Source organism: Streptomyces albus subsp. chlorinus (genome assembly GCF_013302895.1).
Taxonomy (GTDB): Bacteria; Actinomycetota; Actinomycetes; order Streptomycetales; family Streptomycetaceae; genus Streptomyces; species Streptomyces chlorinus.
The window spans coordinates 2325329-2381532 of record NZ_VJOK01000001.1 but is presented as its reverse complement, the minus strand read 5'-3'; the positions used below and the strand labels follow the sequence as shown (position 1 = coordinate 2381532).

At 72.8% G+C, this 56204-nt stretch carries 52 protein-coding genes and 1 pseudogene; 26 read left to right on the top strand and 27 right to left on the bottom strand.

Annotated features, from left to right (window positions below; all coding sequences use genetic code 11):
* Positions 1-524 precede the first annotated feature (524 nt).
* Positions 525-1304 (top strand): ComEA family DNA-binding protein, encoded by a 780-nt coding sequence (locus tag FM076_RS10770; protein WP_345944943.1) that lies wholly within the window; start codon positions 525-527, stop codon positions 1302-1304.
* Between the two features lie 146 nt (positions 1305-1450).
* Positions 1451-4093 (top strand): annotated as a pseudogene (locus FM076_RS32930) (ComEC/Rec2 family competence protein); the annotation flags it as partial.
* A gap of 445 nt (positions 4094-4538) precedes the next feature.
* On the opposite strand, the gene FM076_RS35275 reads toward FM076_RS32930, so the two are convergent.
* On the bottom strand, positions 4539-4784 hold the full coding sequence (locus tag FM076_RS35275) for a hypothetical protein (protein WP_173869798.1): 246 nt from the start codon (positions 4782-4784) through the stop codon (positions 4539-4541).
* A 94-nt stretch (positions 4785-4878) separates the two neighbouring features.
* Between FM076_RS35275 and holA the strand changes: the two genes are divergently transcribed.
* Positions 4879-5868 (top strand): DNA polymerase III subunit delta, encoded by a 990-nt coding sequence (holA, locus tag FM076_RS10755; protein WP_243274420.1) that lies wholly within the window; start codon positions 4879-4881, stop codon positions 5866-5868.
* 540 nt (positions 5869-6408) lie between these two features.
* Here holA and rpsT read toward each other — a convergent pair.
* Positions 6409-6675, bottom strand: a complete 267-nt coding sequence (gene rpsT / locus FM076_RS10750; protein WP_173869797.1) for a 30S ribosomal protein S20 — start codon at positions 6673-6675, stop codon at positions 6409-6411.
* Between the two features lie 317 nt (positions 6676-6992).
* On the opposite strand from rpsT, the gene lepA reads away from it, so the two are divergent.
* Positions 6993-8864, top strand: a complete 1872-nt coding sequence (gene lepA, locus FM076_RS10745; RefSeq protein WP_173869796.1) for a translation elongation factor 4 — start codon at positions 6993-6995, stop codon at positions 8862-8864.
* A gap of 287 nt (positions 8865-9151) precedes the next feature.
* A complete protein-coding gene (locus FM076_RS10740; protein WP_173869795.1) occupies positions 9152-11053 on the top strand; it encodes an AMP-binding protein in 1902 nt (633 codons plus the stop codon).
* 248 nt (positions 11054-11301) lie between these two features.
* On the opposite strand, the gene FM076_RS10735 is transcribed toward FM076_RS10740, so the two are convergent.
* Positions 11302-11898 (bottom strand): response regulator, encoded by a 597-nt coding sequence (locus FM076_RS10735; RefSeq protein ID WP_173869794.1) that lies wholly within the window; start codon positions 11896-11898, stop codon positions 11302-11304.
* A gap of 390 nt (positions 11899-12288) precedes the next feature.
* Between FM076_RS10735 and FM076_RS10730 the strand changes: the two genes are divergently transcribed.
* Positions 12289-14328: a SpoIIE family protein phosphatase gene (locus FM076_RS10730; RefSeq protein ID WP_173869793.1), complete on the top strand. Its 2040-nt coding sequence runs from the start codon at positions 12289-12291 to the stop codon at positions 14326-14328.
* A 55-nt stretch (positions 14329-14383) separates the two neighbouring features.
* Here FM076_RS10730 and hemW read toward each other — a convergent pair whose 3' ends face one another.
* On the bottom strand, positions 14384-15607 hold the full coding sequence (gene hemW / locus FM076_RS10725; RefSeq protein WP_173869792.1) for a radical SAM family heme chaperone HemW: 1224 nt from the start codon (positions 15605-15607) through the stop codon (positions 14384-14386).
* A 115-nt stretch (positions 15608-15722) separates the two neighbouring features.
* Between hemW and FM076_RS10720 the strand changes: the two genes are divergently transcribed.
* Positions 15723-16319 carry a Uma2 family endonuclease gene (locus FM076_RS10720; protein ID WP_243274418.1) on the top strand — a complete coding sequence of 199 codons (597 nt, stop codon included), beginning with the start codon at positions 15723-15725 and terminating at the stop codon, positions 16317-16319.
* Here FM076_RS10720 and FM076_RS10715 read toward each other — a convergent pair.
* Together FM076_RS10715 and FM076_RS10710 are read right to left on the bottom strand one after the other, a co-directional pair.
* Complete coding sequence (locus FM076_RS10715; protein WP_173869791.1) at positions 16300-17145, bottom strand: DUF3097 domain-containing protein; 846 nt, start codon at positions 17143-17145, stop codon at positions 16300-16302. The two genes, FM076_RS10720 and FM076_RS10715, sit on opposite strands and share 20 nt — an antisense overlap.
* A gap of 5 nt (positions 17146-17150) precedes the next feature.
* Entirely contained in the window at positions 17151-17900 is a 750-nt protein-coding gene (locus FM076_RS10710) for an MBL fold metallo-hydrolase (protein WP_173869789.1), read from the bottom strand.
* A 203-nt stretch (positions 17901-18103) separates the two neighbouring features.
* Here FM076_RS10710 and hrcA point away from each other — a divergent pair, with 203 nt between their 5' ends.
* From hrcA to FM076_RS10680, 6 genes are all read left to right on the top strand, one after another.
* Entirely contained in the window at positions 18104-19120 is a 1017-nt protein-coding gene (gene hrcA, locus FM076_RS10705) for a heat-inducible transcriptional repressor HrcA (RefSeq protein ID WP_173869786.1), read from the top strand.
* The gene (gene dnaJ, locus FM076_RS10700) at positions 19121-20251 is read left to right on the top strand and encodes a molecular chaperone DnaJ (RefSeq protein WP_173869785.1); all 1131 of its coding nucleotides are present in this window, start codon (positions 19121-19123) and stop codon (positions 20249-20251) included.
* 110 nt (positions 20252-20361) lie between these two features.
* On the top strand, positions 20362-21444 hold the full coding sequence (locus tag FM076_RS10695; protein ID WP_173869782.1) for a nitronate monooxygenase: 1083 nt from the start codon (positions 20362-20364) through the stop codon (positions 21442-21444).
* The gene (locus tag FM076_RS10690; protein WP_173869780.1) at positions 21441-22178 is read left to right on the top strand and encodes a 16S rRNA (uracil(1498)-N(3))-methyltransferase; all 738 of its coding nucleotides are present in this window, start codon (positions 21441-21443) and stop codon (positions 22176-22178) included. The genes FM076_RS10695 and FM076_RS10690 overlap by 4 nt, the downstream gene beginning before the upstream one ends.
* Positions 22179-22220: 42 nt before the next feature.
* Positions 22221-22604: a histidine triad nucleotide-binding protein gene (locus FM076_RS10685; RefSeq protein ID WP_173869779.1), complete on the top strand. Its 384-nt coding sequence runs from the start codon at positions 22221-22223 to the stop codon at positions 22602-22604.
* A gap of 6 nt (positions 22605-22610) precedes the next feature.
* A complete protein-coding gene (locus tag FM076_RS10680) occupies positions 22611-23531 on the top strand; it encodes a ribonuclease Z (RefSeq protein ID WP_173869777.1) in 921 nt (306 codons plus the stop codon).
* A gap of 27 nt (positions 23532-23558) precedes the next feature.
* Here FM076_RS10680 and FM076_RS10675 read toward each other — a convergent pair whose 3' ends face one another.
* From FM076_RS10675 to FM076_RS10660, 4 genes are all read right to left on the bottom strand, one after another.
* Positions 23559-24536 (bottom strand): threo-3-hydroxy-L-aspartate ammonia-lyase, encoded by a 978-nt coding sequence (locus tag FM076_RS10675; RefSeq protein WP_173869775.1) that lies wholly within the window; start codon positions 24534-24536, stop codon positions 23559-23561.
* A 72-nt stretch (positions 24537-24608) separates the two neighbouring features.
* Positions 24609-25583, bottom strand: coding sequence for a GTPase Era (gene era / locus FM076_RS10670; protein ID WP_173869773.1), 975 nt, complete (start codon positions 25581-25583; stop codon positions 24609-24611).
* Positions 25584-25751: 168 nt separating this feature from the next.
* On the bottom strand, positions 25752-26111 hold the full coding sequence (locus FM076_RS10665) for a cytidine deaminase (RefSeq protein ID WP_173869771.1): 360 nt from the start codon (positions 26109-26111) through the stop codon (positions 25752-25754).
* 42 nt (positions 26112-26153) lie between these two features.
* Entirely contained in the window at positions 26154-27035 is an 882-nt protein-coding gene (locus FM076_RS10660; protein WP_173869769.1) for a helix-turn-helix domain-containing protein, read from the bottom strand.
* 85 nt (positions 27036-27120) lie between these two features.
* On the opposite strand from FM076_RS10660, the gene FM076_RS10655 reads away from it, so the two are divergent.
* Positions 27121-28629 carry an MFS transporter gene (locus tag FM076_RS10655; protein WP_173869767.1) on the top strand — a complete coding sequence of 503 codons (1509 nt, stop codon included), beginning with the start codon at positions 27121-27123 and terminating at the stop codon, positions 28627-28629.
* A 69-nt stretch (positions 28630-28698) separates the two neighbouring features.
* Here FM076_RS10655 and FM076_RS10650 read toward each other — a convergent pair whose 3' ends face one another.
* From FM076_RS10650 to FM076_RS10630, 5 genes are all read right to left on the bottom strand, one after another.
* Positions 28699-29562 (bottom strand): hypothetical protein, encoded by an 864-nt coding sequence (locus FM076_RS10650; RefSeq protein WP_243274416.1) that lies wholly within the window; start codon positions 29560-29562, stop codon positions 28699-28701.
* Positions 29563-29779: 217 nt separating this feature from the next.
* Positions 29780-30142: an MmcQ/YjbR family DNA-binding protein gene (locus FM076_RS10645; protein ID WP_173869765.1), complete on the bottom strand. Its 363-nt coding sequence runs from the start codon at positions 30140-30142 to the stop codon at positions 29780-29782.
* Positions 30143-30181: 39 nt separating this feature from the next.
* On the bottom strand, positions 30182-31519 hold the full coding sequence (locus FM076_RS10640) for a CNNM domain-containing protein (protein ID WP_173869763.1): 1338 nt from the start codon (positions 31517-31519) through the stop codon (positions 30182-30184).
* Positions 31516-32016 (bottom strand): rRNA maturation RNase YbeY, encoded by a 501-nt coding sequence (gene ybeY / locus FM076_RS10635; RefSeq protein ID WP_173869761.1) that lies wholly within the window; start codon positions 32014-32016, stop codon positions 31516-31518. The genes FM076_RS10640 and ybeY overlap by 4 nt, the downstream gene beginning before the upstream one ends.
* 11 nt (positions 32017-32027) lie before the next feature.
* Positions 32028-33092 carry a PhoH family protein gene (locus tag FM076_RS10630; protein ID WP_173869759.1) on the bottom strand — a complete coding sequence of 355 codons (1065 nt, stop codon included), beginning with the start codon at positions 33090-33092 and terminating at the stop codon, positions 32028-32030.
* A 420-nt stretch (positions 33093-33512) separates the two neighbouring features.
* On the opposite strand from FM076_RS10630, the gene FM076_RS10625 reads away from it, so the two are divergent.
* A complete protein-coding gene (locus FM076_RS10625; RefSeq protein WP_173869757.1) occupies positions 33513-34055 on the top strand; it encodes a CAP domain-containing protein in 543 nt (180 codons plus the stop codon).
* Positions 34056-34073: 18 nt separating this feature from the next.
* Here the strand turns inward: FM076_RS10625 and FM076_RS10620 are convergent, their stop codons facing one another.
* Both FM076_RS10620 and FM076_RS10615 read right to left on the bottom strand, forming a co-directional pair.
* Complete coding sequence (locus FM076_RS10620; protein ID WP_173869755.1) at positions 34074-34940, bottom strand: isocitrate lyase/PEP mutase family protein; 867 nt, start codon at positions 34938-34940, stop codon at positions 34074-34076.
* A gap of 207 nt (positions 34941-35147) precedes the next feature.
* The gene (locus FM076_RS10615) at positions 35148-36407 is read right to left on the bottom strand and encodes a PfkB family carbohydrate kinase (protein WP_173874653.1); all 1260 of its coding nucleotides are present in this window, start codon (positions 36405-36407) and stop codon (positions 35148-35150) included.
* A gap of 437 nt (positions 36408-36844) precedes the next feature.
* Between FM076_RS10615 and FM076_RS10610 the strand changes: the two genes are divergently transcribed.
* Positions 36845-37648 (top strand): HAD family acid phosphatase, encoded by an 804-nt coding sequence (locus FM076_RS10610; RefSeq protein ID WP_173869753.1) that lies wholly within the window; start codon positions 36845-36847, stop codon positions 37646-37648.
* 27 nt (positions 37649-37675) lie between these two features.
* Here FM076_RS10610 and FM076_RS10605 read toward each other — a convergent pair whose 3' ends face one another.
* On the bottom strand, positions 37676-37951 hold the full coding sequence (locus FM076_RS10605; RefSeq protein ID WP_173869751.1) for a protealysin inhibitor emfourin: 276 nt from the start codon (positions 37949-37951) through the stop codon (positions 37676-37678).
* Positions 37952-38028: 77 nt separating this feature from the next.
* Positions 38029-39126 (bottom strand): M4 family metallopeptidase, encoded by a 1098-nt coding sequence (locus FM076_RS10600; RefSeq protein WP_173869749.1) that lies wholly within the window; start codon positions 39124-39126, stop codon positions 38029-38031.
* Positions 39127-39449: 323 nt separating this feature from the next.
* On the opposite strand from FM076_RS10600, the gene leuA reads away from it, so the two are divergent.
* The 7 genes from leuA to FM076_RS10565 all read left to right on the top strand — a co-directional run bounded on the left by leuA (position 39450) and on the right by FM076_RS10565 (position 46960).
* Positions 39450-41222, top strand: a complete 1773-nt coding sequence (leuA, locus tag FM076_RS10595; protein ID WP_173869747.1) for a 2-isopropylmalate synthase — start codon at positions 39450-39452, stop codon at positions 41220-41222.
* Positions 41223-41375: 153 nt separating this feature from the next.
* Complete coding sequence (locus FM076_RS10590; protein ID WP_173869745.1) at positions 41376-42044, top strand: TerB family tellurite resistance protein; 669 nt, start codon at positions 41376-41378, stop codon at positions 42042-42044.
* A 133-nt stretch (positions 42045-42177) separates the two neighbouring features.
* Positions 42178-43551, top strand: a complete 1374-nt coding sequence (locus FM076_RS10585) for a GH1 family beta-glucosidase (RefSeq protein WP_173869743.1) — start codon at positions 42178-42180, stop codon at positions 43549-43551.
* 80 nt (positions 43552-43631) lie between these two features.
* On the top strand, positions 43632-44852 hold the full coding sequence (locus tag FM076_RS10580) for an MFS transporter (protein WP_173874652.1): 1221 nt from the start codon (positions 43632-43634) through the stop codon (positions 44850-44852).
* A 292-nt stretch (positions 44853-45144) separates the two neighbouring features.
* Positions 45145-45276, top strand: coding sequence for a recombination protein O N-terminal domain-containing protein (locus tag FM076_RS33620; RefSeq protein WP_243274414.1), 132 nt, complete (start codon positions 45145-45147; stop codon positions 45274-45276).
* On the top strand, positions 45273-46031 hold the full coding sequence (gene recO, locus FM076_RS10570) for a DNA repair protein RecO (protein ID WP_173869741.1): 759 nt from the start codon (positions 45273-45275) through the stop codon (positions 46029-46031). Before FM076_RS33620 ends, recO begins: the two co-directional genes overlap by 4 nt.
* A gap of 62 nt (positions 46032-46093) precedes the next feature.
* A complete protein-coding gene (locus FM076_RS10565) occupies positions 46094-46960 on the top strand; it encodes an isoprenyl transferase (protein ID WP_173869739.1) in 867 nt (288 codons plus the stop codon).
* Positions 46961-47004: 44 nt separating this feature from the next.
* Here the strand turns inward: FM076_RS10565 and FM076_RS10560 are convergent, their stop codons facing one another.
* Together FM076_RS10560 and FM076_RS10555 are read right to left on the bottom strand one after the other, a co-directional pair.
* Complete coding sequence (locus tag FM076_RS10560; RefSeq protein WP_173869737.1) at positions 47005-47286, bottom strand: DUF4190 domain-containing protein; 282 nt, start codon at positions 47284-47286, stop codon at positions 47005-47007.
* A 1-nt stretch (position 47287) separates the two neighbouring features.
* Positions 47288-47449 carry a hypothetical protein gene (locus tag FM076_RS10555; protein ID WP_173869736.1) on the bottom strand — a complete coding sequence of 54 codons (162 nt, stop codon included), beginning with the start codon at positions 47447-47449 and terminating at the stop codon, positions 47288-47290.
* Positions 47450-47585: 136 nt separating this feature from the next.
* On the opposite strand from FM076_RS10555, the gene FM076_RS10550 reads away from it, so the two are divergent.
* Complete coding sequence (locus FM076_RS10550) at positions 47586-48233, top strand: TetR family transcriptional regulator (protein WP_173869734.1); 648 nt, start codon at positions 47586-47588, stop codon at positions 48231-48233.
* 33 nt (positions 48234-48266) lie between these two features.
* Here the strand turns inward: FM076_RS10550 and FM076_RS10545 are convergent, their stop codons facing one another.
* The gene (locus tag FM076_RS10545; protein WP_173869732.1) at positions 48267-49022 is read right to left on the bottom strand and encodes an ABC transporter permease; all 756 of its coding nucleotides are present in this window, start codon (positions 49020-49022) and stop codon (positions 48267-48269) included.
* On the bottom strand, positions 49015-49956 hold the full coding sequence (locus FM076_RS10540; RefSeq protein WP_173869730.1) for an ATP-binding cassette domain-containing protein: 942 nt from the start codon (positions 49954-49956) through the stop codon (positions 49015-49017). The genes FM076_RS10545 and FM076_RS10540 overlap by 8 nt, the downstream gene beginning before the upstream one ends.
* A 120-nt stretch (positions 49957-50076) precedes the next feature.
* Here FM076_RS10540 and FM076_RS10535 point away from each other — a divergent pair, with 120 nt between their 5' ends.
* The gene (locus FM076_RS10535) at positions 50077-50862 is read left to right on the top strand and encodes a TetR/AcrR family transcriptional regulator (protein WP_173869728.1); all 786 of its coding nucleotides are present in this window, start codon (positions 50077-50079) and stop codon (positions 50860-50862) included.
* A gap of 124 nt (positions 50863-50986) precedes the next feature.
* Here the strand turns inward: FM076_RS10535 and FM076_RS10530 are convergent, their stop codons facing one another.
* From FM076_RS10530 to FM076_RS10515, 4 genes are all read right to left on the bottom strand, one after another.
* Complete coding sequence (locus tag FM076_RS10530) at positions 50987-51403, bottom strand: transcriptional repressor (protein ID WP_173869726.1); 417 nt, start codon at positions 51401-51403, stop codon at positions 50987-50989.
* Between the two features lie 106 nt (positions 51404-51509).
* Positions 51510-52451, bottom strand: coding sequence for a metal ABC transporter permease (locus FM076_RS10525; protein ID WP_173869723.1), 942 nt, complete (start codon positions 52449-52451; stop codon positions 51510-51512).
* The gene (locus FM076_RS10520) at positions 52448-53245 is read right to left on the bottom strand and encodes a metal ABC transporter ATP-binding protein (protein WP_173869721.1); all 798 of its coding nucleotides are present in this window, start codon (positions 53243-53245) and stop codon (positions 52448-52450) included. Before FM076_RS10520 ends, FM076_RS10525 begins: the two co-directional genes overlap by 4 nt.
* An 11-nt stretch (positions 53246-53256) precedes the next feature.
* On the bottom strand, positions 53257-54312 hold the full coding sequence (locus FM076_RS10515; RefSeq protein ID WP_428814793.1) for a metal ABC transporter substrate-binding protein: 1056 nt from the start codon (positions 54310-54312) through the stop codon (positions 53257-53259).
* 321 nt (positions 54313-54633) lie between these two features.
* On the opposite strand from FM076_RS10515, the gene FM076_RS10510 reads away from it, so the two are divergent.
* On the top strand, positions 54634-56016 hold the full coding sequence (locus tag FM076_RS10510) for a glycine--tRNA ligase (RefSeq protein ID WP_173869719.1): 1383 nt from the start codon (positions 54634-54636) through the stop codon (positions 56014-56016).
* Positions 56017-56204 lie beyond the last annotated feature (188 nt).

The following is a 56204-nucleotide window of genomic DNA, read 5'->3' as shown; positions in this document are numbered from 1 at the left end:
ACGAGCGCGGGGAACGCGGCCGGCACGGCAACCCCGGCGACCTTGCCGGCCCGGACGACCTCGCCACCTTCGATGACGCCCACAGCGGCGATCACGACGCCTCCGGCGATCGGGGCGCCCCCGGTGATCGCGGGGCCCTGAGCATTGGTGCCCGCACCCATCCCGGCGACCGTCGCAACCCCCGAAACCCCTGCGACCGTCGCAACCCCCGAAACCCCTGCGACGCCGGCGATCGCGGCGACCGGGCGGGGCGCGGTAACCGGGAGGGACATGGTGGCTGTGAGGGGCCCGACGACAGCGAAGCGCAAGGTGCCCCAGGCGGATGCAGCGGGCTGAGGGGCCGGGACGAACAAGGCGACCGTGGCGAGCAGGACGGCCGCGGTGAGGAAGACGGCCGCGATGAGCACGGTGGTCGCGGCGAGCAAAGCGGGCGTCACCGGCGTGAGTTCCGTGGGGAGCGCGACTCCGGCCGGGAGCGCGGTGGACCTGAGCGGTGGGGCGGGCGCGGGGAGGGCGAGGAGTTCGTGGAACCGGATGAGCGGGAGGAGCGGTCCGGGCTGTCGCTCCGGGAGCGCTGGGGGCTCGCGCTGGAGGACCGGCTGCCGATGTGGCTGCGGGTGCGCTGCGGGGTGGAGCCGAAGACGCTGGTGGCGCTCGCTCTGGTGCTGCTCGTCGCCGTCGGCTTCGCGGCGTACCACTTCTGGACAGCGCGCCCCCAGGGGGTGGCCGTGCCGAGTGCCCAGGGTGCGACCGAGGGCGCCTCCGCGCGCCCTCGGGAAGGCAGCGGTGCCCCTGCCGTGGCCGGTGGCGTTCCCGCGGCCTCCCCCGGCGCCTCCTCGGGCAAGCGTCTGGTGGTGGACGTCTCCGGAAAGGTGCGCGATCCAGGGGTGCACCACCTGCCCGCGGGTTCGCGGGTGGCCGACGCGCTCGACGCGGCGGGCGGGCTCCGCAAGGGCGCGGACACGAGCGAACTGAACCAGGCGAGGCTGCTCGTGGACGGTGAGCAGATCGTCGTCGGAGAGCCGGGCAAGGGTGGGGCCGCCGCGGCACCCCCACCGGGTGCCGCTTCGGCCGGAGGAGCCGCTGCCGGTGGTGCGGGCGGCGCTTCCGGGGCCCCGGTCAGCCTCAGCTCCGCAACCCCGGAGCAGTTGGAGACCCTGCCTGGCGTCGGCCCGGTGCTGGCCCAGCACATCGTGGATTACCGCACGGAGCACGGTGGCTTCACCTCGGTGGACCAGCTCAAGGAAGTGAACGGCATCGGGGAGAAGCGGTTCGCGGACATCCAGCCGCAGGTGACCCCATGAGCCACCGTGCTCCGCCGGTCCTGCCGGTCCCGCCCCACCCGGCTGCCGCCTCCGCTCCCTCTGCTGCGCCTTCCCCCTCTGCTTCACCCGGCCATCCGGTGGCCGCAGCGGAGGAGCGGCAGGACCTGCGGCTGGTCGGTCCCGCGCTGGCGGCCTGGGCAGCCGCGGCGATGGCCCTGGAAATCTCCGGGACGAAGGCGGCGATAGGCGCCGTCGTTTGCGCCCTCGCCGGCCTGGCCCTGCTGGTGCCGGTGCTCCGGGAACGGGGGCGTTCGGGGCGGCGCCGAGCCGGGCTCCGAGGGTCCGGAGGAGGGTCCGGGGGAGCGCGGTCGGAGCCGCGGCAAGGGGCGAGGTGGGGCGTGCGGGGCGGAGGCCGCACGCTGTGGGCCGGTGCGGCGGCGTGTCTGCTGTGCGCGGCGGCGGCCGGCGGGAGTGCCGCGCTGCACGCGGCCGACCTGCACAGAGGGCCGCTGCCGCGGCTGGCCGGGACCGGAGCCGAGGTGACGGTCGAGGTCACTCTCACGAAGGACCCACGGGCGACCCGGCCGCAGGTACGAGGAGCGCGGCAGTCGGCCGGAGTGGTGGTGGCCAAGGCGGAGGCGGTCACGCTCCTCGCCGAGGACGGTTCCCGCACCGAGCTGCGCACGCCGGTGCTGCTGATGGTCAGGCCGGAGCACGACGAGGAAGCGAGGGAAGACGAGGCAGAACAAGCGGCAAAAGATGCGGAACAAGCGAACAAAGGAGAAGAGACAGGGGAATCGGCACAGGGCGAGGTGGCCGGACCGGCATCCTCCGCAGGTGGCACGCGGGCCGCGTGGCTGCGGCTGCTGCCCTCCACACGGCTCACGGTGCGCGCCGAGGTGGTGCGGCCCGCAGCGGACCGGCGCGGAGGCCAGGATGTCGCCGTGGTCCTGCGGACCGGGCCGGGCCCGCCGAAGGTCAAGGCGGGCCCGACACAGCTGCAACGGGCCGCGGGGCAACTGCGGGAGGGGCTGCGGGACGCGACCGACGGCCTCGGCGTGGACGCGCGGGGTCTGCTGCCAGGGCTCGTGGTCGGCGACACCTCGCGACTCAGCCCGCAGTTGGACGAGGCCTTCCACGCCACCGATATGACGCACCTTCTCGCGGTGAGCGGGGCGAGTTTGTCGATTTTGTTGGTGCTGTTCATCGGTCCGCCGGGCATCGCGCACCGGGCGGAGCGCCGGGGGCTCGCGCCGCGGCTCGGCCTTCCACTGCGCACCACGGCGGTGGTCGCCGGGCTGCTGACGCTCGGCTTTGTGGTGGTGTGCCGTCCGGAGCCGAGCGTGCTGCGGGCAGCGGCCTGCGGTCTGATCGCGGTATGGGCGATCGGCACCGGGCGGCGACGGTCGCTGCTGCCCGCGCTCGCGGCCGCCGTCCTCGTGCTGCTCTTCTACGATCCGTGGCTCGCACGGCAGTTCGGCTTCCTGCTCTCCGTCCTGGCGACCGCTTCTCTGCTGACGATCGCACCCCGCTGGGCCGCGGCACTGCGGCGCAGAGGCTGTCCGGCCAGGCTCGCTGAGGCCCTGGCGGCTGCCGCGGCGGCGCAGGTGGCGTGCGCGCCGGTGGTCACGGTGACGGCGGCGCATGTGAGCCTGGTCGCTGTGCCGTGCAACCTGCTGGCGGAGTTCGCGGTCGCGCCCGCCACGGTGCTGGGCTTCGCGGCGCTGGTGACGGCACCGATGGCGATGCCGGTGGCCGAGGGCCTCGCGTGGCTGGCGAGCTGGCCGGTGGAGGCCATCGCGGGCATCGCCCGGACGGGAGCCGGGCTGCCCGGCGCGGAGATCGCCTGGTCCGGCTCCTGGACGGGGGCGCTGGTGCTCGCAGCCGTACTGGGCGGGCTGGCGTTGGTGGCGGTGCGGCTGCGAGTGCCGTACCGGCCGTGGCTGTGTGCCGCGTGCGGCCTGGTGCTGCTGGTGGCGGTGCTCCGACCGGCGCCGCTGGTGCGTCCGTTCACGGGGTGGCCGCCGACGGGGTGGCGGATGGTGGCCTGCGATGTGGGGCAGGGGGACGCGTTGGTGCTGGCCGTCGACGGGGAGCGCGGTGGCGGGGGCGGCGCCGTGGTGGTGGACGCGGGACCCGAACCCCGCGCGGTGGACCGATGCCTGCGCGAGCTGGGTGTCACGTCGGTCCCACTGGTGGTGCTCACCCACTTCCACGCCGACCACGTGGCGGGGCTGCCGGGGCTGCTGCGGGGACGGAAGATCGGGGCGATCCAGACGACGGGGCTGGCGGAGCCGCCGGGGCAGGCGGAGTTCGTCCGCAGGACGGCCCGGCAGGCGGGGGTGCCGGTGCTCCCCGCGCACGCGGGCGAGCGAAGGCATACCGGGGACCTGCGTTGGGAGGTCGTATGGCCACCGTCACCAACACCGTCCCCGCCGTCGCCGCCATACCCGCCACCGCCCCCGTCACCGGCGGCCGGTGACGGGGGCCCCTCCGGCGGGAGCGGCAACGCCGCCGTCGGCACGGCACACACCGACGCAGCCCGCACCGGCACACCACACCTCAGCACGGCCCGCCCCGGCACGGCCCGCCCCGGCACGGCCCGCCCCGGCACTGCCGGTACCGCCACTGCCGGGACCGAGAGGGCCGCAGGAACCGGCAGGGCCGGAATGGCCCCCGCAGCCGGGCGGAGCGGCACGGACGGAGGCGGTACCGATGGGAGCCGTACGGAGGAGGGCGGAGGCGGCGCCAATGACGCGAGCGTCACCCTGCTCGTCCGGACGGCGGGGCTCCGGGTGTTCCTGCCCGGGGATCTCGAACCGGCCGCGCAGCGGGCCCTGTTGGCACTGCGTCCCGACCTGCCGCAGGCAGAGGTGCTGAAGGTGGCACACCACGGTTCACGCTTCCAGGATCCGGTGCTGCTGAGCCGGTTGCGGCCCAGGGTGGCCCTCGTCTCGGCGGGGCGGGAGAACCCGTACGGGCACCCGGCCCCCGAGACGCTGCGCGCGTTGACCGCCACCGGGGCGCTGGTCGCGCGGACGGACCGGCACGGCTCACTGGCCCTCGTACGACGTCCCGACGGCACCCCCGCCGTGGTGACCCGACGAGGCAGCCCGGGTACGGGAACAGGTGCGGGCGCCGAAACGGATCCGGGGACGGAAACAGGTTCGGAGGAGGAAACAGCTCCGGGCCGGGAAACAGGCCCGGGCACGTGGACAGCTCCGGGCGCGGGGAGAGGGGAAGGGCCGGCGTCCCACGTCGTGGGTGGGCGTCTCAGTCGCGCTCCAGCCAGCCGTCGTGCTCGGCGGCGAGGGAGTCCAGCACGGCGGGGTCGTGTTCGGCACGCGGGTCTTCGAGGACCACGAGCCACTGGGCGTCCTCGGCGTCGTCCTCGCCCGCCAGGGCCTCGCGGACCAGTTCGGGTTCCTCGGCGAGCCCCAGGCGCAGTTCCAGCTGCGCGGCCACCTCCTCGGCGGCGTCCCTGTCGGGCAGCACCAGCACATGTCGTACATCGCTCACCAGGGCATTGTCCCAGTGCGGCCGCAGCGCTGCCGCGGCTGGTTCCGGGGAGCAGTGGGGTCCGGTGTCGGTGCGGCGTGGGATGCTGGGCGGGATGGCTGGTACGCGTAAGAAGACCTCGGACGATCCGCTCGCCCCCGTGACCGTGGCGGTGGGCCAGGAGGAGCTGCTCATCGAGCGGGCCGTGCGGGTGGTGATCGACGCGGCACGCGCCGCAGACCCGGACACCGACGTGCGCGACCTCGCGCCGGGGGACCTCCAGCCGGGCACGCTCGCGGAGCTGACCAGCCCATCGCTGTTCGCGGAGCGGAAGGTCGTCGTCGTCCGGGCGGCGCAGGACCTGGCGGCGGACACGGTCAAGGACGTGAAGGCGTATCTGTCCGCGCCGGCGGAGGAGATCACGCTGGTGCTCGTCCACGCGGGCGGGGCCAAGGGCAAGGGGCTGCTGGACGCGGCCCGCAAGGCGGGTGCGCGCGAGGTCGAGTGCCCGAAGATGACCAAGCCCGCCGACCGGCTCGCGTTCGTGCGCGGTGAGTTCCGGACGTCGGGGCGTGCGGCGACGGCGGAGGCGTGCCAGGCGCTGGTCGACGCGGTCGGCAGCGACCTGCGCGAGCTGGCCTCGGCGTGCGGGCAGCTGACCGCCGACGTCGAGGGCACGATCGACGAGGCCGTCGTGGGCCGCTACTACACGGGCAGGGCGGAGGCGTCCAGTTTCACCGTCGCCGACCGGGCGGTCGAGGGGAAGGCCGCCGAGGCGCTGGAGACGCTGCGCTGGGCGGTGGCCACGGGCGTCGCACCGGTGCTGATCACCAGCGCCCTGGCGCAGGGCGTACGGGCCATCGGCAAGCTGGCCGGGGCACCCCGTGGGGCGCGGCCCGGCGATCTGGCCCGCGAGCTGGGCATGCCCCCCTGGAAGATCGACCGGGTACGGCAGCAGATGCGCGGCTGGACTCCGGACGGGGTCGCCGCGGCGCTCCGTGCCGTCGCCGAGGCCGACGCGGCGGTCAAGGGTGCGGGCAGCGATCCGGAGTACGCGCTGGAGAAGGCGGTCGTCACCATCGCCACTGCCGCCCGCTCCCGCTGAGCCCCCACCACTGGGACCCACCACCGGTCCTCCACCGACTCCTCCCCCGGGATCTCCACCACTGAGCCCTCCACCACTGGGCCCCCACCACCGGGGACCCCTATGGCCGAGCCCCGCCGAGGCCCGAGTGAGTCCCTCCCGCGTACTCAGGTGCCCTGTCCACTGGGACCCCACCTGGCGCTCATCCGCCTCCTTCGCCCGACAGGGCAAGGTCCTCGGTTCGGTCCTTGCCCGCGTTCTCAGCCCGCGCCCCCGCACCGTCCGTCCCCCGGCACCGTCCCCCCCGGGGGGCCCACGCCCGGCCGGGTATGCGAAAGACCCCGGCCGGCCCTGGGGAAGGGGACGGACGGGGTCTGACGCGTCGTGCTGTGTGGTGCGCCGCACCCGCGTGGCGAACGCAGGCCGCGTGCGGCGCTTTCTCAAGCGGTGGCTCGGACGTACGGCGGATGAGAGAGGGCCCGCCTCACGACGCCGGAGCCGGTCGAGGACCGTGCACCGTCGGGCTGGAGGACCAGCACGCCGGAGCGTTGGAGAAAGAGGTCAGCCCTGGAGGGAGGCGACGTGCTTGGCGAGCGCGGCCTTCTTGTTGGCGGCGTTGTTCTTGTGCAGCACGCCCTTGCTGACGGCCTTGTCCAGCTTGCGGGCGGCGGAGCGCTGGGCCTCCACGGCCTTGGCGGCGTCACCGGCGGCGACGGCCTCGCGGGTGCGACGGATCGCGGTCTTCAGCTCGGACTTGACGGCCTTGTTGCGCTGCCGTGCCTTCTCGTTGGTCTTGATCCGCTTGATCTGGGACTTGATGTTCGCCACGAAAGAGCCTTTGCGGTTCGGAGTTTCACACCTCGGTGCCGACGGGCACCGCATCAGTGCCATAAGGCACAGTCGCCCAGGCTACCAGCAGGGTCCTGACCCTCCCAATCCGGTCCTGCGCCGCGCGCATGGGACCATGGTGTGGGACACATCCTCCCGCGGGGGCGCCGCAGGCGCTCCAGCCGAACCAGCCCGGAGCATGCCAGCCCGGAGCTGACCAGCCCAGCCCGACCCCCAATCCCCAGCCCCCGATACCCAGACCCCCAGTACGACCCCCAGTACCCAGACCCGACAGGCCAGACCCGACAGGACACTGCGTGCCCGCGACCCCAACGAACGCGCCGGAGCCGAGCCGTACCGACCCGGCGCTGATCCGTAACTTCTGCATCATCGCGCACATCGATCACGGCAAGTCCACGCTTGCCGACCGGATGCTCCAGCTGACCGGCGTCGTGGACAAGAGGCAGATGCGCGCGCAGTACCTCGACCGCATGGACATCGAGCGCGAGCGGGGCATCACGATCAAGTCCCAGGCCGTGCGGATGCCCTGGGCGCCCACGGACGATCCGGACACCCCGCATGTCCTCAACATGATCGACACCCCTGGCCACGTGGACTTCACCTATGAGGTCTCGCGGTCGCTGGCCGCCTGTGAGGGGTGCATCCTGCTGGTCGACGCCGCGCAGGGCATCGAGGCGCAGACCCTCGCCAACCTCTATCTGGCGATGGAGCACGACCTGACGATCATCCCCGTGCTCAACAAGATCGATCTGCCCGCCGCCCAGCCCGACAAGTTCGCGGCCGAGCTGGCGCATCTGATCGGCTGCGAGCCGGAGGACGTGCTGCGTGTCTCCGCGAAGACCGGCGAGGGCGTCCAGGAGCTGCTGGACGAGGTCGTACGCCAGGTCACCCCGCCGACGGGTGTCGCGGACGCGCCGGCCCGCGCGATGATCTTCGACTCGGTCTACGACGCGTACCGGGGTGTGGTCACCTACATCAAGGTCGTGGACGGCAGGCTCGGCAAGCGCGAGCGCATCCGCATGATGTCGACGGGCGCGACCCACGAGCTGCTGGAGATCGGCGCCAACTCTCCGGAGATGACGCCGGCCGACGGGCTGAGCGTCGGCGAGGTCGGCTATCTGATCACCGGTGTGAAGGACGTGCGCCAGTCGAAGGTGGGTGACACGGTCACCCAGCAGTCCGCGGGGGCGACCGATCCGCTGCCGGGCTACAAGGACCCGAAGCCGATGGTGTTCTCGGGGCTGTATCCGCTGGACGGCTCCGACTACCCCGAGCTGCGGGACGCGCTGGACAAGCTGCTGCTCAACGACGCGGCCCTCACCTACGAGCCGGAGACCTCGGCGGCGCTCGGCTTCGGCTTCCGGGTGGGCTTCCTCGGGCTGCTGCACCTGGAGGTGATCCGGGAGCGGCTGGAGCGCGAGTTCGGCCTCGATCTGATCGCCACGGCGCCCAACGTGGTCTACCGCGTGGAGATGGAGGACGGCACCGAGCACGTGGTGACCAACCCCAGCGAGTTCCCCACCGGGAAGATCGCCACGGTGCACGAGCCGGTGGTGCGGGCCACACTCATCGCGCCCAGCGAGTTCATCGGCGCGATCATGGAGCTGTGCCAGTCGCGGCGCGGCAGCCTCCAGGGCATGGACTACCTGTCCGAGGACCGGGTCGAGCTGCGCTACACGCTGCCGCTGGCGGAGATCGTCTTCGACTTCTTCGACGCGCTGAAGTCCCGTACCCGCGGTTACGCCTCCCTCGACTACGAGCCGACAGGTGAGCAGGCGGCCGACCTGGTCAAGGTGGACATCCTCCTCCAGGGCGACAAGGTGGACGCGTTCTCCGCGATCGTCCACAAGGACAAGGCGTACTCCTACGGCACCCGGATGGCGAACAAGCTGCGCGAGCTGATCCCGCGGCAGCAGTTCGAGGTGCCCATCCAGGCGGCCGTCGGCGCCCGTGTCATCGCGCGCGAGACCATCCGCGCCATCCGCAAGGACGTGCTCGCCAAGTGCTACGGCGGTGACATCTCCCGGAAGCGGAAGCTGCTGGAGAAGCAGAAGGAGGGCAAGAAGCGGATGAAGGTCGTCGGCCGGGTGGAGGTGCCGCAGGAGGCGTTCATCGCGGCGCTGTCGACCGACGACAGCGGTGGCGGCGAGGCGAAGACGAAGAAGTAGCCCGCCCGGCCGTCCCCCGGCGCCCCCGCGGGTCCGGTCGCCCGTCACGCACGGTTTCCGGCACGATCCGCACAGCAGCCCCCTTACGTAAGGGGGCTGCTGCCTTTAGTCTGATCACTGCTCAGTAGTTACTCGTGAGTCATAAGTGCGAGCGACAGGCAGGCGCAGGCGAGGCAGGAACGCAGGCGTCGCACCACGCGACGAGACAGCGACGAGACAGCGACGCGAGATAGCGACGAGAGAACGCGACGACGCAAGGACGCAAGGACGCGGGCCCGGAGGATGGCGTGAGCGACACACAGTCACTGATCGAGAACCGGCCGCCTTCCGTGGCGACCCTCTTCCTGGAGCGGGTCGAGACCACCCCCGACGCGGAGGCCTACCGCTACCCGGTCATCCGCCCCGCGGGCCAGGACCAGGGGCCGGACGAGTGGCGCTCCTACAGCTGGCGGGAGGCCGCCGAGCGGGTCTTCTCCATCGCGGCCGGGCTCATGGACCTGGGCGTCCGCCCCGAGGAGCGGGTCGCCATCGCCTCCAGCACCCGGATCGAGTGGATCCTCTCCGATCTGGCGATCCTGTGCGCGGGCGCGGCCACGACCACCGTCTACCCGAGCACCAACGCGTCCGAGACGGCCTACATCCTCGCCGACTCCGACAGCCGTGTGCTGATCGCCGAGGACGCCGCGCAGCTGGCGAAGGTCCGCGCCCACCGGGACAAGCTGCCGGACCTGGCGCACGTGGTCCTGCTCGACGGGGAGCCCGGCGACGAGGATGCCGAGGATGCCGAGGACGGCTGGGTGATCGGTTTCGCCGAGCTGGAGCGGCGCGGCGCCGCCTACCGCAAGGAGCACCCCGACGCGATCACCGAGACGGTGGGAGCGCTGCGCGCCGACCAACTGGCCACCCTCATCTACACCTCCGGTACGACCGGCAGGCCGAAGGGTGTCCGGCTGGTGCAGGACTCCTGGTCGTACATGGCCCGCGCGGTGCCGCAGACGGGGCTGCTGAACAAGGACGATGTGCAGTACCTGTGGCTGCCCCTGGCGCATGTCTTCGGGAAGATGCTGATCTCCGTGCAGATCGACTCCGGCCATGTCATCGCGGTGGACGGCCGGGTCGACAAGATCATCGACAATCTGCCGGTCGTGCAGCCGACGAAGATGTGCGCGGTGCCGCGGATCTTCGAGAAGGTCTACAACGGCGTGGCGCAGAAGGCGCGGGCGGGTGGCGCGGCCAAGTACAAGATCTTCCAGTGGGCGGCGGAGGTCGCCCGCGAGTACGCGCGCACGGTCCAGGACAACCAGCGCCGCACCGGGGTCGCGGACGCGCCCACCGGGCTCAAGGTCAAGCACGCCGTCGCCGACCGGCTCGTCTACAGCAAGCTGCGGGAGGCGTTCGGCGGCCGCATGGTCGGCTGCGTGTCCGGTTCTGCCGCGCTCGCCCCCGACCTGGGCTACTTCTTCGCCGGAGCGGGCATCCCCGTCCTGGAGGGCTACGGGCTCACCGAGTCCGCGGCGGCCAGCTTCTGCAACCGGACCGAGAACTTCCGTACCGGCACCGTCGGCAAGCCGATGCCGGGCACCGAGGTGCGGATCGCGGACGACGGCGAGATCCTGCTGCGCGGCCCCGGCATCATGCAGGGCTACCACGGGCTGCCGGAGCAGACGGCCGAGGTGCTGGAGGAGGACGGCTGGTTCCACACCGGTGACATCGGTGAGCTGTCCGCCGACGGCTACCTGCGGATCACCGACCGCAAGAAGGACCTGATCAAGACCTCGGGCGGCAAGTACATCGCGCCCGCCGAGGTGGAGGGCCGGTTCAAGGCGATCTGCCCGTACGTCTCCAACATCCTGGTGCACGGCGCGGGCCGCAACTTCTGCACCGCGCTCATCGCGCTGGACGAGCCCGCCGTCATGGGCTGGGCCGCGGAGCAGGAGGACCTCAAGGGCAAGCCGTACGCGGAGGTCGTCGGCTCCGAACAGGTGCGCGCCCTGGTGGACGGCTACATCGAGGAGCTGAACAAGGGGCTCCAGCGCTGGCAGACGATCAAGAAGTTCCGCATCCTTCCGCGCGACCTCGACATCGAGCACGGCGAGCTGACGCCCAGCCTCAAGATGAAACGCCCGGTCGTGGAGAGCCAGTTCCAGGACCTGATCGAGGAGATGTACGAGGGCGCCCGCGAGCGCTGAGCCCCCCGCGGCACGGGGGTGCCGAACTCCCGCGCCTCTCCGGCATCCCGCCACGTCTCGCGACGCCACACGGTGCCGTGCTGCGACCGCTTCGGGCCACACCGCGTCGTGCCACACAGTGCCGTGCCGCGGAGCGTCGCGCCACACAGTGCCGTGCTACGACCGTGCCGTGCCACACCGCGCCGCGTCACATCGCGTCGCGGCGTCGCGCCGGAAGGGGCCCCGGCCCCGGCGGTCGTGGCCGGTTCTCAGACGCCGCGCAGCCCGTCCAGCGCGTCGGCCAGCGCGGCCACGTCGCGGGCGAGCCGCGCGGTGTCGGGGCCGGTGTCCTCGGCCAGCCGGCTCTCCACGGCCTCCAGGCGGCGCGCGAAGTCGTCCAGCCGGTACCGCTCCTCCTCCACCAGCTGGCGCAGTCTGCGGCTCTTGCGGTGCAGATCGAGGAAGACGGCCACCTTCGTGCGGAGCACCCACGGGTCGAACGGTTTGGACAGGAAGTCCACGGCACCGGTCGCGTAGCCGCGGAACGTGAAGCCGGTGTCGGCCGCCGACTGCGCGCCCGTCAGAAAGATGACCGGAATGTCCCTGGTCCGCTCGTGCTGTTTGATGCGATGGGCCGTCTCGAAGCCGTCCATCCCCGGCATCGCCACGTCGAGGAGGACGAGCGCCACCTCCCGCTCCTCCAGCACCGCCACCGCCTCCTGGCCGGAGCCCGCCCGCACCAGGGGGACGTGGAGCGTGGAGAGCACCGCCTCCAGGGCGAGCAGGTTGTCCTCCAGGTCGTCGACGAGCAGGATGCCGGCGTCGTCCGCCGCGGCGCCGGAGCGCCCTGTCGGTTCCGTGCTCATCACTGCCCCGTCGGCTTCCGCTGGATCGTCGATGCTGGTCGGCGGTACTGGGTCATCGGTGTCGGGCAGTCCATCGGTGCTGGTCGTCGGTGCTCCACGGGCGGTGCGGGGCCGGCGGCGCGGGGGCGCCGGGCCAAGTCGTTGATTTTCGAAGTACTCATGTACGAGAAAGCGAGCACGGTACCCGGCGGCCGCCGGGTGTCAACCACCGGGGCCCTCCAGGCGGTTGGTGTCGCCGCGCCGGAGCCGGTGGCATGTTTCCAGCCACTATTTTTGTGACTCGGCGCGTATGACCCGGCCCTGTCTGTCACCCTGTGCTCTACCGCCGCTCGACCGCGTCGAACCGAGCGGTGAGAGAAGACCGCCTGGGGAGGCGGGGGGAGGGGTGCGATGCACGACGTGGACGAGGCGGACACCACGCAGCCGGGAGGGCTGCCGCACGTGGTCCGTACCGAACTGCCGGGGAACGCGCTCGCGGCCGGGGCCGCCCGGGGGTTCGCGCGGGCGGCCCTGGACGAGTGGGGTACCGCCGGTCCGGCCGCCGAGGACGCGGTGCTGCTGATCAGCGAACTGGTCACCAACGCGGTCGTCCACGCGGGCACGGCGGTGGAGCTGGAGTGCCGCTGCGGCACCGATGTCGTCTACGCGGAGGTGGCCGACCGCCACCCCGCGCGCAAGGTCGCCGCGGGTGGCGTGGACGGCGCCGGGTACGGATTACGGCTCCTGGGCGCGCTCGCCAAGGAGTGGGGCATCAGCTACCGCCGGGACCGGAAGGCCGTCTGGTTCCAACTGGGCCCCGCCCCCAGCGACCTCCCCGCGGCACCGGAGACACCGGCGGTACCGGAGACACGAGCGACACCGGAGACACGGGCGATACCGGAGACACCGGCGGCACCGGCGGCACCGGAGACACCGGCGGCCCCCGTGGCACCGTCGGCTCCGGTACCACGGGCGGTACCGACCGATCCACCGGTCCCGTCCGCCCCCGCCGCCGCTCCCGTCCTCTCCCGCGCCCCCGCTCCCGCCGACGCCACTCCATCCGCCCCGGCGCCCGGTCCCGCACACCCAGCGCACTCCGCGCCCGCACTCCCCCCGCCCGCGCACTCCGCGCCCTCCTCCGCCCCCGCCCCGGCATCAGCGACGCCCGCGCCCGCCTCCGGCGCCGTCCGGTCCGCCGCCGGTAGCCGGCCCGCCGCCGGGCGCGGGTGGACGAGCCACGGGGCGCTGTCCTTCCTCGCGGAGGCGTCCGACCTGCTGGCCGGGCACACCGACGAGGACAAGGTCGCCTCGCTCGCCGGCCAGCTGATGGTGCCGCGCTTCGCGGACTGGTGCGCCGTATGGCTGCGGGACGACGACCGCTCGCGGCTGCCCCGGCTCGCCCGCGTCTGGCACGCGCATGAGAGCCGTATCGAGGAGCTGCGGGCCCGGCTGGCCACCCGGTCGCCGGGGGCGGCCCCGACGGTGCCCGGCCAGGCGGCCCCCTGGCACTGGCCCGCCGGCGCGGCGGAGGAGGAGGACCGGGGCGCCTCGGTGCGGTGCGACCTGGTCGTCGGCGGCCGTTCGGTGGGCACGCTGGTGATCGGGCGCGCGGGACTGGCGCGGATACCGGACGAGATCCTGGGACTGGTCGAGGACTTCGCACGCCGCGTGGCCCTGGCCGTGCTCTCCGCGCGCCGCTACACCCTCCAGGCGAACATCAGCCGCATCCTCCAGCGCGGTCTGCTGCCCAGCGAGGACGTGCACGTCCCCGGCCTCGACACCGCCCTCGTCTACGAGCCCGCCGGCGAGGGGGCCTGGGCGGGGGGTGACTTCTACGACCTGCTGCGGCTGCCCGACGGCCGCTGGCGCTTCGCCCTCGGCGACGTGTGCGGCAACGGCCCGGAGGCCGCCGTCGTCACCGGGCTGGCCCGCCCGGTGCTGCGGCTGCTGGCCAAGGAGGGCTACTCGGTCACCGAGACGCTCGACCGGCTCAACCGCGAGGTGGGCGAGCAGGCCCGCTTCCTCTCCGTCGTCTACGGCGAACTCACCTTCCGCGGCGACCTGGTGGACTGCACCCTCGCCTGCGCCGGGCACCCGCTGCCGCTGGTGCGGGACGCGGCCGGAGCCGTACGCACCGCCGCGCTGCCGCAGTTGCTGCTCGGCATCGCCCACGACGTCTCCTACGACAGCCAGTCCTTGACGCTGCTCCCCGGCGACACCCTGCTCTGCGTCACCGACGGAGTCACCGAACGCCGCTGCGGCCGCCGCCTGTTCGACGACGGCGACGGTCTCGCCACGCTCTTCGCGGAGTGCGCGGGGCTGGACGCGGGCGCCACGGCGGAGCGCCTGCGGCGCGCGGTCCACGCCTTCGCGCCGGACCTGCCCTCCGACGACCTGGCCATGCTGGTGCTGCGCTCCCCCCACCGCGCGGAGCGGGCGGCCACGGCCTGACCGCCGGCCCCGCGCACCGGGCCCAGGGCCGCCGGGGTCCCACCGGACGGCCGGCTCAGTCCACCAGATCCCGCACCACGGCGTCGGCCAGCAGCCGGCCGCGCAGCGTGAGAACGGCCCGGCCCTCCTCGTACGCACCCGGCTCCAGCAGCCCGTCGTCGCGGGCCCGCTCGGCGGCGCGGGCGCCCTCGGGCGCCAGCAGCGGGAGCGGGCAGCCCTGCCGCAGCCGCAGCTCCAGCAGGATGCGCTCGACGCGCCGGTCCTCCGGCGTGAGCAGCTCCCGGCCCGCCCCCGGCGACCTGCCCTCGGCCAGGGCTCGCGCATAGGCGGCCGGGTGCTTGACGTTCCACCAGCGCACCCCGCCGACATGGCTGTGGGCGCCCGGCCCCGCGCCCCACCAGTCGGCGCCGGTCCAGTACAGCTCGTTGTGCCGGCACCGGGCCGCCGCCTCGCCCCGGGTGGCCCAGTTGGAGACCTCGTACCACTCCATGCCGGCCGCCGACAGCCGCTCCTCCGCGCTCAGATAGCGGTCGGCGTGCACGTCGTCGTCCGTCATGGGCACCTCGCCGCGCCGGATCCGCCGTGCCAGCCGCGTCCCCTCCTCGACGATCAGCGCGTACGCCGAGATGTGGTCGGGGCCCGCCGCCAGGGCCGCGTCCAGGGAGGCCCGCCAGTCGTCGTCGGTCTCGCCCGGCGTGCCGTAGATCAGGTCGAGGTTGACGTGCCGGAACCCCGCCGCGCGGGCCAGCGCCACGCACTCCTCGGGGCGGCCCGGGGTGTGCGTACGGTCCAGTACCCGCAGCACGTGCGCGCGGGCGCTCTGCATGCCGAACGAGATCCGGGTGAAACCCGCCTCCCGCAGCCCGGCGAGGGAGGCCGCGTCCACCGACTCCGGGTTCGCCTCGGTCGTCACCTCGGCGTCCTCGGCCAGCCCGAACTCCTCCCGGACGGCACTCAGCATCCGGCCCAGGTCCTCCGGGGGCAGCAGCGTCGGCGTACCGCCCCCCACGAACACCGTCTCCACGCTCCGCGGGTCGTCCCCGAGCACCTTGCGGGCGAGACGGATCTCCTCCACGACCTGCTCCGCGTACCGCTCGCGGGAGGACCCGCCCAGCTCGGAGGCGGTGTAGGTGTTGAAGTCGCAGTAGCCGCAGCGGGTGGCGCAGTACGGCACGTGCAGGTAGAAACCGAGCGGGCGGTCGGCGGCGCCGTCGAGCGCCGCCGCGGGCAGCGCGCCGTCTGCGGGCACGGGCTCACCATCGGGAAGTGCGGAGGGCATACCGTCCATTGTCCCGCCCGCCGGAGGGTCGGCGGGCGTCGGCGGCGTGCGCGTTGTCACACCCGGCGGCTACGCTGAGTACGTACGTGAACGCAGCGGCCGCAAGGGGGCTGGAATGACCATCACGCTGGAACGGATGGATACCCGCATGACGGACTCCCGCGCCATAGAGGCCTTCGAGGAACTGGAGGTACCGGAGGGCTTCAAGGCCGAGCTGCTGTGGGGGGAAATCGTGATGATGGCGGGGCCGGATCTGGTCCACAACCGGATCGTGACAAAGGTGATGGACCAGCTGTCCCCGGACAAATGGGAGCGAGTTCAGAATCAGGACGTCGCGATCCTCGCCGAGACCAGCGAACCGGTACCCGATCTGGTGGTCATGGCGCTCGAGGACGCGCCGGAGTCCGGGCGACTCATGCCGTCCGAGCAGGTCAGGCTGGCCGTGGAAGTCGTCTCCAAGACCAGCGTGCACCGCGACCATGTCACCAAGCGCGCGCTTTACGCCGCGGGCCGGATTCCGGCGTACCTGATCATCGACCCGCTGCGCGGAGAGTGCGTTCTGCTCACTGAGCCGACCGGCAAGGGTGAGCAGGCCGATTACCGGGTGGAGCGCAAGGCGTGGTTCGGCGACACCATGCCGGTGGATCCGCTGGGAGTGAAGCTGGACACCAGTGGTTTCCAGACCCTCCCCGTCAGCCCCCCGGAGCAGTGACGAAGTCGATCAGTTCCTCCACCCTCCCCAGCAGGGCGGGCTCCAGGTCCTTGTAGGTCCGGACGCGGCCGAGGATGTGCTGCCAGGCGGCGCCGGTGTTCTCCGGCCAGCCCAGCGCGCGGCACACGCCCGTCTTCCAGTCCTGGCCGTGCGGCACGCGCGGCCAGGACCGGATGCCCACGGAGGCGGGCTTCACGGCCTCCCAGATGTCGATATAGGGGTGGCCGACGACCAGCACGTGGTCGCCGCCCACCTCGGCCGCGATACGGGACTCCTTCGAGCCGGGGACCAGGTGGTCCACCAGGACGCCGAGCCGCGCGCCCGGGTGCGGGCCGAACGCCTCGACGAGGGCGGGCAGGTCGTCGACGCCCTCCAGGTACTCCACGACGACCCCCTCGATACGCAGGTCGTCGCCCCAGACCTTCTCCACCAGCTCGGCGTCGTGCCGCCCCTCGACGTAGATGCGCCCCGCACGGGCCACCCGCGCCCGCGCGCCCGGTACGGCCACCGAGCCGGAGGCCGTCAGCCGGGGCGCCGCCGGCGCGGTGGCGGCCCCGGTCGCGGCGCGGGTGGGCCGCACCAGCGTCACGGTGCGGCCCTCCAGCAGGAAGCCGCGCGGCGTCATGGGGAAGACCCGGTGCTTGCCGAAGCGGTCCTCCAGGGTGACCGTCGGCCCCTCGGCGGTCTTCTCGCACCTGACCACCGCCCCGCAGAACCCGGTGGTGGCCTCCTCCACCACCAGGTCCCGTTCGGCCGCCACCTCGGGCACGGTCTGCTTCCGCTTCCAGGGCGGGGTGAGGTCCGGGTTGTCGTATCGGCTGCGCATGCCGGTCATTGTGCCGTGAAGCGCCCTGCCAGCCGGTCCCGTTGGGCGCGGACGAAGGCGGCGTCCACGACGGCGCCGTGTCCTGGGACGTACAGCGCGTCCTCGCCGCCCAGGGCGAGCAGCCGGTCGAGGGCGGCGGGCCAGCGGCCGGGGTGGGCGTCGGGTCCGGCCTGGGGCTCGCCGGACTCCTCCACCAGGTCGCCGCAGAAGACGACATCGGGGGAGCCGGGTACCAGGACGGCCAGGTCGTGCCCGGTGTGGGCGGGGCCGGCGTTGAGGAGGACCGCCTCGCGGCCGCCCAGGCCGAGGGTCAGCTGCCCGCTGACCGGATGGTGGGGGCGCACCAGGACGTCGGCGGCCTCCGCGGCCTCGTCCTCGGGCAGGCCGTGCGCCACGGCGTCGTCCCGCAGCGCCTCGGCGCCGCGTGCGAGGTGCTCGGCCACGCCCACGGCCGCGTACACCTGGGCGCCGGAGAAGACGGCCGTGCCGAGGACGTGGTCGAAGTGCGGGTGGGTGAGGGCGACCCGCGTCACCGGGCGGCCCAGCAGGGCGGTGACCTCGGCGCGGATCCCGGCGCCCTCCCGCAGCGAGGACCCGGTGTCGATCACCAGCACCTCCTCGTCCCCGCCGACCGCCCCCACCGTCGCGTCCCACTCCGGGAGCCTGCGCCGCAGCACCCCGGGCGCCAGGCGCTCCCAGCGGGCGGCGCCGGCCGGCGGCTGTCCGTGCCGTGTGTCTTCCCCATGCGCCTGCATGGGACGACGCTAACGGCAGCACAGGAGGGGCGCTCCGCGGGCTGCCGCACGGTACGGTCGGGGCAAGCGATCAGGCGGCCCTTGCCCTGGCCGTGGTGACCGGCCGTACACTGGCTCAGGGACTTGGCACTCAGGCACGAAGAGTGCCAGAGACCGCCAGGGAACGGGGCTCCAGACCAGCGGCCGGACGGGAGGTGTGCGCCATGCTCAGCGAGCGTCGACTTGAGGTGCTCCGCGCCATCGTCCAGGACTACGTGGGCACCGAGGAGCCGGTGGGCTCCAAGGCGCTCACCGAGCGGCACAACCTGAAGGTGTCGCCCGCCACCGTCCGCAACGACATGGCGGCGCTGGAGGAGGAGGGCTACATCGCGCAGCCCCACACCAGCGCGGGCCGTATCCCCACGGACAAGGGGTACCGGCTCTTCGTCGACAAGCTCGCCGGTGTCAAGCCGCTGTCGCCGCCGGAGCGGCGCGCCATCCAGAACTTCCTGGAGGGCGCCGTCGATCTCGACGACGTGGTGGGGCGCACGGTGCGGCTGCTGGCGCAGCTCACCCGGCAGGTGGCCGTCGTGCAGTATCCGTCGCTGACGCGTTCGACGGTGCGGCACGTGGAGCTGCTGGGGCTGGCGCCCGCGCGGCTGATGCTGGTGCTGATCACCGACACCGGCCGCGTCGAGCAGCGGATGATCGACTGCCCGGCGCCGATCGGCGAGACGGTGCTGGCGGACCTGCGCGCCCGCCTCAACAGCCGCGTCGTCGGTGAGCGTTTCACCGAGGTCCCCTCCCTGGTGCAGGACCTGCCCGAGGCGTTCGACGTGGACGACCGAGGGACCATCCAGGCCGTGCTGGCCACCTTGCTGGAGACCCTGGTCGAGGAGACCGAGGAGCGGTTGATGATCGGCGGCACCGCCAACCTCACCCGCTTCGCGCACGACTTCCCGCTGACCATCCGGCCGGTCCTGGAGGCACTGGAGGAGCAGGTCGTCCTCCTCAAACTCCTCGGCGAGGCCAAGGACCCGGGTATGACCGTACGCATCGGGCATGAGAACCAGCACGAGGGACTGAGTTCCACATCGGTCGTCTCGGTCGGCTACGGTTCGGGCGACGAAGCAGTCGCCAAACTCGGCGTGGTCGGACCGACCCGCATGGACTACCCCGGAACGATGGGAGCTGTACGCGCAGTGGCACGGTACGTCGGACAGATCCTGGCGGAGTCATAAGTGGCGACGGACTACTACGCGGTCCTCGGTGTGCAGCGCGACGCCTCGCAGGACGAGATCAAGAAGGCGTTCCGCCGGCTCGCGCGCGAGTTGCACCCGGACGTCAATCCGGACCCGAAGACCCAGGAGCGGTTCAAGGAGATCAACACCGCTTACGAGGTGCTCTCCGACCCGCAGAAGAAGCAGGTCTACGACCTGGGCGGGGATCCCGCCTCGGGCGCGGCGGGTGCCGGCGCCGGCGGCTTCGGGGGCTTCGGCAACTTCAGCGACATCATGGACGCGTTCTTCGGCACGGCGGCCCAGCGCGGCCCCCGCTCGCGCACCCGCCGCGGCCAGGACGCCATGATCCGCCTGGACATCGACCTGGAGGAGGCCGCGTTCGGCACCACCAAGGACATCCAGGTCGACACCGCCATCGTCTGCAACACCTGCAACGGGGAGGGCGCCGCGCCCGGCACCTCGGCGCAGACCTGTGACATGTGCCGCGGTCGCGGCGAGGTCTCCCAGGTCACCCGCTCCTTCCTGGGCCAGGTCATGACGTCCCGCCCCTGCCCCCAGTGCCAGGGCTTCGGCACCGTGGTGCCCACGCCCTGCCCGGAGTGCGCGGGCGACGGCCGTGTGCGCTCGCGGCGCAGCCTGACGGTGAAGATCCCCGCGGGCGTCGACAACGGCACCCGCATCCAGCTCGCCGGCGAGGGCGAGGTCGGTCCGGGCGGCGGCCCGGCGGGCGACCTGTACGTGGAGATCCACGAGAACGCGCACCCGGTCTTCCAGCGCCGCGGCGACGACCTGCACTGCACGGTGACCATCCCGATGACGGCCGCGGCCCTCGGCACCAAGGTGCCGCTGGAGACGCTGGACGGCATGGAAGAGGTGGACATCCGCCCCGGCACCCAGTCCGGGCAGTCGATCCCGCTCCACGAGCGCGGCATCACCCACCTGCGCGGGGGCGGACGCGGCCAGCTGATCGTCCACGTCGAGGTGACGACCCCCACCAAGCTGGAGCCGGAGCAGGAGGAACTCCTGCGACGCCTCGCCAAACTCCGCGGCGAGGAACGCCCCACCGGCCAGTTCCAACCGGGGCAGCAGGGCCTGTTCTCCCGCCTGAAGGACGCGTTCAACGGGCGTTGAGGCCGGGCGGCCGATGCGGCCTGGGTGCTCGCCACTTGTGGGCACCCACGCACCGGCCGTACCCAGGACAGCGCGGAACCCGTGCGGGGGCCGCGTGACAGGATGTGGCCATGTCCACCTCGTCGTCTTCGGTCTTCGAGCCGACCGCGTTGCTCACGCACCCCGTCATCCAGGCACCGATGGCCGGCGGGGCCTCCTGTCCTGGGCTGGCCGCGGCCGTGAGCGAGGCGGGCGGCCTGGGCTTCCTGGCCGCCGGCTACAAGACGCCGGAGGCGATGTACGAGGAGGTCAGGCAGGTGCGGCGGCTCACCGGCCGCCCGTTCGGGGTCAACCTCTTCATGCCGCAGCCCGGCACCGCGGACCCGGCCGCGATTGACGTCTACCGCGAACGGCTCGCGGACGAGGCCACCAGGTACGGGACACAGCTGGGTGAGACCGGGGGCACCACGGACGACGCGTACGAGGCGAAGCTCGCGATCCTCTACGACGACCCGGTGCCGATGGTCTCCTTCACCTTCGGCTGCCCTGCGGGGGAGGTGCTGGAGCGGTTCGCGAGGCTGGGCACCCGCACGGTCGTCACGGCGACGTCCGTGGCGGAGGCGCGGGCCGCGCAGGAGGCGGGTGCCGGTGCGGTGTGCCTCCAGGGCGTCGAGGCCGGCGGCCACCAAGGCACGCATCGCGACGACCCGCGGGACGAACCGGGCAGCGCCGGCGTCGGGCTGCTGACGCTCATCGCCCAGGTGAGGGAGGCCGTGCGGCTGCCGCTCATCGCGTCGGGCGGGCTGATGCGCGGCGGACAGATCGCCGCGGTGCTGGCGGCGGGCGCGGTGGCCGCGCAACTGGGCACCGCCTTCCTGGTGACGCCCGAGTCGGGCGCACACCCGCTGCACAAGCGGGCCATGACCGATCCGCTGTTCACCCGTACGGAGTTGACCCGCGCTTTTTCCGGCCGTCCGGCGCGCGGCCTGGTCAACCGCTTCCTGCGCGAGCACGGCCCGTACGCGCCCGCCGCCTACCCCCAGGTCCACCAGTTGACGGCCGGGCTCCGCAGGGCCGCGGCCGAGGCGGGTGATCCGCAGGCGATGGCGCTGTGGGCGGGGCAGGGGCACCGGCTGGCCCGCGAGCTGCCCGCGGGGGAGCTGGTGGAGACCCTGGCGGCGGAGCTGACCGCCGCCCGGGAGGCCCTCTCATGAGCGCGCCCGTCTTCCTCGCCGGCCCGGAACTGCTGCGGACCGGCACGGTAGTGCTGGACGGGCCCGAGGGGCGGCACGCCGTCTCGGTGCGGCGGCTGCGGCCCGGGGAGGAGGTCGTCCTGACCGACGGCGCGGGCACCGGCGCCTTCGGGAGCGTGACCGCCGTCGAGGGCAAGGACCGGCTGGAGGTCGCCGTCGGAGAGGTCCGCACCGAGCCGGAGCCGCAGCCGAGGATCACCGTCGTCCAGGCTCTACCCAAGGGCGACCGGGGGGAGTTGGCGGTCGAGACGATGACCGAGACGGGAGTGGACGTCATCGTGCCGTGGGCCGCGTCGCGGGCCGTCACCCGGTGGAAGGGCGAGCGCGGTGCCAAGTCGCTCGCCAAGTGGCGGAGTACGGCGCGTCAGGCCGGGAAGCAGGCGCGGCGGCTGCGGTTCCCCCAGGTGGCGGACCTCGCGTCGTCGCGTCGGGTCGCGGCCCTGCTGGAGTCCGCCGACTTCGCCGGGGTGCTGCACGAGGAGGGCGGTTCGCCGCTCGCGGCGGCCGGGTTGCCGGCGGAGGGGGAGATCGTGCTGGTGGTCGGGCCCGAGGGCGGGGTCGCGCCGGAGGAGCTGGAGCTGTTCGGGGGCGCCGGGGCGCGGCCGTTGCGGCTGGGGCCGAGCGTGCTGCGGACCTCCACGGCCGGGACGGCGGCGGCGGCCGTGGTGCTGGCCCGGTGCGGGCGCTGGGGATGATTCGGGCCCTGCCGCCGGCAGGGGCTCGGGTACCATCCCGGCATGGCTTCCAACGGTGAACCGGAGCAGGACTGCCTGTTCTGCAAGATCGTCGCGGGTGAGGTGCCCGCGACGCTGGTGCGGGAGACCGGGACGACGGTCGCCTTCCGCGACATCAACCCGCAGGCTCCCACCCACGTCCTGGTGATCCCGAAGGCGCACTACCCCGACGCGGCGACCCTGGCCGCCGCCGAGCCGCAGCTGATCGCGGATGTGATCCGCGAGGCGGGCGAGGTGGCCGCGGAGGAGAAGATCGCGGCGGCCCACGGCGGCCCCGGCACCGGCTACCGGGTGGTCTTCAACACCGGCGCGGGGGCCGGGCAGACGGTGTTCCACGCGCACGCGCACGTCCTCGGGGGCCGCGGCCTCGAATGGCCGCCCGGGTGACGCGGGTTGTCCGTGCGGGAACTGGTCGTGCTGGGCACGGCCAGCCAGGTGCCCACCCGGGAGCGCAACCACAACGGGTACGTCCTGCTGTGGGACGGCGAGGGCATCCTGTTCGACCCGGGTGAGGGCACCCAGCGGCAGATGCTGCACACCTCCATCGCCGCGCACGACCTCACCCGGATCTGCCTGACGCACTTCCACGGCGACCACACGCTGGGGCTGCCCGGCGTCATCCAGCACCTGAGCCTCGACGGGGTGCCGCACGAGGTGCCGGTGCACTTCCCGGCGAGCGGGCGCCACTACTTCGAGCGGCTGCGGCACGCCACCCCCTTCCACGACACGGTGGCGCTGCGCGAGGCGCCCGTGACCGGGCCGGGCGTGATCGGCGGCGGCGCGGAGGAGCCCGGACTGCCGTTCACCCTGGAGGCCCGGCAACTCTCCCACCGCGTCGAGGCGTTCGGCTACCGGCTGGTGGAGCCGGACGCCCGCCGGATGCTGCCCGAGCGGCTGGCGGCGGCCGGGATCGCCGGTCCCGACGTGGGGCGTCTCCAGCGGGAGGGGGAGCTGCGCGGGGTGCGGCTGGAGGAGGTCAGCGAGCCGCGGCCCGGTCAGCGGTTCGCCTTCGTGATGGACACCCGGCTGTGCGACGGGGTGTACGAGCTGGCCGAGGGCTGCGACATGCTCGTCATCGAGTCCACGTTCCTGCGGGCGGACACGGAACTGGCCGAGATCTCCGGACACCTGACGGCGTATCAGGCGGGCCGGGTCGCCGCCGAGTCGGGGGTGCGGCACCTGGTGCTGACCCACTTCTCGCAGCGCTACCAGGACACGGAGCTGTTCGCGGCCGAGGCCCGCTCCGCCGGGTTCGAGGGCGGGCTGACGGCGGCGCGGGACCTGACGCGGGTGCCGGTGCCCAAGCGGCGCTGAGACCGCGCGGCCGCCCCAGCCGCCCGGTCAGCCGCCCATCACCTCGATGAACCGCTCCAGGCCGATGTTGCCGCCGGAGACGATGACGCCCACCCGCGGGGGGAGGGGCTCGACGCGGTCCGCGAGCAGCGCGGCCAGGCCGCAGGCGCCGGCGGGCTCGGTCAGCAGCTTGAGCCGCTCCAGGGCGAACCGCATGGCCGTGCGCAGCTCGTCGTCGCCGACCAGTACCACGCCCTCCACCAGCCGCCGGTTGACCTCGAAGGTGAGCGCGCCGGGCACCGTGGCGGTCTGCGCGTCCGCGACGGTGTGCGGCACCTCGATCGTCACCCGCCGCCCGGCCGCGAGGGAGCGTGCCGTGTCGTCGCCCGCCTCCGGTTCGACGCCGATCACCCTGAGGTCCGGGTACAGGCCCCTGGCCGCCGTGGCGCATCCGGCGATCAGCCCGCCGCCGCCCACCGGGACCAGCAGCGCGTCCAGCTCGCCGGTCTCCTCCAGCAGCTCCAGCGCGGCCGTGCCCTGCCCGGCCATGGTGCGCGGGTGGTCGTAGGGCGGGATGAGGGTGAGGCCGCGCTCGGCGGCGATCTTCTCGCCGATCGCCTCCCGGCTCTCGGTGTAGCGGTCGTAGGTGACGACCTCGGCGCCGTACCCGGCCGTCGCGTCCAGCTTGGCGGCCGGCGCGTCCGCGGGCATGACGATGACCGCCGAGGTGCCGAACTCGCGGGCCGCGAGCGCGACCGCCTGCGCGTGGTTGCCGGACGAGTAGGCGACGACACCGCGCCGCCGCTCCTCGGCGGTCAGCTGCGCCATCCAGTTGTAGGCGCCGCGGAACTTGAAGGCGCCGACCCGCTGGAGGTTCTCGCACTTGAGGAAGACCTCGGCGCCGACCAGCCGGTCGAGCGTCCGGGAGCGGACGACCGGCGTGCGGTGGACCGCGCCCTCGATACGGGCGGCGGCCGCACGCACGTCGTCGAGCGTGAGCACGGGCTGGGTGGTCTCGTCGGTCATGCCGTGAACGTATCCCAGGCCGCCGTCACCCGGCGAGGGGAGGCGGCCGGGCGGCGACGCCCGGCCGCCGGCTCAGAAACCCAGCCTGCGCAGCTGCTTGGGGTCGCGCTGCCAGTCCTTGGCGACCTTCACGTGCAGGTCGAGGAAGACGGGCGTCCCCAGCAGCGCCTCGATGTGGCGGCGCGAGGTGCTGCCGACCTCCTTGAGGCGCTTGCCCTTGGGACCGATCACGATGCCCTTCTGGCTGGGGCGCTCGATGTAGATGTTGGCGTGGACGTCCAGCAGCGGACGGTCCGCGGGGCGGTTCTCGCGGGGCACCATCTCCTCGACGACCACCGCGATCGAGTGCGGCAGCTCGTCCCGTACGCCCTCCAGCGCGGCCTCGCGGATCAGCTCGGCGACCATGACCTGCTCGGGCTCGTCCGTCAGGTCGCCGTCCGGGTACAGCGGCGGGCCCTCGGGCAGCAGCGGCACCAGCAGGTCGGCCAGCAGCTCCACCTGGGTGCCCTCGGTGGCCGAGACCGGGACGATCTGAGCCCACTCGATGCCCAGCTCCCTGCCGAGCCGGTCCACGGCCATCAGCTGCCGGGCCAGCTCGTCGGCGCCCACCAGATCGGTCTTGGTGACGACCGCGATCTTCGGGGTCCGCTTCTTCAGCCCGGCCAGCTCGCCCGCGATGAACCGGTCACCCGGGCCGATCTTCTGGTCGGCCGGCACGCAGAAGCCGATGACGTCGACCTCGGCCCATGTGGTGCGCACCACGTCGTTGAGGCGCTCGCCCAGCAGGGTGCGCGGCTTGTGCAGCCCGGGGGTGTCCACCAGCACGAGCTGCGCGTCGGGGCGGTGGACGATGCCGCGCACCGTGTGCCGGGTGGTCTGCGGCCGGGTGGAGGTGATCGCGACCTTCGTGCCCACCAGCGCGTTGGTCAGCGTCGACTTGCCCGCGTTGGGGCGGCCGACGAAGCAGGCGAAGCCCGACCGGTGCGGTCGGTCCTCGTGGGGCTTGCCACCTTCGGTGGTGCCGGCGGGGGCGGAAGAAGCGTTCATGACGACCATTGTCCCTGACGTGGTGGCGGGGCCGGGGCGAGCGGGGTGCGGCGCCGCCCGGGCGCGAGTGCTCCCCGGGTGCCCCTCCCGGCCTCTCCGGCCGCGGGACCCCTCCCGGCGGTTCGTCGCGCGGTTCCCCGCCCTCTGCGGGGTGCGTCCCCTCCCCGCTCAGCCCGCGGTCACCGTCAGGTGCACCTCGCCGTCCGGGCCCGCGAGCAGCACCGGGGTGGCGGGGCCGCCCAGGTCCCGTACCGTCGCCAGGTCTTCCGCGGGCACCTGCCCGGACTCGGAGACGACGGCCGCCGCCTCCAGCGACCTGGCGCCCGAGGCCACCGCCATGGCCACCGCCGTGCGCAGTGCCGAGAGCCGCAGCGAGGGCAGCGCGACCGAGCCCGCCACGTACGTACGCCCGGTCTCGTCCCGCACGGCCGCGCCCTCGGGGACGGCGTTGCGGGCGCGGGCGCTGCGCGCCAGTGTCACGATCTTGCGGTCTTCCGGGTCCAGTCCGCCCGTGCTCTGGTCACTCATGACGGTGAGCATATGCGGTGCCCGCAGGCCGGCCGCCGCCGGTCACCCCGCCACCTGGTGCATCCCGGCCCGGCGCACCTCCGGCTCCGTGAGCCGCTGGAGCTTCTCGGCCGTGCCGGTTCCAGGGAGCGGGTTGTGCAGGATGAGCTTGAGGTCGGGGCGCGTGGGAACCTGGAGCGTCGTCGACTCGAAGTGCAGGGCGCCGACGACCGGATGGTCCAGCTCCTTGCGCCGCTGGCCCGCGCTGCACACGTTGCCCTGCTCCCACAGTTCCCGGAACTCCGCGCTGTTGGCCAGCAGCTCCTCCAGCAGCAGCTGGAAGCCCTCGTCCTCGGGCCACTCGGCCAGCGAGGCCCGCAGTTCCCCCACCACGCTGGGCGCGTTCTCCTCCCAGCTGACGGCGCGCGCACGGTAGCGGTCGTCGCAGAAGAAGTTGATGATGCAGTTCTCCTGGAGTTCGATCCCCATCACCAGCCGGGCGGCCTCGTTCATCCCGACGGCGCTGTAGTACGGGTCCATGATGTGCGCCGGGTAGGGCATCCAGCTGTCGATCAGCCGCTGCATCCCGTCGCACAGGTAGGTGCGGTCGTACTCCGACTCGGGCAGCGGCGGGTTGAGGCCGGCGAGCACGTACAGGTGCCGGCGCTCCGCCGGGCTCATCCGCAGCACCCGCGCGACCGCGTCCAGCACCTGCGGCGAGACGGTGATGTCGCGGCCCTGCTCCAGCCACTGGTACCAGGAGGCGCCCACCCCGGCGAGCACGGCCACCTCCTCGCGGCGCAGCCCCGGCGTCCTGCGCCGGGGGCCGCCGTCGGGCAGCCCCGCCTCGGCGGGTGAGACCCGGGCCCGGCGTGAGCGCAGGAACGTGCGCAGCTCCTGGCTCCGACGGGTCCTGTCCGGCCGGCTCCTCGCGGCAGTCGCCACCTGATCCCCTCCCTGGCTGGTGGTGCGGGCACCACCATAAACAGCAGCTCCCCACGGTCTGTTCCGCACCAGCAGGCTGACCGGTATGCCAACCACCGCTTCCGTACCGGAGACCACCGGCCCCGCCCCGGTCTCCCAGCCCGACCGTCCCGCACCGGCGTCCGGCCAACAGCCGCCCGCCTCCCACCGGTTCACCCCGCGTGAGATCCTCGTCCTGGTGACGCTGTGCGCCTCCCAGTTCCTGGTCGCGCTCGACTTCTCCGTCCTCAACGTCGCCCTCCCCGTCCTCGGCCCCGACCTGGGGCTGGGTGAGGCCGGACTGCAGTGGGCGGTGACCGCGTTCGCCCTGCCCACCGGCAGCTTCCTGCTGCTCTTCGGCCGCCTCGGCGACCAGCTCGGCCGCCGCCGCACCTTCCTGACGGGCCTGGCCGTCTTCACCGCCGCCTCCGTCCTGGCCGCCGTGGCGCCCAACGCGCCCCTCTTCCTGGGCGGCCGCGCCCTCCAGGGCCTGGGCGCCGCCGCACTGGTGCCTACCGGCATGGCGCTGATCACCACCTCGTTCCCCGAGGGGCCCAAGCGCACCAAGGCGCTGAGCATCAACGGCTCCCTGATGGCGCTCGGCTTCACCGTCGGCATGGTCGTCGGCGGCGTCCTGACCGACACCCTCGGCTGGCGCTCCACCATGGGTCTGCTCGGCGTCGGCGGTGGCCTCGTGCTGATCCTGGCGCCCCGGCTGCTGACCGAGAGCAGGGGCGCGCGCACCCGGCTCGACGTGCCCGGCGCGCTGACGGTCACCGGCGGCCTGTTCGGCATTGTCTACGCGTTGTCCACCGCGGCCGAGGAGGGCTTCACCCGGCCGGACGTCGTGGCCGCGCTCGTGGCCGGGCTGGTGCTGCTCGGCGTCTTCGTCCGCGTGGAGGCCCGCAGCGCCGAGCCGCTGCTGCCGCTGTGGATGCTGCGCCGCCCCACCGTCGCCTTCGGCAACCTGGGCGGACTGGCCACCGTCTCCATGATGACCGCCGTCGTCTTCCTGATGACCCTCTACCTCCAGGATCTGCTGGGCGTCTCCGCGCTGGTCTCCGGGCTCGTCTTCGGCGTGCAGGGCCTCGCCTCCATCGCGGGCGGCGCCCTCGCCCCCCGGCTGGCCCGCCGCATCGGCGCGCCCCGCACCCTCGCCCTCGCCCTGGTCGGACAGGGCGTGCTGACCGCCGGACTGCTGGGCCTGGGCACCCGCTCCGGGCTGTGGCTGGTCGTGGTCGCCGTCTCGCTGGCCAGCGCCCTGCACCTGGTCGCGGTCGTCACCTACGGGGTGACCGCCACCTCCGGCCTCGACGACGCCGAGCAGGGCCGCGCCACCTCGCTGGTCACCAGCGCGATGCAGCTGGGCCTGGCACTGGGCATCCCGCTGCTGAGCGCCCTGTCCGTCGGCTGGGCCGGTGCCCTGCGCGCCGACGGCACCTCGCCGGCGGCGGCCACCCTGGGCGGCATCAAGCTGGGCATCGGCGCGGACGCCCTCGCCCTGCTGGCCGTCGGCGCCCTGGTGGCGCTCACCGTGGGACGCCGGCCGGCCGCCTCCCGGGGACGGGCGTCCTGAAGGCCCGCCGCCCCGGACCGGCCGGCTCGGCGGGGGCGCCGGGGCCGGCCGGCCGCCGGACGCGAGGCGCTAGCGGTGTCCGCCGCCCTGGTCGCCCTGGTCGTCCTGCTCCGGCGGCACTGTCGGAGCGGGCGTCCGCCCGGCGGCAACCGCCTTGAGGCGGTCGGCCGCCGCCTTCGCGGCACCGGCTGTCAAGCGCGTGTCCCCCTGGCCGGCGGACAGCAGGGCCAGCCCGGTCGTGGACTGCTTCACCCGGGAGAGGACCAGGTCGAGCGTCAGCCGCTTCCCGTCCGCCGGGCCGCCCCGGGCCGTGCCCCGCAACCGGGCGCCCTCGGCGTCGGCGCCGGTCCCGGTCTTCAGCGGGGAGACGGTCCACTCGACGGTGACGGCGTTGTTGTGCGTCGTGACCCTCCGGCAGCTCTCCCGGACGCTGACGAAGGTGCTCAGCGCGCGGGTGGCGCCGTCGCCGTCGGCGCTGTCGTAGGAGGCGATCTCGCTGGACAGGTACGGGCCGCCCGCCGCCTTGCGGTAGTCCCGGGAGGCGTCGGTCCGCGCCTCGTGCCGGTCCACGTCGCCGCCGAGGGCGTCGAAGAGCTGTTTGCAGTTGCGGTCCTTGGTACTCAGATCGTCGGGCGCGTCCCCCGCGGCCGTGGTGTCGTCCAGGTCCGCGTGCCTCCACCCGGCGGGCAGGTTCCCCTCGACCAGCAGTGCCGCCCGCGCCTGCTGCTCGCTGAGCGGGCCCTGCGGCTTCGAGGGCGAACCGGTGGGCGTGGCCCCGGTCTTGGAGGGCGGCGGGGAGGGGGAGGGGCCGCCCGCGTCACCCCCGTCGTCACCGCAGCCCGCCAGGGCCAGCAGCGCCGCGACCGCCACGGCGGCGGTCAGGCCGGCCAGGCCGGTCGGGCCGGGACGGGAGGGGGAGCCGGGACGGAACATGGCGCCGCCTTTCGGGGAGTCGTGCCCCTCCACCGCACCAAGCCCCGCGGACCGCCGCAACCTCGCGCGGCCCGCGCGGGTGAAGCCTTCGCCCCTCTCACGGCCTGCTCCTGTCGCGGTCCTGCCCTCTCGCGGTCCTGCCCCACCCGTGGCCCTGCCCACACCAGCAGCACTGCCCACACCAGCGGCCCTGCCCCACCCGCGGCGGACGTGCCGGTCAGCCCGCGCCCAGCCGCAGCCGCTCCCAGCGGGGCAGCCCGGCCACCACCAGGTCGTAGGAGTCCTCGATCATCTCCCGCACCAGGCGGTCCGGCAGGCTGCCGTCGAGCGTGACGGTGTTCCAGTGCCGCTTGTTGAGGTGCCAGCCGGGGCGTACGGCGGGGTGGGCCTCCCGGAGCCGCACCGCGATCTCCGGCTCGCACTTGAGGCTGATCCGCAGCGGGGCCTCGTCCAGCGAACAGAGGGCGAAGATCTTCCCCGCGACCTTGAAGGCGGACAGCCCGGGGTGCGAGGGGAAGGGGAAGTCCTCCCACGCCCCGTTCTGTTCCAGACAGCGGGTCCTCAGCTCCTCCGGCGTCATGGCCCCAGCGTAGGCGCCGGGTAGGACACCGGACGGGCCTCAGCCCTCGCGGACGGCGGTGCTCTCCTCGCCGTCGGTCACCACGGGTTCCCGGACCGCTTCCACGAGCACCGTCACGATCTTGTTGCGGCGGCCGGCGGGGGACTCCGCGGTGAGGCGGAGGCCGGTCAGGGTGGGGTCGGAGTGGTCCTCGGTGACATCGACGACAGTGGTGGCGCCCGCGATCGGGACGCGGCCCAGGTGCTTGGCCAGCAGACCGCCGACCGTCTCGACGTCCTCGTCGTCCCATCCGGTCAGCCCGTACAGCTCGCCGAGGTCGGCGATGTCCAGGCGCGCGGTGACGCGGTAGCGGCCCTCGCCCAGGTCCTCGACGGGCGGCAGCTCGCGGTCGTACTCGTCCGCGATCTCGCCGACGATCTCCTCCAGGATGTCCTCGATGGTGACGATCCCGGCCGTGCTGCCGTACTCGTCGATCACCACCGAGACGTGGATGCGGTCCTTCTGCATCTCCCGCAGCAGATCGCCCGCGTTCTTGGTGTCCGGGACGAAGGTGGCCGGGCGCATCGCGGTGGAGACCAGCTCGGATTCCGCGTCCCGGCTGATGTGCACCTTCCGCGCCAGATCCTTGAGGTAGACGATGCCGACGACGTCGTCCTCGTTCTCCCCGACCACGGGAATCCGCGAGAAACCCGAGCGCAGCGCCAGCGTCAGCCCCTGCCGGATCGTCTTGAACCGCTCGATGGTGATCAGGTCGGTGCGCGGCACCATCACCTCGCGGACCAGCCGGTCCCCGAGCTGGAAGACGGAGTGCACCATCTTCCGCTCCTCCGCCTCGATCAGCGACTCCCGCTCCGCGAGGTCGACCATCGCGCGCAGCTCCGCCTCGCTGGCGAACGGTCCCTTGCGGAAGCCCTTCCCCGGGGTGAGCGCGTTGCCGAGCAGGATCAGCAGCTGCGGCACCGGGCCCAGGATGCGGGCCAGCGGCACCAGCACATAGGCGGTGGCCGTCGCGGTGTTGAGCGGGTGCTGGCGGCCGATGGTGCGGGGCGAGACACCGATGGCGACATAGGAGACGAAGACCATCACCCCTATGGCGACGGCCAGCGCCTGCCAGGTGCCCTCGACGGCGCGCAGGCAGGCGTACGTCACCAGCGAACCGGCCGCCACCTCGCAGGCCACCCGCAGCAGCAGGGCCAGGTTGAGATAGCGCGTCGGATCGGCGGCCACGGCCGCCAGTTTGGCGCTGCCGCGCCGCCCCTGGCGCACCGCTTCCTCGGCGCGGTAGCTGGTCGTGCGCGCCAGGCCGGCCTCCGCGCAGGCGGCCAGCCAGGCCACGACGACCAGCAGGACGACGGCGGCGACAAGGGGCGTGCTCACGAGGTCGTGGTGGGCGCGGGGGACGGCCCGGTCAGGCCGCGCTCGGCGCGCCAGCCGTCGACGATCGCGGCCTGCAGACCGAACATCTCGGTCCGCTCACCCGGCTCCTCGTGGTCGTAGCCCAGCAGGTGCAGCACCCCGTGGACGGTGAGCAGTTGCAGCTCCTCGTCCATGGAGTGCCCGGTCGGCGCCTGCTCGCCCTGCTTGGCGGCCACCTCGGGGCACAGCACGATGTCCCCCAGCAGCCCCTGCGGGGGCTCCTCCTCGTCCCGGGAGGGCGGGCGCAGCTCGTCCATCGGGAAGGACATCACATCGGTGGGCCCCGGCAGGTCCATCCACTGCTTGTGGAGCTGCTCGATGGTCTGGGCGTCGACGCAGATCACCGACAGCTCCGAGAGCGGGTGGATGCGCATCCGGGCCAGGGCGTAGCGGGCGATGTCGAGCAGCGCCTGCTCGTCCACCTGGTGACCGGACTCGTTGTTGACGTCGATCGACATGGTGCGGGCGGCTACTTCCTCTTGCCGGGGGTGCGCGCGTTCCTCGGGGCGGCCTCGCCGTCGGCCTCGCGCGCACTGTCGTAGCGGTCGTAGGCGTCGACGATACGGCCCACCAGCTTGTGCCGCACCACGTCGGTGCTGGTCAGCTGCGCGAAGTGGACGTCCTCGACGTCCTGGAGGATCTCCCGCACCTGGCGCAGCCCGCTCTTCGTCCCGCCCGGCAGATCCACCTGGGTCACATCACCCGTGATCACGATCTTCGAGTCGAAGCCGAGCCGGGTGAGGAACATCTTCATCTGCTCGGGGTTCGTGTTCTGCGCCTCGTCCAGAATGATGAACGCGTCGTTGAGCGTACGCCCCCGCATGTAGGCCAGCGGCGCGACCTCGATCGTGCCCGCCGCCATCAGCCGGGGGATCGAGTCGGGGTCGAGCATGTCGTGCAGCGCGTCGTACAGCGGACGCAGGTACGGGTCGATCTTCTCGTAGAGCGTGCCGGGCAGGTAGCCGAGCCGCTCGCCCGCCTCCACGGCGGGCCGGGTCAGGATGATCCGGGTGACCTGCTTGGCCTGGAGGGCCTGCACCGCCTTGGCCATGGCGAGATACGTCTTGCCCGTGCCGGCCGGGCCGATGCCGAAGACCACCGTGTGCTTGTCGATCGCGTCCACATAGCGCTTCTGGTTGAGCGTCTTGGGGCGGATCGTGCGGCCGCGGTTGGAGAGGATGTTCTGGGTGAGTACCTCAGCGGGCGTCTCGTCGGCGGCGCCCGTGCCGTTCTCCTGTGCGCGCAGCATGGAGATCGAGCGCTCCACCGCGTCCTCCGTCATCGGCTGGCCGGTGCGCAGCACCAGCATCATCTCGTCGAAAAGGCGCTGGACCAGCGCCACCTCCGCCGGATCACCGGTCGCGCTGATCTCGTTCCCCCGGACATGGATGTCCGTGGCGGGGAAGGCGTTCTCGATCACCCGCAGCAGAGAGTCTCCGGAACCCAGCACCGTGACCATGGGGTGCTTGGGCGGCACGGTGAAGCGGGCTGTTTCGGGCCCGGGTCCGGCCTGGGATGGGGTTGTCTGCGTCATGGGCGGCCTCTGGGGCCTGCTCATCTCCCTCTGCGCCGTCGTTCTCTACGGGTCCCAGGGTACGACGCGGGCCTGACACCGCTCACCGGGTTTCCGCACCGGGCGGGCACCGGCGCCCGCACCACCGCAGCGGAGCGTGACCACCCGGGTGCCGCGGCGAACGCGCACCTCACCGGCCGGCCGCGCCTCTGTTGCGGTGAATTCACCGTCGCCATTCGCGTGCGAGCGCGCTGACGTGCCGTGCGGCCGGCCGGCCGCGGCGCGCGGCGGCGGCATCGTGGCACCGGGGCCGCCGCCCGCAGGGCTCCCGGCCCGCTCCCGCACAGCCCCCGTAGGACACCCACCCGGGCAGGACATCGCCCCCGGGCAGGACACCGACCCCGGCGGGACATCCACTCCGGTACGAAAGGCAGGCCGCCCATGTCCGTTCCCCCGCGCAGGAGACCGCACCGATGGAAGGTCCTGGCCGCCGTGCTCGCGGTCGCCGGACTGTGCGGGACGACGCCGCCGCAGGCGTCGGCCTCCGCCCGGCTCGACCCCGACAGGGCCACCGCGACCGTCGTCGCCCTCGTCAACCGGCACCGCGCCATGGCCGGCTGCCCGGAACTGCGCCCGCACCCCGCGCTCGAACGGGCGGCCCAACGGCACAGCGCCTACATGGCCCGCACCCGCACCCTCACCCACTCCGGCCCCGGGGAGCGGAGGCGTCCCACCACCCGCGCCGCCGCGCTGGGTTACCGGGGCGGACTCGTCGCCGAGAACATCGCGCGCGGCCACCGCACGGCCCGTGCCGTGGTGGCGAGGTGGATGGCCAGCCCCGGGCACCGCCGGAACATCCTCGACTGCTCCTACCGCGAGACGGGCATCGGCGTGGTCGCCGGCCGCGGCGGCCCCTGGTGGACGGAGGTCCTGGGCACCCGGCGGCGGGCGGCCGCCTCTCACCCCGGCCGGTCCGGCTGGTAGGCGGCGGCAGCGGCGTGCTCAGAGGGAGGCGGGCTGCGCGGGGCGCGAGTGGTGCCTGCTGATGTTCTTCTCCAGCAGTTCGGTGGCGGCCCGGACGCCGACCGCCCCGGGGGCGCCGGCGTCGGGCAGCCGGCCGTCGGAGGCCTTCAGTTCGCGCAGCGCGGCCTCGATGGCGCTGTGCGCCGCGAACAGGCAGGGTGTGCTGTAGATCGCCACCTGGCAGGTGAGGTCCCGCAGTTCGCTCAGCGACAGCCGCGGCGACCTGCCGCCCGCGATCTGGTTGAACAGCAGGGGCTTGTCGCCGATGACCTTCCGGATGCGGGAGATCCACTCGGCGCTGCGCACCCCGTCGACGAGGACGATGTCCGCGTCCGTCTCGGCCAGCGCCCGCGCCCGGCGCAGGATCTCCGCCTCCTCGGTGGCGTCGGTGCGTGCCACGACCACCAGGTCCCGCCTGGTGTCGAGGACCAGTTGCAGCTTCTCCAGGTACTCCTCCAGCGGGAGCACCAGCTTGCCCTCGGCGTGGCCGCACCGGCGCGGGCGCTTCTGGTCCTCCAGGACGACCCCCGAGGCCCCGGACAGCTCCAGCCGCCGCACGACATGGCAGGCGACCTCGGGGTCCACGTAGCCGTCGTCGATGTCGACCAGCAGGTGGTGGGAGGGGAAGGCCAGCCGCAGCCGCTCCGCGAACGCCACCATGTCCGGCCAGGCGATGAAGCCGATGTCGGGGAGCCCGTAGTACGAGGCGGCGAAGCCGAACCCGGAGACGAAGAAGCCGTCGTAGTGCCGGGCGGCCAGGGACGCCGAGTACATGTCGTAGATCCCGATGAGCGGAGTGGTGCCGGGGGAGCGCACCTCTTCCCGCAGCGCGTGTCCGTAGCGCATGACGCGTCCCTTCGAGGAAACAGGCGGAGCACAGCGAGACGGGCCCGCCGCGGGTCCATGGGGCCCGCGGTCGCACACATCTCTCTACAGAAAGTTACCGCCCGATGACTCTCCGATGTGGCGCTGTCCGCCCGCCGGGACCTGCCCGCCGCACTCCGCCCGCCGCATTCCGCCGCCGGGACCGCCCGGCAGCCGCCCTCGCGGACGTCAGCCCTCGGGCGGGCGGAAGCCCAGCGTGGGCACCGCCCTTCGCGCAGGCACCGAGGACGCGCAGTCCGTGAGGATGCGCCGCAGGAAGGCGTACCGGGCGTAGCCGGGGTCCTGGGAGCCGGTCGTGCGCCACCAGGCGGCGATCTCGGGCCAGCCGGGTGCGGAGAGGGAGCCGCCGAACTCCTGGACGGACAGGGCGGCGGTCAGCCCCGCGAAGGCGAGGCGGTCGGGGAGGGGCCACCCGGCCAGGCTGCCGGTGACGAACCCGGCGACGAAGACGTCACCCGCGCCGGTGGTGTCCAGCGCCTCGACGGCGATACCGGGCACGTCGGCCGTCTCCCCGGTGCGCGCGTCCACGGCGTACGCCCCCTCCGCTCCCAGGGTGACCACCGCCAGCGGCACGTGCTCGGCGAGGGCGTGCGCCGCGGTGCGGGGGCAGTCGGTGCGGGTGTAGCGCATGGCCTCGACGGCGTTGGGGAGGAACGCCTCGCAGTGCGGCAGTTCGGCCAGCGCCGCCAGGTCCCAGCGGCCCGTCTCGTCCCAGCCGACGTCGGCGAAGACGCGGCTGCCGCGCCCGGCGGCCGTCGCGATCCACTCCTGGGGCCGTCCGGGCACCAGCGAGGAGACGCACGCGGTGGCGGGCGGCGGGCACTCGGGCGCGTCGGGGTCGAAGGCCGCGTCGGCGGCCTCGCCGGCGCCGCCCGGCGCGCCGGGGCCGGCGGTACCGCCTGCGGCCGTACCGCCGGGGGCAGACCGCGCCTTGGGCGGCGCCTCGTGGCCGTGGGAGATCATCGTCCGCTCGCCCTCGTACGCCATCGAGACCGTGACCGGCGAGTGCCAGCCGGGGACGGTGTGGGAGAGGGACAGGTCGATGCCCTCGCCCGCCTCCAGCTCCTCGCGGCAGTAGTCGCCGTACATGTCGTCGCCGAAGGCCGCCGCGAGCGAGGTGCGCAGCCCCAGGCGGGCCAGCGCGGTGGCCATGTTGGCGATGCCGCCGGGGGAGGAGCCCATGCCGCGGGCCCAGGACTCGGTGCCGCGCACGGGGGCGGAGTCGAGGCCGGTGAAGATGATGTCGAGGAAGACGGTCCCGGTCAGATACACGTCGTAGCGGGGGCCGCCCGGTTCCCGTACGGCGGCGAGCGGGTCGAAGAGGGGGCGTGAGAGGGCGGCGCGCGGTGTCTGGAGCGCGTGCGGGCGGGGGGCGGGGTGCGCCGCCGGGTGGGTGTGGCCTGGGCCGCGCCCCGACTGGCCGGGCATCGGCGGCCGGCCGGGCGTGGGCGGACCGGACTGGGGGCTCCTGCGCGTGCTCACCGTGCTGACCGTGCCTTCCCCGTCGACGTGCCTGTCCCCGGCCTTCCCGTGCCGGGTTCCCCGGTGCGGTGCCACCGACCATAGTCCCTGCGGCCGGGGCGCCGGTGCCCCGTGACGTCCGGTTTCTCCCTCCCCCGGGCGACCCCGCGGTGTCCGGCGGCCGGGGCGGCCGGTGGGACGGGCGGGCAGGGGGCTGTCGGGGCCGGCCGCCCCTGGGGTCCGGTGGCCGCCGGGGGGCGTACGGGGGTGATCCGGGCGCCCCCGGCGGGGGTTCGGGGACGGGTTTTTGCCCATCGTTGAATCTCCGCGCGTAGATCGGGGGCCTGGCGCACTGCTACCTTCCCGGGGATCTTCCCCCGCCGTGTCCCCACGAGGAGCCGCGTATGTCCCGCCGTCCTGTGCGTTCCGCCCTGTCCCTGGCCGCCGTCGCCGCCGTCGCGGGCGCGGCCCTCTTCGGGGTCGGCCAGGCCACCGCCGAGCACGCGGTGCCCAGGAGCGACAAGGAGATCCCCAACCTCGACCAGGTGAAGACGAAGATCGAGGCCTACTACGGCGACATCGAGACCGAGGACGGCGAGCACTACGCCTCCCCGCACAGCAACTACGCCAAGCAGACGCGCGGCATCGCGGCCAAGGCCCGCAAGGACCTGGAGCGGGACCTGGACGCCCGCCGCCACGGCCGGAGCGCGGGCCGCGACCGCGACAGGCCCGCCATCGTGCTGGACGTGGACGACACCACGCTGCTCACCTACAACTTCGAGCGGCGCGTGGGCTACCACTTCACCCCGCAGGCCCAGGACGCGTACCTGCGCACCGAGAACATGGACCCCGTCTTCGGCATGCGCAAGCTGGTCAACTGGGCGCACGGGAAGGGCGTCACGGTCTTCCTGGTGACGGGCCGCAAGGAGTACCAGCGCGACTGGAGCGTGCGGAACCTCAAGAAGGCCGGCTACGACATCCCCGTCGACAAGAAGCACTTCTTCCTGAAGGACGAGAAGAACCCGCCCGCCTACCTCGACTGCGGCGGCGACTGCACCACGGTCGAGTACAAGTCGGGCACGCGGGCGCACATCGAGGACCAGGGGTACGACATCCTCGCCAACTTCGGCGACCAGTACAGCGACCTTTCGGGCGGCCACGCCGCCCGCAAGGTCAAACTGCCGAACCCGATGTACTACCTGCCCTGAGACCCCGCCGGCTCAACGGCCGCGGGCTCACGCGCCTTCCTTGAGGACCTTTCTGACCACCTCCGACTGGGCCTCGGTCAGCTTGGGGTCGGCGAAGTGGGCGGTCCGCGTGGGGCCGTCCTGGACACGCAGCTCGTAGTGGAACCCGTCGGGCACGCCCATCGGCGCCTCGCTCAGCCCCTCGCGCAGCGCGCGGTCGGCGAGCTGCGCGAGGTGCCCGGCGTCGGGCCGCCCGGCGGTCTCCAGGGTGGCCCGGCGGGTCAGTCCGCCGAAGCCACCCGTGCGGATGACGGTGATACGCATACCTCCATCTTCCCGGCTCTCCGGCCGTACGTTAAGTACCGCTCGGGTGGCTTCGGGGGACGGGGGTCAGCCGCGCGTCACCCGGACGTCACGCCCACCTCGGACCAGCACTTGCGTACCGCCTCGTGCTCGGTGCTGCCGTCGCCGTAGCGGGACTTGGCGGCCTCGACGGTCGCCGCGGCGAAGCCGGCGAAGTCGGCTTCGGGCGTCAGGCCGCCCCCGGTGAGGGTGTCGTACCAGATCTGGCCCGCGCGCTCCCAGGCGTTGCCGCCCAGGTCCACGGCCAGCTTGTAGAAGGCGTGGTTGGGGATGCCGGAGTTGATGTGGACGCCGCCGTTGTCGGTGCCCGTCTGGACGTACGCGTCCATGGTCGCCGGCTGCGGGTCCTTCCCGAGCACGTCGTCGTCGTAGGCGGTGCCGGGGGCCTTCATGGAGCGCAGGGCCTCGCCCTCCACCCGGTCGGTGAACAGCCCGGCGCCGATCAGCCAGTCGGCCTCCTCGGCGCTCTGCCCCAGGCTGTGCTGCTTGATCAGGGAGCCGAAGACGTCGGAGACCGACTCGTTGAGCGCGCCGGACTGGCCGAAGTACTCCAGGTTGGCGGTGTACTGCGTCACCCCGTGGGTCAGCTCGTGGCCGATGACCTCCACGGGAAGCGTGAAGTCCCGGAAGATTTCCCCGTCGCCGTCGCCGAAGACCATGCGCTCGCCGTCCCAGAAGGCGTTGCCGTAGTCGTCGCCGTAGTGCACGGTCGCGTCCAGCGGGAGTCCGGCGCCGTCGATGGAGTAGCGGTCGTAGACGTCCAGGTACAGCTCGAACGTGGCGCCCAGACCGGCGTAGGCGCGGTTGACCGAGGCGTCCTGGGAGGGCTCGCCGCTCTCCTCGCGGACCTTCTTGCCGGGGAGGTCCTCCTTGTTCCCGGCGTCGTAGATGGTGCGCCGCGGCTTCCGCTCGGCGGGGTCGATGTCGGGTACCGCGGGCGCCGCCGCGAGGACGCCATAACGCACCGTAGTGATGCGGCGGCGGGTGCGCTGGGTCGCGTCCCGCTCCAGAGTGCGCCGGGCGGGCCGGGAGAGGATGTCGTCACCGTGCCTCGATACCTGGTCGAGGAGGTGAGGGGGCACGATGGTGCAGAAGACGGGGTGGGTCTGCGATGAGTGCCTGGGATGTGCGTTCATACTGAGCAATGTGGCACTGAGTCACCGACCTGTCACCGGTCGCTGCGAGGATTCCCGCAAAACGGTGGTGAACGCGGCAGGGAAAACTCCCCTTTCGCCGGGTTTGACCGTCTGACGGCACCTGCCCGCCGCATCCCGCATGGTGATACGCCACTCCCGGCCCGGCAGCCCTCCGTTATGCTGCGGGCATCATGCGTTTCGGGCTGCTTCTTCTTAGCTGCCGCGGCGAGGGTCTGTAGCCACCAGAGGCCGACCCCCTCCCCGCGGAGTCCGGTGCTGTCGTCGGCCCTTTGAGCAGCCATCCCACAGGAGCCCTGAACGTCATGACGTCCCAGCCCGCGCACGGCCCCGTCGGCCGCGCCACCCCCCTGACCGCCGCCACCGTCCGCCAGCGCCCCTCGGGCATGCCGGTCCACAAGTACGGCCGGTACGAGGCCGTGCACCTGCCCGACCGCACCTGGCCCGACAAGCGCATCACCAAGGCGCCCCGCTGGCTGTCCACCGATCTGCGGGACGGCAACCAGGCGCTGATCGACCCGATGTCCCCCGCCCGCAAGCGCGAGATGTTCGACCTGCTGGTGCGCATGGGCTACAAGGAGATCGAGGTCGGCTTCCCCTCCTCCGGGCAGACGGACTTCGACTTCGTCCGCTCCATCATCGAGGAGGACGCGATCCCCGAGGACGTGACCATCTCCGTCCTCACCCAGGCCCGCGAGGAACTGATCGAGCGGACCGTCGAGTCGCTCAAGGGCGCCCACCACGCCACCGTCCACCTGTACAACGCGACCGCGCCGGTCTTCCGTGAGGTGGTCTTCCGCGGCACCCGCGAGCAGGTCAAGCAGATCGCGGTGGACGGCACCCGGCTGGTGATGGAGTACGCCGAGAAGCTGCTGGACGAGCGCACCGTCTTCGGCTACCAGTACAGCCCGGAGATCTTCACCGACACCGAGCTGGACTTCGCGCTGGAGGTCTGCGAGGGCGTCATGGACGTGTGGCAGCCCGAGGACGGCCGCGAGATCATCCTCAACCTGCCCGCCACCGTCGAGCGGTCCACCCCCAGCACCCACGCCGACCGCTTCGAGTGGATGGGCCGCCACCTGTCCCGCCGCGAGCACGTATGCCTCTCGGTGCACCCGCACAACGACCGGGGCACCGCGGTGGCCGCCGCCGAGCTGGCCGTGATGGCCGGTGCCGACCGCGTCGAGGGATGCCTGTTCGGCCAGGGCGAGCGCACCGGCAACGTGGACCTGGTCACCCTGGGCATGAACCTGTTCAGCCAGGGCGTCGACCCGATGATCGACTTCTCGCAGATCGACGAGATCCGCCGCACCTACGAGTACTGCAACCAGATGGAGGTCCACCCCCGCCACCCGTACGCGGGCGACCTCGTCTACACCGCCTTCTCCGGCTCCCACCAGGACGCCATCAAGAAGGGCTTCGAGGCCATGGAGGCCCGCGCCGGGAAGGCGGGCAGGAGCGTGGACGAGATCGAGTGGGCGGTGCCCTACCTGCCGATCGACCCCAAGGACGTCGGCCGCTCCTACGAGGCCGTCATCCGCGTCAACTCCCAGTCCGGCAAGGGCGGCATCGCCTACGTCCTCAAGGGCGAGCACCACCTGGACCTGCCGCGCCGGATGCAGGTGGAGTTCTCCAGGATCATCCAGGAGAAGACCGACACCGAGGGCGGCGAGGTCACCCCCGCCGACATCTGGGCCGTCTTCCAGGACGAGTACCTGCCCACCCCGGACAAGAGCTGGGGCCGCATCGCGCTGCGCGGGGCGCAGACCTCCACCACGAGCGACGGCGCCGACGCGCTCACCGTCGAGGCCGTGGTGGACGGCGAGCCCGTGACCCTCAGCGGCACCGGCAACGGCCCGCTGGCCGCGTTCTTCGACGCCCTGCACACCATCGACGTGGACGTGCGGCTGCTCGACTACGTGGAGCACACCATGAGCGAGGGCGTCGGCGCCCAGGCCGCCGCCTACATCGAATGCGCCATCGGCGGCCAGGTCCTGTGGGGCGTGGGCATCGACGCCAACATCGTGCGCGCCTCCATCAAGGCGGCCGTCTCGGCCGTCAACCGCGCCTACCGCTGACGCGTCGGCGGGCACCCCGCCGCGCGGTGTGCCGGAGATGTCCCCGGCCCCCGGAGGCCGAAAACGGCTCCGGGGGCTGTCTCCCGCACGCCGCTGTGGTTAATATCACGTCCACCCGGCGACGTTGCCGAATCGTGATGGAGGTGCGAGGTCATGCGCCAACGACCCTTCCGTGTACGTCTCGCAGGGGTCCGCACGAGCTGGCGCACCCTCGACGACGGCGACTTCTTCTGCCCCGGCTGCGGCGGGGACCGCCGCTACCGCAGGCGTACGGGGCGGCGGCGCTTCGTGGTCCTGGGCGTCCCGCTGGTCCCGCGCGGCACCGCCGGCCCCGTCGTCGAATGCGTCGCCTGCCGCGGGCACTTCACCGCCGACACGCTCGACCACCCCACCACCGGACGGCTCGCCGCGATGCTGCGCGAGGCGGTGCACAGCGTGGCGCTCGCCGTGCTGGCGGCCGGCGGCGCCGACGCGCGGGCCGCACGCGAGACCGCCGCCGAGACGGTGCGGGCCGCCGGCTTCCCCGGCTGCACCGAGGAGGAACTGACCGCGCTGCTGGCCGCGGTCACCGCCGAGAGCAGGCAGCACGGCCGCACCCACGTCTCCATGGAGATCGAACTGCACGAGGTGCTCGCCCCCCTCGCCCCGCACCTTGCCGTGCCCGGCCGCGAGAGCCTGCTGCTCCAGGGGGCGCGGATCGCGCTCGCCGACGGGGTGTACTGCGCCGCCGAGCGCGAGGTGCTGGCCACCGTCGGGCGCGCGCTGGAGATCGGCGCGGACGACGTGGACCGCCTCCTGGCCCAGGCCCGTACCCCTTCCTGACCGGCGCGGCGCGGCCGGACGGCACGCTTCCCCACCGGTGGGGAAGCGTGCCGTCCGTGCCGGAGGAGGCGCGCCGACGCCGTTGTTACGCACGGGTATTGACTCCGGTGCGGGCCGCTGATGGGCTCCGGACATGACGAGCCCCCAGCCGCTGCCCGCCTTCCCCGACGGCTTCCTGTGGGGGGTGTCCACCTCCGCCTTCCAGATCGAGGGAGCCGTGGAGGAGGACGGGCGCGGCCCCTCGTCCTGGGACGCCTTCTCCCGCACACCCGGGCGGATCAGGGACGGAACGGACGCGACCGTCGCCACCGGCCACTACCACCGCTGGCGCGAGGACGTGGCCCTGCTGCGCGAACTGGGCGTGGGCGCCTACCGGTTCTCCGTCTCCTGGCCGCGGGTCCGGCCCGCGGGCGGCGGCGAGGTCAACCCCGCCGGGCTCGACTTCTACGACCGGCTCGTGGACGCGCTGCGCGAGGCCGGGATCGAGCCGGTGCCCACCCTCTTCCACTGGGACACCCCGCTGCCGCTGGAGGAGCGCGGCGGCTGGCTGGAGCGGGACACCGCGCGGCGGTTCGCCGACTACGCCGAGGTGGTCGCCGCCCGCCTCGGTGACCGCGTCACCCACTGGATCACCCTCAACGAACCCGCCGAGCTGACCCTGCTCGGCTACGGCCTCGGCGAACACGCGCCCGGCAGACGGCTGCTGTTCGACGCGCTGCCCGCCGCCCACCACCAGCTGCTCGGCCACGGGCTCGCCGCCGCGGCGCTGCGGGCGCGCGGCGCGCGCTCGATCGGCGTCGCCAACTCCCACGGACCCGTCTGGCCGCTGTCCGGCCGCGAGGAGGACACGGGCGCCGCGGGCTTCTACGACGTCGTCACCAATCGGCTGTTCGCCGACCCGCTGCTGCTGGGCCGCTACCCCGACGAGGGGCTGGCCGCCCTGCTGCCCGGGCCCGTCACCGACGACCTGAAGGTGATCGGCGGCTCGCTCGACTGGTACGGCGTCAACTACTACCAGCCCACTCTCGTCGGCGCCCCCGACCCGCGAGCACAGGCGAACGCCTTCGCGGGCATCGGGCTGCCCGCCGAACTCCCCTTCGGCATCCGGGAGATACCCGGCCGCGAGCGCACCGGCTTCGGCTGGGCCGTCGTCCCCGAGGGCCTGTCGGAGACCCTGCGCACGCTGCGCGACAGATACGGCGACCGGCTGCCGCCCGTCATGATCACCGAGAACGGCTGCGCCTACCCGGACCCCGTGCACGACACCCGCCGCATCGCCTTCCTCGACGCCCACCTGCGCGAGCTGCACACGACCCTCGGCGACGGCGTGGACGTGCGCGGCTACTTCGTCTGGTCGCTGCTGGACAACTTCGAGTGGGCGGAGGGGCACGCGCAGCGCTTCGGACTCGTGCACGTGGACTACGCGACGCTGGAGCGCACCCCGAAGGACTCCTACCGCTGGCTGCGGGACGCGCTGCGCGCGCAGCGCGACGGGGACGGCGGGTGACCGGGCCGGTCCCCGAGGGGGAGTCGACGCCGCCCCGGCAGGCCACCGGCCCCCTCCCCGGCACCGGCCCCGATCTCGATCTGGCCCCCTACGCCGAGCCCACCGTGCCCGTCACCGGCCGGTGGACGGCCGCCCTGTCCCTGGCCAACGCCTCGGTGTGGGTGGGCTGGTACGGGCCGCTCCAGGTGCTGCTGGCCCTGCAGGCCGCCGAACTGGCCCCCGGCGGCCGGAGCAAGGAGTCCGTCCTGGCCTGGGTCACCGGCATCGGCGCGGCCGTCTCGCTGGTCGCCAACCCGCTCTTCGGCGCCGTCTCCGACCGCACCACCTCCCGCTGGGGCCGCCGCACACCGTGGATCGCGGCCGGTGCCGTCGGTGGCGCGGCCGGACTGGCCGTCCTCGCCCTCGCGCCCAGCACCACGGCGATGGTGCTGGGCTGGTGCCTGGTGCAGCTCGCGCTGAACGCCACCTTCGCCGCGCTGGTCGCGGCCGTGCCCGACCGGGTGCCCGGCCCGCAGCGCGGCACCGTCGGCGGCTGGCTGGGTGTCTCCCAGACCCTCGGTGTCGTCCTGGGCACCGGCCTGGCCCTGGCGGCCGGCGGCATCACCGCCGGATACCTGGCATGCGCCCTGTTCACGGTGCTCGCCGTGGTGCCCTACCTGCTGCTGCGGCAGGACGCGGCCCTGCCGCGCACCCTGCGGCCCGCGTTCACCTGGCGCGGCTTCTGGATCAGCCCCCGCGCCCACCCCGACTTCGGCTGGGCCTGGCTGACCCGCTTCCTGGTCAACCTCGGCAACTCCCTCGTGCTGCTCTACCTGCTGTACTACCTGCGCGACGTCCTGGAGCTGGCCGAACCCGAGGACGGCGTCCTCGTGCTGACCGCCCTGAACGCCGTACTGCTGCTGGCGACCGTGCTGGCCGGCGGCGTCTGGTCCGACCGGGTGGGCCGGCGCAAGCCCTTCGTCCTGGGAGCCGGCGCCGTGATGGCCGCCGCCGCCGCGCTGATGGCCCTCTGGCAGACGTGGACCGGAGCCCTGACCGCCGCCGCGCTGCTCGGCATCGGCTTCGGCGTCTTCACCTCCGTCGACTTCGCCCTCATGGCCGATGTGCTGCCCGCCGCCCGCGACCGCGGCAAGGACCTGGGCGTCATCAACATCGCCAACTCCCTTCCCCAGGTGGCCGCCCCCGCCCTGGCCGCGCTCCTGGTGACCCGCGCCGGCGGCTACCCCGCCCTCTACCTCGCCTCGGCCGCCATCGGCCTCCTCGGCGCGGTCCTGGTCCTCCGCATCCGCACGGTCCGCTGACCGGGGGCCGGTCCACTGACCGGCCCCCGGCCCTCCTGCCGCGGGCGGCCCCGCACGGCGGCTTCGCGCGGCGGTTCCGCGCGCAACCGGTCATCACGGCGTACGAGACCGGCCTGGTCACCCCGGGTGGGGGGACGTGAGCCTTCCGTAAGGGGCGCGCCCGTAAGGGGCCCGGGGACTGCGCGAGCGGCCACAGCTCACCCGCACCCGGCAGCGGACCACCACCCTCGCGGCGGGAGGCAGCCCGCCCCTCGCGGGGCGCCGTGACAGTTGCGTACGGGAGAATGCCCCCATGTCCCTGTTCCGCGACGACGGCATCGTGCTGCGTACCCAGAAGCTCGGTGAGGCCGACCGCATCATGCTGTGTTCTCCCGGGGGGCGACCCCCGTACCCCCGGCCGGGGCGCGGGGCGGTGGGCGCGTGAGCTTGTTCCGCGATGACGGCATCGTGCTGCGTACCCAGAAGCTGGGAGAGGCCGACCGCATCATCACGTTGCTCACGCGTGGGCACGGGAGGGTGCGGGCGGTGGCCCGGGGGGTGCGGCGGACCAAGTCGAAGTTCGGGGCGCGGCTGGAGCCCTTCAGCCATGTGGACGTGCAGTTCTTCGCGCGGGGCAGCGAGCTGGTGGGGCGGGGGCTCCCGCTCTGCACGCAGACGGAGACGATCGCCCCGTACGGCCGGGGCATCGTGGGGGACTACGACCGCTACACCGCCGGGACGGCCATGCTGGAGACGGCCGAGCGGTTCACCGACCACGAGGGCGAGCCGAACGTGCAGCAGTACCTGCTGCTGGTCGGCGGTCTGCGTACCCTCGCCTCGGGCGAGCACAGCGCGAACCTGGTGCTGGACGCCTTCCTGCTGCGCTCCTTGGCGATGGGCGGTTACGCCCCCAGTTTCGCGGACTGCGCCAAGTGCGGGCTGCCGGGCCCGAACCGGTTCTTCTCCGTGGCCTCGGGCGGCGTGGTGTGCGGCGACTGCCGGGTGCCGGGCAGTGTGGTGCCCTCGCCGGAGGCGCTGCGGCTGCTGGGGGCCCTGCTGGCCGGGGACTGGGAGACGGCGGACGCCGCCGAGCCCCGGCACTGCCGGGAGGGCTCCGGCCTGGTCTCCGCGTATCTGCACTGGCATCTGGAGCGGGGGCTGCGTTCCCTGCGGTACGTGCGGCAGGCATCGAGCGGTTAGGCTCGGCGGGGTCAGTCCACTCCCCTGTTCCCTCTCACATGTCCGCTGGAGTTGAGTACCGAATGGCACGCCGCGGGATGCTGTCCTGGTCGCAGCAGCGCGAGTACGCGACGCCCGAGCCGCACCCCTCGGGGGCCCGGCCGCCCAAGATCCCGGGCGAGCTGGTGCCGAACCATGTGGCGGTCGTCATGGACGGCAACGGCCGGTGGGCCAAGCAGCGGGGGCTGCCGCGCACGGAGGGGCACAAGGTCGGTGAGGGCGTCGTCATGGACGTCCTCAAGGGCTGCCTGGAGATGGGCGTGAAGAACCTGTCGCTCTACGCCTTCTCCACGGAGAACTGGAAGCGCTCGCCCGAAGAGGTCCGCTTCCTGATGAACTTCAACCGCGATGTGATCCGCCGCCGCCGTGACGAGATGGACGAGCTGGGCATCCGTATCCGCTGGGTGGGCCGGATGCCGAAGCTGTGGAAGTCGGTCGTCCAGGAACTCCAGGTCGCCCAGGAGCAGACCAGGGGCAACGACGCGATGACGCTGTACTTCTGCGTCAACTACGGGGGGCGCGCGGAGATCGCGGACGCGGCGCGCGGTATCGCCGAGGACGTCGCGGCGGGACGGCTGGACCCGGCGAAGGTCAACGAGAAGACCTTCGCGAAGTACCTGTACTACCCGGACATGCCGGATGTGGACCTCTTCCTGCGTCCGTCGGGCGAGCAGCGCACGTCCAACTATCTGATCTGGCAGAGCGCCTACGCGGAGATGGTGTACCAGGACGTGCTGTGGCCGGACTTCGACCGGCGCGACTTGTGGGCGGCCTGCCTGGAGTACGCCAAGCGCGACCGCCGCTTCGGCGGCGCCCGGCCCGACGGGCCGGAGAAGGGCGCCGCGCAGGGCCAGGAGAAGGGCGCCGCGCAGGACTCGCAGGACTCGTAGGGGCGGCCGGCCCCGCGCTGCTGCCAGGGAGCTCCGCGGTGCTGCTAGGCGAAGCTCCAGGAGACCGTGCCGTTCGCGGTCACCAGGACGGCCAGCACGATCAGGTCGGCGACGCCGAGGGCCGCGCCCAGCAGGGCGCGCCCGCGGCGGGTGGTGTCGCGGGAGAGGGCCAGGGCGCCCAGGACGACGGCGCACGGGCCCAGCACGATGTTGAAGACCAGCAGCCCGACCAGGCCCATCACGAACGAGGCCACGGCCATGTCGTTCGCGTCTCCCCGCCGGGTGCGGCCCTTGGGGAGGGTGCGCGCTGTGTCGGCCGTGCTCATGTCAGCTCTCCTTCCGGTGGCGGCGGGTGCGCTCGCGGACGGTGAAGACGAGCAGCCAGACGGCGATGACCGCGGCTGCGGTGAGGCTCACGGCGGGCGGCAGCTGGGCCGGTGGGCCCACCAGCACGCCCAGCAGGAGGAACGCGGCGACGAGGAAGATCATGTCGCTCTCCCAACTCGGTGCGTGTCGGCGGTCGTCGGTGTGTCCCGGTCTTTCGGTGAACAACTGTCGTGACAACTGTTCACTGAGTTGAGAGTACCCCATTGCGGGGCTCGGCACACAACTGTTTACTGAGCCCATGAGCACCACCCAGTCGCAGCGGGACCTCCAGAAGGCCCGGACGCGCCGCGCCCTGCTGGACGCGGGCCTGGCGCTGCTGGAGGAGCAGAGCCTCAGCAGCATCGGCCTGCGCGAGATCACCCGTGCCGTGGGGATCTCCCCGGCGGCCTTCTACCGGCACTTCCGGGACGTCGCAGACCTGGGTGTCGCCCTGGTGGAGGAGTCCCTCGGCAGCCTGCACGAAGTGATACGGGAGGGACTGACCGAGCGCAGCGAGGACGGCGAGCGCATCGACCACCTCGTCGAGGCCATCGCCGCGTACGTGCGCCGGCACCCCGAGCACATCCGCTTCGTGGCCCGCGAGCGGCACGGCGGCGTGGCCGCCGTGCGCACGGCCATCGGCGCCCAGCTCGACCGCTTCGCCGAGGAGGTGGCCCGACTGCTGGCCCGCGACGAGGTCTCCCGCGGCTGGAGCGCGGAGGACCTGCGCATGCTGGGCGAGACGTACGTCGACCACATGGTGATGACGGCCTTCGCCTTCCTGGCGGCGGCCCAGGGCGAGGGCCCGCCCGAGGACGCCGTCGCCCACACGGCCCGCCGCCAGCTCCGCCTCATCAGCCTGGGCCGCCGCCACTGGACCTCGCAGCAGGCGCCCCCCGCTCCGTGACTCCGGCCCCGTGACCCCCCGCACGGGCCGGTGTCAGGCCGTGCGGCGTCGGAACAGGAGTGCGCACAGGGGCAGGGTCACCGCCAGCAGGCCCAGGCACCAGGCGGTGGCGAGCCAGGGGCTGTCGCCCGCGGGCCGGTCGAGCAGGAGGGCGCGCAGGGACTCGATGACCGGGGTGACCGGCTGGTTGTCGGCGAAGCCGTGCAGCCAGCCGGGCATGGTGTCGATGGGCACGAACGCGCTGCTGGGGTAGGGCAGGAAGAGCATCACGAAGGTGAAGCCGCCCGCCGCCTCGGGTGTTCTGGCCAGCAGGCCCGCCGCCGCGCCCAGCCAGGAGAGCGTGGTGATGTACAGCAGCAGGATGCCGCTCGCCGCCAGCCATCCGGCCGCCCCCGCGTGCGGCCTGAAGCCGATCGCGAAGGCGGCACCGAGCACGGCCGCCGTCGCCGCCGCGTTGCGGACCACGCTCGCCACGACATGGCCCGTCAGCACGGCGGTGCCGCTGGTGTCCATGGAGCGGAAGCGGTCGATGATGCCGTTCGTCATGTCGTGGGAGACGGTGGTCGCCGTCATCGACGCGCCGTACCCGGCGCACAGGATCAGCACGCCCGGCGCCACATAGGTCACGTACCGCTCCGCGCCGGTCTCGATGGCACCGCCGAAGAAGTAGACGAAGACCAGCATCAGCAGCACCGGCAGCACCAGTGCCGTGATCACCGCGTCCGGGTTGCGCCGGGTCAGCCGGACGGACCTGCCCGCGAGAACCGTGAAGGCCGTGGCATCACTCATGGGTCAGCTCCAGGAAGACGTCGTCGAGGGTGGCGCTGTGCAGGGCGAACCGCGCGACCTCGGTCCGGGCCGGGTCCAACTCGTCCAGCAGCGCCCGCACATGGGCCGCGCTGCCGTCGGTCGCCACCCCCAGCAGCAGGTCCTCCGGCTCCCGGTGCAGCACCCGGCCGGTCAGGCGCGCGGCCATCTCCTCGTACGCCCCGCGGTGGGTCAGGGTGAGGTCGAGGCGCTGTGCGGCGACCGTCTTCTTCAGCTCCTCCGGGGTGCCCTGGGCGACGATCCGGCCTTTGTCGAGCACGGCGACCTGGTCGGCCAACTGGTCGGCCTCCTCCAGGTACTGGGTGGTGAGGAAGACGGTGACGCCCGCGCGGGCCAGCTCCTGGACGGCCTGCCACATCGTGCGGCGGCTGCGCGGGTCCAGTCCCGTCGTGGGCTCGTCCAGGAACACCACCTCCGGGTCGCCCACCAGTCCCGCCGCGATGTCCAGCCGGCGCCGCATGCCGCCCGAGTAGGTGCCCACCCGCCGGTCCGCCGCCTCGGTGAGCGCGAACCGTGCCAGCAGTTCGTCGGTCCGGCGGCGGGCGCCCGCCCGCGAGTGGCCGCGCAGCCGCGCCATCATCCGCAGGTTCTCCCGCCCTGACTGCTCCTCGTCGAGCGCCGCGTACTGCCCGGTGAGGCTCAGGGTCCGGCGCACCCGGGACCGCTCGGTGGCCACGTCGTGGCCCGCGACGCTCGCCCGCCCGCTGTCCGCGCGGGTGAGCGTCGCCAGGATGCGGACGGTGGTCGTCTTGCCGGCACCGTTCGGTCCGAGCAGCGCGAAGACACTGCCGCGCCTCACGCGCAGATCGAGTCCCGAGAGCACCGGTACGGAGCCGTACGCCTTGCCCAGCCCCTGTGCCTCGATTGCCCAACTCTCCCGTGGGGATGGATCCATGGCACGTTCCCCCTCTTCTGTGTATGCCATACGCGGAACTGCGTATGCCGTAAACGTTACTGCGTATGCTATACACATGCCAAGCGGTGCTCGGCAGATCCGGGAGAGGGAGCGGCCACGATGGCGAAGAAGGAGCAGCAGCCGAGGGGCGGTCTTCCCGTCGGAGTGGCGACCGCCTGGGGGCTGCGGGAGCGGCCGGGCAGGGGACCGGCCCGCGGGCTCGACGTGCCCCGCATCGTCGCGGCGGCCACCAGGATCGCCGACGCCGAGGGGCTCGGGGCGCTCTCCATGAGCAGGGTGGCCGGCGAGGTCGGCGTCTCCACGATGGCGCTCTACCGCTATGTCTCGGGCAAGGACGACCTGTTGATCCTCATGGAGGACGCGGCGATCGGCACCCCGCCGCCCGCCCCCGCGCCCGAGGAGGGCTGGCGCACCGGAATGGAGCGCTGGGCCCGCGCCTACCACGCCGTCCTGATGCGGCACCTGTGGATCGTCCGCATCCCCATCGCGACGCCGCCGCTGTCCCCGCACAACGTCGAGTGGATGGAACAGGCCCTCGCCCACCTGCGCGGCACCGGGCTGGACGGCGAGGAGAAGCTGGGCGCGATGATCACCCTCAGCGGATACGTACGCAGCAACGTCGCGCTGATGGCGGACATCGCGGAGGCGAGCGCGGCGGCCGGCGCGGAGTGGAAGAACACCGAGTCCCGCTATTGGAGCCTGCTGGCGGAACTCACCGCCTCCGGCGACTTCCCCGCCGTCAGGGAACTTCTCGCCTCCGGGGAGGTGGAGACGGACGAGGCGGAGCAGGGGGACGGCTCCGCCGACTTCGCGTTCGGCCTCCGCCTGGTCCTGGACGGCATCGAGGCGCTGATCGCCTCACGCACCGGTTCCGGGAGCCGGTAGGCGCGGCCGGCCCCGAGAGGGCCGGTGGGCGGGGCCCGCCCCGGGGCCGTGGGCGCGCGCCGTCTCCCCGCAGCGGCGGTGCTCCCCCAACGGGGGCGTCAGCCGGCATCTGCCCGCGCGGGCGTCAGCCGGCGGCCCTGGCGCAGTCCCCGCACGTACCGAAGATCTCCACGGTGTGGCCGACGTCCACGAAGCCGTGTTCGGCGGCGACGGAGGCGGCCCACTTCTCCACCACCGGGCCCTCGACCTCGACGGCCTTGCCGCAGGAGCGGCAGACCAGGTGATGGTGGTGGTCGTCGCTCTGGCAGCGCCGGTAGACGGCCTCGCCGTCGTCCGTGCGCAGCACGTCCACCTCGCCGGCGTCCGCGAGGGACTGGAGCGTGCGGTACACCGTGGTCAGTCCGACCGAGTCGCCGCGGTGCTTGAGCATGTCGTGCAGCTCCTGCGCGCTGCGGAACTCCTCCACCTCGGCGAGGGCGGCGGAGACGGCTGCGCGCTGCCGGGTCGACCGGCCGCGTACGGGGGGACCTGCGGTGGTCACGCTCTGGCTCCTTACGTTCGTCGGCTCCGGGGAGCCGCCGGGCGGCTCCGGGTCGGCGCGGCGTTCGCGACGACCCATTGTGCCAGGCGCTCCCGGAGCGCGGGTATTACACCCTGGACGGGCGCTCACCCCCGCCCGCCGTACCGGCGGCGCTGTCGCTCCCCTCCGCTACCAGGGTGCCTGCCGGCTCCCCCTCGGCGACAGTCCCCTCCCGGCCCCGCCTCCCGCCGTCGAACCGGCGCCGGGCCAGTGGCGCGGCCACCGCCGTGACGAGGCCGAAGAGGACGATGGCCAGGACGACGATGCTGGCGCCCGGCGGGACGTCCGCGTAGTACGAGGTCACCGTGCCGGAGAGGGTGACGACGACGCCGAAGCCGATCGAGAGGGCGAGGGAGGCGGCGAAGCCGCGCGTGGCCTGCTGGGCGGCGGCCACCGGGATCACCATCAGCGCGCTCACCAGCAGCAGCCCCACCACCCGCATCGCCACGGTGACCGTCACCGCGGCCGTCACCGCCAGCAGCAGGTTGAGCAGCCGCACCGGCAGCCCCGTCACCCGTGCGAACTCCTCGTCCTGGCACACCGCGAACAGCTGCCGCCGCAGTCCGAGCGAGACGAGGAGCGCGAAGACGGAGAGGCCGACGATGGCGGTGATGTCCTCGGGCGAGACGGTGGTGATGGAGCCGAAGAGATAGGTGGTGAGGTTGGCGTTCGACCCGTTCGGCGCCAGGTTGATGATCATGACGCCGCCCGCCATGCCGCCGTAGAACAGCATGGCCAGCGCGATGTCGCCACGCGCCTTGCCGTACCAGCGGATCAGCTCCATGGCGATCGCGCCCAGCGAGGAGACCAGCACGGCCATCCACACCGGGTTGGTGCTCAGCAGGAAGCCCAGCGCGACACCGGTCAGCGCGACGTGGCCGATACCGTCCCCCATGATCGCCTGGCGCCGCTGCACCAGGTAGATGCCCACGACGGGTGCGGCGACGCCCACGAGCAGCGCGGCGAGCAGTGCCCGCTGCATGAACGCGTAGTCGAGCATCTCGGTCATGTGAGCAGTCCCGTCTCGATCGTCGGCGCCGCCTCGGTGGGCACGGCCCCGTGCGGGTGGCAGGCCAGGTCGTGCAGCCGGTCCGGGTTCTCCACCCGCTCCACCCGCCCGTCGCGCAGCACCACCGCCCGGTCGATCAGCGGGGCGAGCGGGCCCAGTTCGTGCAGCACGAGCAGGACGGAGGTGCCCTGCTCGACCTGCCGGCGCAGGGTGTCGGCCAGGGCCTCCTGGTTGCCGACGTCCACGCCCGCCAGCGGCTCGTCCATGATCAGCAGTTCGGGTTCGGCGGCCAGCGCGCGGGCGATGAGCACCCGCTGGTGCTGGCCCCCCGAGAGCGCGTCGACGGGGTCCTTGATCCGGTCGGCCATGCCCACCTGGTCCAGGGCGGTGCGGATGGCGGTCTTGTCCTCGCGGCCCAGCGGGCGGAAGCGGCGCCGGGCCAGCCGGCCGGCCGCCACGACCTCGCGGACGGTCGCAGGGACCCCGGCCGCGGCGGTGGAGCGCTGCGGGACGTACCCCAGCCGCCGCCACTGGCGGAAGCGGGCGAGCGGCGTGCCGAACAGCTCCAGCTCACCGCCGGTGAGCGGCACCTGCCCCAGGACGGCGCGGATGGTGGTGGACTTTCCCGAGCCGTTGGCCCCCAGCAGCGCGACCGTCTCGCCGCGCGCCACCGTCAGATCCACCCCGCGCAGCACGGGCCGCCCGCCCAGCGAGGCGGTGGCCCCGCGCAGCGCGACGGCGGGCGGGTGCCCGGTTATGGCGTCCTCGCCCGGTGCCGCTGTCGTCCTCGTCATGCCTCACATCCTCACTGCGCGCCGAGCGCGGTCTTGAGCGCGGTCAGGTTCTGGTGCATCACCGAGAAGTAGTCCTGCTTCTTCGGGTCCTTGACGCTCTCCAGGGGGCTGAGCACGGAGGTCTTCAGCCGCAGGTCGCCGGCGAGGGTCCTGGCGGTCTTGTCGCTGGCGTTGTCCTCGAAGAAGACGGTGTCCACGTCGTCCTTCTCCGCGACCTTGTGCAGTTCCTTCATCCGGGCCGCGCTGGGCTCCGACTCCGGGTCGATGCCGGAGACGGCCTCCTCGTGCAGGCCGTACCGCTCGGCCAGATACCCGAAGGCCGCGTGGGTGGTGATGAAGGTGTCGGACTTCTTGGGCTTGAGGCCGTCCCGGAACTCCTTGTCCAGCTTGTGGAGACGCTGGACGAGCGCCTTGGTGTTCTTGGCGTACTCGTCCTTGTGGTCCGGGTCCGCCTTCCGGAGCTGCTTGCCGACGCCCTCGGCGATCTCGGCGTAGCGCACCGGGTCGAGCCAGACGTGCGGGTCGCCCGCGGCGCCCTCGCCGTGGTCGTGCCCTTCGTGCCCGTGCTCGTCGCCGCCGTGCTCGTCGCCGCCGTGCTCGTCGCCGCCGTGCTCGTGCTCGCCGTGGTCGTGGCCGCCGTGGTCGTGGCCGCCGTGCTCGTGGCCCTCCTCGCCGTGCACGTCGGTGCCGTGCTTCTCCAGGGTGGTGAAGGAGGTGGCCTCCGCGACGTGCTCGACACCGGACTGCTCGACGGCCTCGTCCACCGCGGGCTGGAGCCCCTTGAGGTAGACGATCAGGTCCGCCTCGCTGAGCCGGCCCGTCTGCTTGGGGCTCAGCTCCAGGTCGTGGGGCTCGGTGCCGGGCTGGGTGAGGTTCTGGACCTCGACGTGGTCCCCGCCGATCTGCTGGGCGAGGTAGGCCATCGGGTAGAAGGAGGCGGCCACCCGCACCTTGCCGTCGTCACCGGCACCGCTGCCGCAGGCGGCGAGGGTGAGGGAGCCGACACCGAGAGCGGTCAGAGCGGCGCTGGTACGTATGAGGCGACGGGTGCGGGAACGGTTGTTCATGACAGTCATTTTCACGGGAAATGGAAACGATTGTCAACTAGAGCTTTGCGCTACGTAATCATCACGGAGGGCGACGCGAGGGGGCCGAGAGGGCCCCGTGAAGGCGGCGGGAAAGGGGACAACCGATTTGCTGAGCACCCCTCCCGTCGTGGGGCCGAACCGATTTGCTGAGCACCCCTCGGCGCCCAGTGCTGTGTCCTTCCGGGGGCGACCCCCGTACCCCCGGCCGGGTCCCGTGGTTGGGCCGAACCGATTTGCTGAGCACCCCTCGGCGCCCAGTAATCTGAGGTATTCCGTCTCGTCGTCAACGAAGAGAGCACCGTGGCCGCCGACAAGATCGACACAATTGTCAGCCTCAGCAAGCGCCGTGGCTTCGTCTACCCGTGCAGTGAGATCTACGGCGGCCAGCGTGCCGCCTGGGACTACGGACCGCTGGGTGTGGAGCTGAAGGAGAACATCAAGCGCCAGTGGTGGCGCTCCATGGTCACCTCGCGCGACGACGTGGTGGGCATCGACTCGTCGGTGATCCTGGCTCCCGAGGTGTGGGAGGCGTCCGGCCATGTCTCCACCTTCACCGATCCGCTCACCGAGTGCACCTCGTGCCACAAGCGGTTCCGTGCCGACCACCTGATCGAGGCGTACGAGGCCAAGCATGGCCGCGAGCCGGAGAACGGGCTCGCCGACATCAACTGCCCGCACTGCGGCAACAAGGGCGGCTTCACCGAGCCCAAGCAGTTCTCCGGGCTGCTGTCCACCCACCTGGGCCCGACCCAGGACACGGGCTCGATGACCTACCTGCGCCCCGAGACCGCGCAGGGCATCTTCACCAACTTCGCCGCCGTCCAGCAGACCTCGCGCAAGAAGCCGCCGTTCGGCATCGCGCAGATGGGCAAGTCGTTCCGGAACGAGATCACGCCGGGCAACTTCATCTTCCGTACCCGCGAGTTCGAGCAGATGGAGATGGAGTTCTTCGTCAAGCCGGGCGAGGACGAGCAGTGGCACGAGTACTGGATGGAGCAGCGCTGGGCCTGGTACCGCGACCTGGGCCTGCGTGAGGAGAACATCCGCTGGTACGAGCACCCGAAGGAGAAGCTCTCCCACTACTCGAAGCGCACCGCCGACATCGAGTACCGCTTCAACTTCGGCGGCAGCGAGTTCTCCGAGCTGGAGGGTGTCGCGAACCGTACCGACTTCGACCTGACCGCGCACTCCAAGGCGTCGGGCCACGACCTGTCGTACTTCGACCAGGAGGCCGGCGAGCGCTGGACGCCGTACGTCATCGAGCCGGCGGCCGGCGTGAACCGGGCGATGCTCGCCTTCATGCTCGACGCCTACGTCGAGGACGAGGCGCCCAACGCCAAGGGCAAGATGGAGAAGCGCACCGTGATGCGCCTCGACCCGCGGCTGGCCCCGGTCAAGGTCGCCGTGCTGCCGCTGTCCCGCAACGAGCAGCTCTCCCCGAAGGCCCGCGGCCTGTCGGCGACGCTGCGCAAGCACTGGAACATCGAGTTCGACGACGCGGGCGCCATCGGCCGCCGCTACCGCCGCCAGGACGAGATCGGTACGCCGTTCTGCGTCACGGTCGACTTCGACACCCTCGACGACAACGCCGTCACGGTGCGTGAGCGCGACACGATGAAGCAGGAGCGGGTCTCCCTCGACCAGATCGAGGGCTACCTGGCCGGCCGCCTCATCGGCTGCTGACCTGCCGTCTCCCGGAACCTGTGAGGGCCCGGCTCCCCGTCCTGTGGGGGCCGGGCCCTGTCGCGTGCGCGGAGGCGTCGGGCCTTGCGTGGGGGCGTCGGGCCTCGCCTGGAGGCGTCGTGTCCTGCGCGGAGGTGCCGTGCGCTAAGCGGAGATGCCGTGTCCTGCGCGGAGGCGACGCGTTCTAA

Coding starts and splice junctions, on each gene's coding strand:
- holA (WP_243274420.1), top strand. CDS start 4,879: ATGGCTGGTACGCGTAAGAAGACCTCGGACGATCCGCTCGCCCCCGTG.
- FM076_RS10735 (WP_173869794.1), bottom strand. CDS start 11,898: ATGAGCACGGAACCGACAGGGCGCTCCGGCGCCGCGGCGGACGACGCC.
- FM076_RS10730 (WP_173869793.1), top strand. CDS start 12,289: ATGCACGACGTGGACGAGGCGGACACCACGCAGCCGGGAGGGCTGCCG.
- hemW (WP_173869792.1), bottom strand. CDS start 15,607: ATGCCCTCCGCACTTCCCGATGGTGAGCCCGTGCCCGCAGACGGCGCG.
- FM076_RS10720 (WP_243274418.1), top strand. CDS start 15,723: ATGACCATCACGCTGGAACGGATGGATACCCGCATGACGGACTCCCGC.
- FM076_RS10715 (WP_173869791.1), bottom strand. CDS start 17,145: ATGCGCAGCCGATACGACAACCCGGACCTCACCCCGCCCTGGAAGCGG.
- FM076_RS10710 (WP_173869789.1), bottom strand. CDS start 17,900: ATGCAGGCGCATGGGGAAGACACACGGCACGGACAGCCGCCGGCCGGC.
- hrcA (WP_173869786.1), top strand. CDS start 18,104: ATGCTCAGCGAGCGTCGACTTGAGGTGCTCCGCGCCATCGTCCAGGAC.
- FM076_RS10695 (WP_173869782.1), top strand. CDS start 20,362: ATGTCCACCTCGTCGTCTTCGGTCTTCGAGCCGACCGCGTTGCTCACG.
- FM076_RS10690 (WP_173869780.1), top strand. CDS start 21,441: ATGAGCGCGCCCGTCTTCCTCGCCGGCCCGGAACTGCTGCGGACCGGC.
- FM076_RS10685 (WP_173869779.1), top strand. CDS start 22,221: ATGGCTTCCAACGGTGAACCGGAGCAGGACTGCCTGTTCTGCAAGATC.
- FM076_RS10675 (WP_173869775.1), bottom strand. CDS start 24,536: ATGACCGACGAGACCACCCAGCCCGTGCTCACGCTCGACGACGTGCGT.
- era (WP_173869773.1), bottom strand. CDS start 25,583: ATGAACGCTTCTTCCGCCCCCGCCGGCACCACCGAAGGTGGCAAGCCC.
- FM076_RS10665 (WP_173869771.1), bottom strand. CDS start 26,111: ATGAGTGACCAGAGCACGGGCGGACTGGACCCGGAAGACCGCAAGATC.
- FM076_RS10655 (WP_173869767.1), top strand. CDS start 27,121: ATGCCAACCACCGCTTCCGTACCGGAGACCACCGGCCCCGCCCCGGTC.
- FM076_RS10650 (WP_243274416.1), bottom strand. CDS start 29,562: ATGTTCCGTCCCGGCTCCCCCTCCCGTCCCGGCCCGACCGGCCTGGCC.
- FM076_RS10645 (WP_173869765.1), bottom strand. CDS start 30,142: ATGACGCCGGAGGAGCTGAGGACCCGCTGTCTGGAACAGAACGGGGCG.
- ybeY (WP_173869761.1), bottom strand. CDS start 32,016: ATGTCGATCGACGTCAACAACGAGTCCGGTCACCAGGTGGACGAGCAG.
- FM076_RS10630 (WP_173869759.1), bottom strand. CDS start 33,092: ATGACGCAGACAACCCCATCCCAGGCCGGACCCGGGCCCGAAACAGCC.
- FM076_RS10625 (WP_173869757.1), top strand. CDS start 33,513: ATGTCCGTTCCCCCGCGCAGGAGACCGCACCGATGGAAGGTCCTGGCC.
- FM076_RS10620 (WP_173869755.1), bottom strand. CDS start 34,940: ATGCGCTACGGACACGCGCTGCGGGAAGAGGTGCGCTCCCCCGGCACC.
- FM076_RS10615 (WP_173874653.1), bottom strand. CDS start 36,407: ATGCCCGGCCAGTCGGGGCGCGGCCCAGGCCACACCCACCCGGCGGCG.
- FM076_RS10610 (WP_173869753.1), top strand. CDS start 36,845: ATGTCCCGCCGTCCTGTGCGTTCCGCCCTGTCCCTGGCCGCCGTCGCC.
- FM076_RS10605 (WP_173869751.1), bottom strand. CDS start 37,951: ATGCGTATCACCGTCATCCGCACGGGTGGCTTCGGCGGACTGACCCGC.
- FM076_RS10600 (WP_173869749.1), bottom strand. CDS start 39,126: ATGAACGCACATCCCAGGCACTCATCGCAGACCCACCCCGTCTTCTGC.
- leuA (WP_173869747.1), top strand. CDS start 39,450: ATGACGTCCCAGCCCGCGCACGGCCCCGTCGGCCGCGCCACCCCCCTG.
- FM076_RS10590 (WP_173869745.1), top strand. CDS start 41,376: ATGCGCCAACGACCCTTCCGTGTACGTCTCGCAGGGGTCCGCACGAGC.
- FM076_RS10585 (WP_173869743.1), top strand. CDS start 42,178: ATGACGAGCCCCCAGCCGCTGCCCGCCTTCCCCGACGGCTTCCTGTGG.
- FM076_RS33620 (WP_243274414.1), top strand. CDS start 45,145: ATGTCCCTGTTCCGCGACGACGGCATCGTGCTGCGTACCCAGAAGCTC.
- FM076_RS10565 (WP_173869739.1), top strand. CDS start 46,094: ATGGCACGCCGCGGGATGCTGTCCTGGTCGCAGCAGCGCGAGTACGCG.
- FM076_RS10560 (WP_173869737.1), bottom strand. CDS start 47,286: ATGAGCACGGCCGACACAGCGCGCACCCTCCCCAAGGGCCGCACCCGG.
- FM076_RS10555 (WP_173869736.1), bottom strand. CDS start 47,449: ATGATCTTCCTCGTCGCCGCGTTCCTCCTGCTGGGCGTGCTGGTGGGC.
- FM076_RS10550 (WP_173869734.1), top strand. CDS start 47,586: ATGAGCACCACCCAGTCGCAGCGGGACCTCCAGAAGGCCCGGACGCGC.
- FM076_RS10545 (WP_173869732.1), bottom strand. CDS start 49,022: ATGAGTGATGCCACGGCCTTCACGGTTCTCGCGGGCAGGTCCGTCCGG.
- FM076_RS10540 (WP_173869730.1), bottom strand. CDS start 49,956: ATGGATCCATCCCCACGGGAGAGTTGGGCAATCGAGGCACAGGGGCTG.
- FM076_RS10535 (WP_173869728.1), top strand. CDS start 50,077: ATGGCGAAGAAGGAGCAGCAGCCGAGGGGCGGTCTTCCCGTCGGAGTG.
- FM076_RS10525 (WP_173869723.1), bottom strand. CDS start 52,451: ATGACCGAGATGCTCGACTACGCGTTCATGCAGCGGGCACTGCTCGCC.
- FM076_RS10520 (WP_173869721.1), bottom strand. CDS start 53,245: ATGACGAGGACGACAGCGGCACCGGGCGAGGACGCCATAACCGGGCAC.
- FM076_RS10515 (WP_428814793.1), bottom strand. CDS start 54,312: ATGAACAACCGTTCCCGCACCCGTCGCCTCATACGTACCAGCGCCGCT.